The organism is Legionella sp. W10-070 (assembly GCF_900640175.1).
GTDB lineage: Bacteria > Pseudomonadota > Gammaproteobacteria > Legionellales > Legionellaceae > Tatlockia.
This window is the reverse complement of sequence record NZ_CAAAJC010000015.1, coordinates 1-57671: the sequence shown is the minus strand read 5'-3', so window position 1 is coordinate 57671 and position 57671 is coordinate 1. Positions and strand designations below refer to the sequence as shown.

The window sequence follows — 57671 nt, the reverse complement described above, 5'->3', positions numbered from 1 at the left end:
TATAATCGCTTTAATTCAAAAACGAAAAATTATGCCATTACCTTCAATTTTTATGACGATGATCTGCGAAACCGATCCACCATTCCATTCGATCGAATCACTCTTTTAAAAGATATATTGACTCAAGAAAACCGATTATTGCTTAAGGATGAAAAAGGATTCACCTTATTGCACATTGCTGTATACCATGGTTATACAGACATTATCGATTTTATTATACATCATCAGGATTTCGACGAATTAATCGATCAGATATCTGCGGAAGACATATTGAAAATTGCCGCTATGAAAGGTCGCGACGATATTATCAAAACGTTGATGGCAAATGAAAAGTTTTCAGCTAAATTTTCATCCCCCGAAGCAGCATACTCCATTATTCATCATATGGCTGCCTGGTATGGCCATCTCCCCTTATTGCAACATTGTGAAGCCGAAGCCAATTTATCAGCAGAAGCGATCAACAACAGTTTTGGTATTGCACTCATAAAAAATCGTGAAAGCGTATTAAGTCATTTGAAGAATCACATACGACCCCATGGTCATTTTCCAACCTTTCTCAGTACCGCCATTGAGAAAGATAATACTAAATGGCTAGACATTCTTTTAAAAAATGAATCTATTAAAAAAGAGGACATCATTTTTGCATTCCAACATGCGCTGCGCAAAGGCAAAAATGAGAGTATAAAAATGATTATTCCTCATTTACCTCCTATGTACGACGAATTATTCACAGGCATTATCAATGGTAAGAAGCCAGGATTTTCAGAAATATTGACTGAAGATGATGTGAATATTTGTTTTACTCTGGCGCTTTTATTTGATAGTCCTGATATTGTTTTGGCTATCTTAAACTCAACGAAGGTTAATATTAAAGACACAGAGTTCAGGATAGTTATTCAACACTGCCAATTAACAACCCTTCAATCACTTCTTCCATACTGCCAACAGGCGCTCGGATCAGGGTTATTTTATGCGATGACAATAGGCAAAGTGGACGCTGCTTTGCAAATATTAAGCTGGGATAAAGATGTCCTTGACTTTGCAGATGACAAGCAAAATCTAGCCATTCATATGGCCAGTCAATACAGGGAACCGCTACTGCTTAAAACGATTTTAGAACAGACAAACCCTGAAGATTTACTTTGTCAAAATGCTGATGGCAATACACCACTTCACCTGGCGATTCAATATGGATTATTGGACCATTGTCAAAGCATCATGAGTTATTTGAGTTCTGAGCAAGTGACTCAGTTATTAAATTTACAAAATAATGAGGGCTTCACACCCCTTAACTTTGCAGCTTATCATGGTCAATCTGAGCTTGTGGATTTTATTTTCGGGTTAAGCCGGGATCAATTACTCATTCCTGATGACTTGGGTTATTTGCCTATTCATAATGCCTGCTTTTATGGCAATAAAGACCTTGTCGAAAAAATTCTTTCTTTTCATCGATTACCCGATTTTACGGATTGTCTTTCCCCTTTATATATTGCCATTTTAAATAACGACGAAAAATTAGTTCATTATCTTTTAGAAAACGGGTTTCACCCGATTAATGCTCAAGAAGATAATAATCCTTGTTTATTATTTACAGCGATTCGTAGCGGTAATTTTAACGTCGTTCAATTATTATTGGCCAATGGATGTGATCCAAATATAAAAGATAAAAACGGCAATACACCTCTGCATCTGGCTGTAAATTTTGGCTATGAAGACATCACACTGGAGTTGCTAAAACATCCTGACATACAAGCTAATGAAAGAAATAAATATGATCATACACCCAAGTATTACGCAGATAAACATGGCTTTAAAACTATTTCAGAGGCTTTGGATAAAGTGCCCTCTAGAAGGAAAGCACCGATTATTGAAGCATTAGTTACAACTAAACCTTTCTCGCATCCTACCGGGAAAAGAATTCAACAAGCTTCTGAAAAGATAAAAATGGCATCCAATAAGGAGTCTAATACCAGCAGGGCAAATCCATCCCCGAGTCCATTGATAGTGGCTTGTTTACAAGGAAATATCAAGCAGGTTCAATCATTATTGCAGCACGGTACTACACTGCAATCGGGCTACATTAGTAACGATACCCATATCTTGGATTTATTGATAAGGGAAAATGATCATGTCCTTGTCAATACACTGGTGGATCATTTTGGTATGGATATCATTAAAAAATTCGATGAAAAAATTTATAATCATTTTGTACTCTACAAAATCGAAGCGATTAAAAAAGAGTTGGACAAGTCTTTCGTTGAATTTAACGCTCCCTCCAAACAATCGAAAGGCATTGTATTCTCTGACTCTGGTAAATCCACTATTCCAACGACTATGAAAAAAGTCATCGCTCTTTACCGTGACGCAGAAAAAGCAGTAGAAAACCAAACACCCGAGGAGCAACTGGATCTTTGGAGAAAAACTCGCTTACAAATTAAAGCATATTATGCGAAGGAGAAGCGCTGGGTGAAAACATTAGAAAGCTATAGAATTACCCGCTTCCTTGCCTCTTGTTTTTTTACTTCTACAGAACGATTTTTTTATAAAAAACATGGAAAGATCAAAGAGTATAAAGAACCCTTGGTTTACCTTGAAAAATATTTACTTGAGAAAAGTTATCCTGCTCATTATAAGCGTGTGACCATCAACATATTAAATCAGCCATCACAACGAAATCAGGGTTTTCCAGATGAAGTTCACGTCCCTGTTTTTGTTGCGGATATTTTAAACCTGCTCTCAAAAGCAACTAAAAAATCGATGTCATGGGCAGAAGCGTGTGAGCAAATACAAGCACGACTTGAAAAAGAATCATATAAAAAAGATTTGCCTGATGATTTAAAAGAGACGATATCAAATGCACAAAATATATTAACTGCACAAATGCCTCATTGTCCGGCAATCAAGTCCTTTGGATGACATGACCTGTCAGGTCTGATGCACTTAATAAGTTCAGAAAGAGTTGAGTTATTAATTACCAAAGAGCCTGAAGCAATTTCAAGTAAAGGGATTAACACAAAATCCCTTAAATGAAGAGCAGGGTGGGGTAGCGTTAGTTTCGGGCTGCGGACTTTTAAATTCCCAAATAGCAATATGTCAATATCAAGTGTTCTACTTCCCCATCGAACCTTACGTACACGGCCATGCGCTCTCTCGATTCGTTGACAAATTGATAGCAGATATTGGGGTTTCAGGGTGGTTTGCAGGAGGATTACAGTATTACAAAAGTCGGGCAGGTTTCTCCTTCCCCATGCTTTATTATGATAAAAAGTAGCTACCTTAATTATATGAGTTGAGGGAAGCTTACGCAGAGAAGCTATTGCCTGCCTTAGTTGACGCTCCGGTGATTTTAAATTACTTCCCAGACTCAGGTAGCAACGATTCATGAAGATGTTATTGTCTTGGGTTTACGACGCTTTCTGGTCTTTGGTTTTGTCGGGCTAAGTGATTTGACCATCTCCATTTGTTCTGTTTCGCTAACATCCTGAAATGCGGTCCACCATTGCGCGAGTTCGATAGACTCATCCCCAGCCAATGCACGAAGGGCCATAAAGTCATAGGCGGCACGAAATCGTGGATGTTGCAGCAAATTAAATGCTCTGCCTCCATGACGTTTGGGAAAACGAAACTGCAGCAGCCATATTTCCCGCATAATTTGGCTGAATCGTTTTGGAATGGAAATAGCTCGGCATTGTTCCAGAATAACCTGGGACATAGCTTTTTCCAGGGCGGGTAAAGGACTCATGTCTTCCTGTTGCTGCAGTACTAAGGCGCGGGCTTTTAATGGAAACCAAAGGAAAACGGCAAGTAAAAAAGCAGGGGTTATAGGCTTGTTCTCCCGAACACGAGTATCAGTATTTTCAAGTGCTATTCCCAATAGGGCGTTCACAGGGTAGTCACTACTATGTAGCAAGCTGGCTGTTTGCTCGAATAAATAAGGAAATAATCCATACTCCATTAGCAAACGGTGAACTGTTTCTGCTTCGCCACATTGATAAAGCTTGGTTATCTCATCAAATAAACGAGAGCCAGATACATGACTTATTAAATGACTTAATTGAGACATTGGGGCTGCCGTTTCTGCTGCAAGATTAAAATGTAATTTTGCGCTGAATCGGATTGCACGCAGCATGCGAACAGGGTCTTCCTGGTAACGGGTTGCAGGATCACCAATCATTCTCAAAACTTGTTGTCTTACATCAGGAAAACCACCAGTAAAGTCAATAATTGTTGAATCATCGATATTGTAATAAAGTGAATTCACAGTGAAGTCACGGCGCCAGGCGTCTTCGTCAAGCGTGCCATAGATATTATCACGAACAAGCATGCCTTTTTCATTGGTTTGCTGATTTGTTTCAATCGTTGCATCTTCCTCGACGCTGCTTCCCCTGAAGGTGGCAACCTCAATAATATCTCGATGAAAAATAATATGAACCAGTTTAAAGCGTCGGCCGATGATGCGCGCATTACGAAAGAGCTTTTTTACTTGATTGGGCGTTGCATTCGTTGCGACATCAAAATCTTTGGGTGCTTTTCCTAATAAAAGATCACGAACGCTGCCACCAACAAGATAAGCCTGAAAGCCTGCGCTATTAAGACGGTTCAATACCTTAAGGGCATTGAGGCTAATGTCTGCTTTGGAAATATTATGCTGGGTACGCGGAATAATGTAACTTACGTCGACAGGTGGCTGACGAGTTCTTGATTTACGTAGCAGCTTTTTGATTAACTTGATTATTGTGTCACCTGTAATGCTTAATTTAACCCCCTTATTATAGCTGAGATAAGATGAAAAGTGAACCATTTACCTTTAGATGATTAAGTTGGAAAATAGGAGATATTTAATTACTTAAAAATACTGATAATGGAGTTTCTGGATATTGTTTTAAGCCTTCTGGCTCTGACTATTCTTGAGGTGGTACTTGGAATAGATAACCTGGTTTTTTTATCTATTTTAAGTGAGAAACTGCCTAAAGAGCAGCGAAAAAAAGCCAGGCGATGGGGGTTGACTTTTGCCTGGATGACACGTCTGATGCTATTGGCTTCAGCGATCTGGCTGGTAAAGCTAACCCATCCGTTATTTACGCTGGGTGATATTTCTGTATCAGTACGTGATTTGTTCTTATTTGCAGGTGGTGCTTTTTTAATCGCTAAGGCAACACAGGAAATTCACTATGAGGTTGGTGAGGGAGATATTGAAGAAATCACATATAGCAAAAAAACGGCTACATTTAAGGGTGTGGTTTCACAGATTGCCCTAATGGATATTATTTTTTCACTAGACAGCGTATTAACTGCGATAGGGTTAACCAGACGATTCTGGGTTATGGCTGTGGCGATTACTTTTGCAATACTGGTCATGATTTACGCTAGTGAGGGGGTTAGCCGGTTTATCGATAAACATCCAACAATCAAAATGCTCGCATTAAGTTTTTTAATTTTAATCGGTATGGTGTTAGTCGCTGACAGTTTTTCTTTCCATGTGCCTCGTGGCTACGTATACTTCGCCATGGGCTTTTCTTTAAGTGTAGAAGCACTTAATCTGCTTAAGCACTCCCGTAAGCAAAAGAGAAAATAGCAGGTACTCAATGTTAATTATCAAAGCGTTTCACATTATTGCAATGGTTGCCTGGTTTGCAGGGCTTTTTTATTTACCTCGGCTTTTTGTTTATCATGCTGATACGATAGACGGCATTAGTAAAAAGCGCTTCAGAATAATGGAACGACGTCTCTATTACGGGATTACCTGGCCTGCCGCTATAATTACAACTATTTTGGGATTAATGCTCATTTTCTATAATCCTGCGTATTATTTAAAGGCGGGGTGGATGCATCTGAAATTGAGTCTGGTTGTTCTGTTGTGGGTTTACCACTTGTTTTGTGGCCATTTTTTAAAGCAGTTTGCTCAGGAAAAAAATTCAAAAAATTCAAGATATTACCGATTCTTCAATGAATTGCCCACTTTGTTATTAATTACTATCGTTTTACTTGTGGTGGTCAAGCCGTTTTAGTTGCCTCCTTCAAAGAGCACTTAATTTAGATTAATTTCTCTGAAGGAGGGGATATACTTTGTTATGATTCTAATTCAACCATTTCAAAATCTTCTTTGCCTGCACCACAATCGGGACAAAACCAGTTTTCAGGAACATCTTCCCAGCGGGTTCCAGGCTCTATACCGTCTTCAGGCCATCCTTCAGCCTCATCATAAATAAAACCACAAATGACACAAATATATCGTTTATATTCTTGCATACTCTGATTGCTCTACGTTTAAAATGGCCTAATGTAGCTATTGATTCACGTAATGTAAAGTCGAAAGCTGTTATAAATTTTGTCAATCTTATAAAAAAAAGATAAAATACAAGCCAATTAAAGGCGATGGAGTAGTCATGACCAATTCACAACAATTATTTGCCCAGGCGCAAGCGATAATCCCGGGTGGCGTTAATTCTCCTGTACGGGCGTTTAAAGGGGTTGGAGGCGAGCCGATTTTTTTCAAACAAGGAAAGGGGGCTTATTTAGTTGATGTCGATAATAAACATTATATTGATTATGTTGGCTCCTGGGGCCCGCTAATTCTTGGTCATTGTGATCGAAATGTTATCCATGCAGTCAGTGATGTGTTACACAATGGTATGAGTTTCGGGGCACCAACCGAACTTGAATTAAAGTTGGCACAAAAAATTACCTCTCTGATGCCAGCCATAGAAAAAATCCGCATGGTCAATTCAGGTACAGAAGCGACTATGACTGCAATACGATTAGCGCGTGGTTTTACTGGTAAAAATAAGGTGATTAAATTTAATGGCTGTTACCATGGTCATAATGACAGCCTGTTGGTCAAAGCAGGTTCTGGATTGTTAACATTAGGCATCCCCTCTACCCCTGGTATTCCAGCAAGTATCACAGAGCATACATTAACGGCCGATTTTAATAATCTTGAGCAAACAGCAACTTTGTTTGAGCAATATCATGGTGATATAGCAGCCATTATTGTCGAGCCTGTTGCAGGAAATATGGGATTTGTACTTCCCAGGCCAGAGTTTCTCCAGGGATTACGTAATTTATGTGATCAATATAATGCGGTTTTGATTTTTGATGAAGTAATGACAGGTTTCAGGGTTGCTTTAGGAGGGGCTCAGGCTTTGTTTGATATCAGCCCTGATCTCACCACACTTGGCAAAGTAATAGGAGGAGGCATGCCTGTAGGTGCTGTGGGAGGAAAAGCAGCTATCATGAGTCATTTAGCACCTGAGGGGCCCGTTTATCAGGCGGGAACTTTATCTGGCAATCCCTTGGCAATGGCAGCCGGTTTGGCTACCTTGTCAGAAATAGAGAAACCTGGTTTTTTTGAAGCACTTTCTGCTAATACCTCGGCGATGATTGGTGGTTTAGCGGAGGTTGCTCAATCATATGAAATACCATTTTGTTATGCTTCATTAGGTGGAATGTTTGGTTTTTGTTTCAGCAACAAGGATCAAGTATTTGATTACAATGACGTTGCTTCATCGAACGAGTTGTTATTTAAACAATTTTTCCATGGAATGCTGGAGAACGGGGTTTATCTTGCACCTTCAATGTATGAAGCTGGTTTTGTATCCAGTGCTCATCAACATGAGGAAATCCGGCTGACAATCACAGCAGCAGAAGCAGTATTGGCAAGCCTTACAACGATAAAGGCCTAAAGAAGACAGTCAGGTGGAAAAAAATTCTTTTGAGAAATACAAGATGAATTATTAACGTGTAAGTTGGACCAAGGTCCGACCTACATGGAGGGAAAAATTATACAGGATTAGGAGCAGCAGTAGGAGTAGGCGTAGCTTTTTCTTCAGGGTTACTTGTACTTATGCTGGAGAAAAATGAAGAACAATTTTGACCTAATTTTACAGCTCCAAAACCTAAACCCACGACCGCAACTGTTCCGACGGCAGCAGAAATAAGTGTTGCACGACCAATCAAGTCATCTACAACCACTTCAGCCCACTCAGTCCCGTAATGCAAAACTGCCTCGCCCATGAGAGGTGCTGTTAGAGACGCAGCTAAAGCAAGACTACTTTGTAAAATACCCACAGAAAATTTTAAAGCAGAGCTAGAGTTTTTTTTGACTTCTGGAAGACAACAAGCAAATAACCCCGCAATTGCACCAGTAATTACCCCGCCAGTAAGAGTTGTAACTGTTTCGTCATGTACATTGTTATCGCGAATGGAAGCCCCTATGGAGGTACTAATAGCATTTCCAATTCCAATGGTAATTGCTCCGCTAACTGGATTAGTAAATTTTGACATAAGCTACACATCCTTTAGTTTATTAAGAATAATATTATGAAAAATAGTTTGCCGGGCGAGTATAAGCATAAATTACATCAGGTCAAGAATAGTTTTCAAAGATGATGCCTTTGATAGCTACCATAGTGTTCTCGGGTATTTTCCTGATTACGCTAATACAACGTTTCACTGAATCTGTCCAGTTTGTCATGCCCGCACAGGCGGGAATCTATCTCTCAGAAGTGAGGAGCTAAATTGGTCTATGGATTCCCGCCTGCGCGGGCATGACAGTGTAAGACAGATTCAGTGAAACGTTGTACTAGGTTGGCTTACCAGAACCAACAAGTTTTGGATCCCATTTTGCAAGTGTTGTTCCGGCTTTATAAGCAGATTCAAAAAACATCAATAAGTCTTCTTCCGGTTTTTTAGATTTTCGTACATCTTCATAATTGAGAACAAATAAACCCATTTTATTATCCCAACGTGCTGTATCAGGTTTTATTTGACTCTGTTCAATTTTTTCCGGTTGCGGATAAGTAAATGAATAATAGGCGGCATGAGGATAATCTGCATTGCCACTCCACCATCCTGCTTCAACTTGGGCTTCATTCATTGCGTTGCGGCGAATATACCCGGCATTGGGACCTGTAGTAGGAACTGCAACACGTTGATAACGTGCGTCTCGCAAGTCAAAAGTTCCCCACATTAAACCGATAGGCGGTGTTTTACCAGTAAATTGTGCATGATATTGCTGCATTACTCGATAGGAGCTCACTAGAATTTGCCACCATGAATTGGCAAGTTCCTGGTTGTAAAAGCGCTGTTTTGTGTCCTCATCGAAAGAAATAGGGTTGGCTACTTCTTGTGGTCTGAGATTTATTTTTACATTAATACCAACATCAAATAATAATTTGAATAATAACTGAGTAAATTTTGCAACGGACATCGAACGTAATTTGAACTCACCCACATTTTGCCAGCTGGTTGTGCAGATAACTTTATGGTCGGTAAAGTCAAGATCTATTGAAAAAATTCCTGACTCGTAGGGAATAGGGCCTGTTGTAAGGCCACGACTGGTTATCCAAAGAGGTACATTCGCCCATTGTGGTTCAAAAGGCGTCATTAACTTTAGCTTGCCAAGAACCTGTGTACCCATATGCAACAGGTGACTTGTTGAGGAAAAATCCTCATAAGGTAGCTTAGGCCATGGTTGATAATTAAATTTTTGTAATACGTCCATGTTTATTTCCTCATTATTTTATTTATAGACAATTTTACCGGGATTGTCATTTTGCAATCACTTGTCTGTTCGAGCATCAAATTTTTCAGGAAGGCATGTTAAAAAATTTTATATAGTGTAAAGAAATTGAAACTTTTTGTAAGAAGTTTATATATCATGACTTTTTCATTCGCAATGAGCATAGACAGTTAAAAAATTGCATGTCATAGTCAAGGTACTTTAGCTAACAAAGGAAGGCATTTGATGTCTAGAATTGATAGCAATAAAGCAGCCTGGAGTGATTTTCCGCAAGGAATTATAGCACTTTTCTTTATTCAAATTTTCTCCACCTTAAGTTTTAGCGTGTTGTATTCGACCCTGGTTTTGTATATGACTGGAAAGCTGGGACTCTCGTCTTCTCTTGCGAACAGTATTACAGGAATTTTCGTCGCGATTAATTTTGCACTTCACTTGCTGGGAGGCTACTGTGGCGGCCGTTTCTTATCGAATCGAAGTCTCTTTTGTTTCGGCATGCTTGCTCAGATAATTGGTTGTATTTTATTGGCAACAGAAACAAGCAATACGCTTTATTATGGATTAGCTTTCTTCCTGACAGGTTGTGGACTTAATGTAACCTGCGTCAACTGTATGCTGACAGAACGGTTTAAACCTAAAGATACTCGCCGTGAAACCGCTTTCTTATGGAATTATGCGGGAATGAATATCGGTTTCTTTACCGGTTTTAGCTTAAGTGGTTATTTTCAATTATTACATAATTATCAAAGATTATTTATATTAAGCAGTTTAGGTAATCTGATTGCTATTTTTATTTGTTTATATTTCTGGAATTCGTTAGCGGACAAGCATACTTCTTATTCGCAATTGTCCCACGATCGTAAGAAGCGTATGTTGTCAGTGGGGATTACCATAGTGCTTTGTTTGCCAATACTATTAAGTCAATTGCTGCATTTTGCGGATTTGGCAAATAAAATAGTGTTGGCTACAGGAGCTGTTATGTTAGTTGTGGCCTGTAGACTTGCCTTTCAACAAGGGGGGCAGGACAGACGTGAAAAGATGTTTGCTTTCATTGTATTAATGGTTATAAGTGCTGTTTTCTGGATGCTCTATCAGATTGGCCCTATGGGATTAACTCATTTTATTGAAAATAATGTGCAACGCCAATTGTTTGTATTTACTATCGCCCCCCAATGGTTTCAAACTATTAATACATTATGCATCGTTTTAGGGGGGCCTTTACTAAGTTTTTTACTCAATTACATGCGTTTGCAGGGAGTAAAGGTTAATATACCTGCACAATTTGCATTTTCCTTGTTATTGATAGGAATGGCATTTGCCTTACTGCCATTAGGAATTGCCAGCGCTGATTCAGCAGGTATGGTAGCTCCCGGATGGGTGGTCTTTTGCTTTATATTGCAAAGTGCGGGTGAGTTACTTATTTCACCGATTGGTTATGCTATGGTAGGCGCTTTGGTTCCTGGTTCATTGCAGGGAATCATGATGGGCATGTGGATGCTGGCCAACGGGGTGGGGGCCACCTTATCAAGCTATAGTTCCAATTTAATGATTGCAGGACAGGAAACAATCAATCCATTGGTGACTAATAGTGGTTACAGTCGTGTCTTTTTAAATCTGGGGTTGTTTGCGATTGCTACTGCGTTGCTGCTATTTTTATTGACTCCCAGATTGCGTTCATGGATAGACGATGAGAAGACTTCTTTGAGTAATGAAGAAGAGCCTGCAATGGCTTAATGGGTTGTAGAGTGAGTGATCCTTTTATTCCGATTGAAACGGCAGATTTGGCATGGCGTGATGGCCTCCCATTTTCCCGGCTATTTGATGATATTTATTTTTCAACTGAAAATGGCTTGCAGGAAGCCGATCACGTTTTTATTCAGGGAAATAACCTCCTTGAGCGCTGGCGAAACTTAACAGAAGACACCTTTGTTATTGCCGAAACAGGTTTTGGCAGCGGATTAAATTTTTTATTAACCTGGTCTTTGTGGTTAAAATATGCGCCAAAGCATACGCGATTGCATTTTATCAGTTGTGAAAAATATCCTTTAACAGCAAAAGATCTCGCTCAATGTTTAATGTTATGGCCGGATTTAGAGGAGCAAGCCCAAAAACTGCTTGCTGATTATCCTGTTCTAACCCCTGGATTTCATTATTTATCTTTTGATGATGGGCGCATTAACCTGCATTTAATGCTAGGTGATGTGGAGTATTGCTTTAATCAGTTATTAAGCTGTGGTGAACCAATATTGGAAAGACAGCTAAGAACTAATCCTGTCGATGCCTGGTTCCTTGATGGCTTCGCACCTGTTAAAAATAAAGCTATGTGGTCTGAAAGTTTATTTTATATGATCGGCTTGCTGTCAAAAAAAGAAACCACACTGGCCACCTTTTCTTCTGCGGGCATTGTTAAGAAAAATTTACAAGCCATTGGTTTCGACGTTAACAAGATCAAAGGATTTGCAAAAAAAAGGGAAATGATAACCGCTCGATTCAAGGGAGTTACTGAAGTTGTGAAGCCAAACTTAAGAACCACTCCCTGGCATGTTGATGTAAACAGGAAAGTTAGGGATAAGCGAGCCATTGTCCTTGGTGCTGGCCTTGCTGGTTGTTACACAGCTTATGCACTGGCCAAACGCGGCTGGAATGTAAGTTTGATTGATGCTGCCAATGAAGTAGGTACGGGAGCCTCAGGAAATACTCAGGCGGTTTTTTATCCTAAGCTCTCTGGTTATCAGTCCCCGTTAACCTTGTTTATGCTAAGTGCTTTTTTATTTGCCCACCGCAGTTATAAAAAATTACTTTTCGACCATCCTGTTGGTAATCTGTCCGGGATATTGCAGCTTGCTTTTAATGACAAAGAACGCACAACGCAAGTTAGCCTTGAACGATGGCTAAGCCACTACCCGGAATTAGGAATGCTTGTTAATGAACAACAAGCATCAGAGTTAGCCGGTATTAATCTGTCAACAGGAGGGCTTTTTATTCCTTTTTCAGGTTGGTTGGATTCTAAAAGTCTATGCCAGTTACTTTCTCAAACTCCAGGAATTAATTGGGTACCTGATACCACGATAAAGGAATTGAAATACATTAATGGACAATGGCATGCTGCAGATTTTTTCGCTGAAGTTTTGGTTATAGCCAATGGTTATCAGGCAGCAAAATTCATGCAGACAGATTATATACCGCTGAAACCAATACAGGGACAAATGACTTCTATTGCTGTTAGCCAAGAGAGCAGTCGGTTAAAAATCCCCTTGTGTGGTGATGGCCATATCTTGCCTGAATATCATGATCTACATGCCCTGGGGGCTACTTATCATCTGGGATCCTCAGAGTCTACATGTTGTCTGGCGGATGATAGAACCAACCTGAGTCGGTTAAAAAAAATTTCAGCAGGATTGGCCTGGTCTGAGGAAGTTAAAAGCCACTGGTCTGCTGTACGGGGGGCTACAACCGATTATTTGCCTATTGTAGGCCCCGTACCGGAGAAGGAGGTATTCATGGAACGATTTGCAACATTAAAAACCAATGCAAAGCGTTGGATTCCACTTTCAGGAGCCTACTATCCAGGGTTATATATTTGTGCAGGTTTTGGTTCAAGAGGTTTAACAACTGTCCCATTAAGTTCCGAGTGGCTGGCTTCTTTAATCAACAATGAACCATCTTTTATCCCGCGGATTCTCGTTCAAGCGCTGTCACCTGCCCGTTTTTTGCGTAAAAATATAATAAAAAAATGATAACTTGTCGATTTATCTATTCTCTGATCTATACTGGTAATCTGGAGTCATTAATCAGGGAGAGGACATATGAACCCAATGGGAAAAAATCAAGGGTATGAGCAGTTGCATTATTGGCCAGGGGCCACAGAAATAACGCCGGTTTTTTGTAATTCCATGTTGGATGGCACCAGGTTTAAATCTAAAACAACTAATTATTTCGATGTGCAATTCCCTCATTTTTTTATGATTATGAGGCAAATTGACAATTTAAATGCCGGATTACTGACAAAAGAGATCTTGCCCTTATTAAATGAGTTTCGTTTCCTTCAGGATCAGGATTATTCTGACAATTCTCATGAGGCTTTTAAAGAGCTTGATTTGCTGGCAGGAAAATTAGCTACGCAGGTTTACGTCCATTAAACTGTTCTCAGACGTTATTGGAATATTTTAACAAATTCTATCAGGATGCAAAATTAATCAGGAAAGTCTTGCTTATCATGATGGAGACAGTTAATCTTCTGCAACATTTGAACAGGAACCCATAGAAGTGGAAAAGTGTTCATTTAGTATCTAATATCGTTTTCAGATTACTTGATGAGGTATGCTGTGCAGAGCATTGAAATTTTTCAGATCGATGCCTTTACTGATAAAATTTTCCATGGCAATCCTGCCGCAGTTTGTTTATTAAGCGAGTGGCTTAATGATGAACTAATGCAGGCTATTGCTGTAGAAAATAATCTCTCAGAAACTGCATTTGTAATTAAGGATGAACAAGGTTTCCATATTCGTTGGTTTACCCCGCGAGGTGAAATCAGCTTATGCGGGCATGCCACGTTGGCAGCTGGCTTTGCCTTACATGAATTAGGCCAGGGGCATATTGAGAGCATTCAGTTCTCAAGTATGAGTGGCCCTTTGGCTGTACGTAAAAAGAAGAATCGCTATACATTGGATTTTCCGCGGTTAAATTTTCAATCAAGTAAAACTTCTGAATTAATTGCATCTCTAATTGATAAGAGTGCTCTTCGTTGTTATGAAAGTGAACTTGATTATATGATTCTGCTTGCTGATGAAAGTCAGGTAATGCAAGTACAGGTTGATTTGAGAACACTGGAAAAATTGCCTAAACGTGGATTAATTGTAACCGCTAGAGGAAACGATGCGGATTTTTATTCTCGCTGCTTTTATCCTAAACATAATATTTTTGAAGATCCTGTGACTGGCTCAGCCCACTGTGTTCTTGCTCCATTTTGGGCGGAGCAACTTAATAAAGCCACACTTCGGGCAATTCAAGGCTCTTTCAGGAAAGGAGAAGTTTATTGTGAGGTAACGGATGAGCGAGTCTATCTGTCAGGCAATTGTAAATGGTATCTAAAAGGCCATTTAGTTATCTAACAATATGATACCAATGGATTTTTTGAGAGATTCCACGTTAGTCATTAAGAAGCATTCGGCACAATAAGCAATAAAAGCCCCTTGAGCGATCTGTCTCCTCATAAGCTAAGACATTTTAAAGATTGAAATAAGACATTGCAGATGTTTTCGTTTCCGCTCGAGAAAAAAGTTGCCTTTTTTCGATATAAAATTATCAGAGAAACCCGATAAAATGATTGCTCGAAGTACTAACTATCACCCAATGTGACTTGAGCAAATAAAGAGATGACATGGCCTACTCTGCGAGGAGTACTGAAAATATATTGGTATAAATAGCCAGCACCTAAAGTCAGCTTTTGGGAGACCTGCTGGTTTAAACTGATGAGGAAGCGGTTTTGATCAAGTGTATTGGTTGGAACCCACTCAGGTTGATTCAGGTTTATCAATAACTCGTTAAAGCTGAGGATAGTCAGGTTATCGGTAATCTTTTTCTTTACGATAATTCGTTCTCTCAGACGATAACCCCATTGGGATGAGCCCTGGAATTTTCGTTGTTCGAAGCGCGAGCGAATACTCAGGTTTGCGTTTGCTGTATAGATAACCTGTTGCCATATCCTGAATTCATGCATATTGGAGCTAAAATTTTGTCTGGTAGTGACTGACGTAGTGCCTAACCATACGGCCCAGTCAGGTGAAAGTTGGTAGCCACCCCCCGCATCAGTCAGGAACTGCTCAAATAATGTTGGCCTATCCATAAGACGCAACTGAGGTTCTATCCTATAAGAGTATTTTCCAAACTTGGCATTCAAACTCAGAGTAGACCATACTTTTTCCGCAACCTGAGCAGCCAATAAAAAAGAAGGAGATAAAGAGATAGAAAAGCAAATAATAAGGCGTATTAATCGCATAAATTTCCAATATGATTGGGAACATAAAAGGCAGATGGTAAAAATTTTGGCTTATCCTTAATTAGGGTCTGTTAACATTTCAACTTAAGTTATCTACTTCCCACACTTTAAGCGCGGGCATCATACTAATCACCACATTCTGCAGATAAAGTCTCTGGTTCCAACGCCTTGGTTTTTAAGAAAAAATGAATAATTGAGTGTAATTTTGTTCTTGAATAAGGAGAATGGCAAGCCCCATAGGACACGAGTTTTAGATTTTTTTCTATCGGATTATTTCATTATATTTAATCAAATTGATTAAATATAATGTTTTTCATATAATTTTTATTATTGCGAGTGCCATCTGTCTCGCAGTAGTTGTTAGTGCTGCCATAGCTGTTAATAGTGAACTATATTTTTACAATTGGCGATGCTGAAATTGAGAAAACGCAATTTGGCATCGAACTTAGGAAAGGTAGTGCATTAATAGTGGGGCTGCCATGAAAAAAGAACTCATCGACAAATTAAAGCAAATTAATCCTCTAACAGAGGAGGGTATTCCTCAAAATAAAGGCAATTGCCAGTGGTGCGCAATAGAAGGTGCCCGTGTGTTACTGGAAGACGTCGAACCCCGAGAAATTCCAAATTTTGAAGGAGGAAATGATCCTATAGAAGAACAAATTCATCCTAAACATGGCAGTGATGATTTTGATGAATCGTCGGCGTTTTTTGAGGAAATAAAAAAATTAAAGGCAGGTGAATTAATGTTAGTTAACCTGGAAAGTGGTGATTTGGATCATGCTTATCTTATCTATAAAGATGAAGATGGTGTTTATCTTGTTGATCCGGACAGACAAATTTTTGTTGAGTTAAATGAGAGGGAAGATTTTCTTCAACCTGTGAGTGGTTGGGATAATGTAGAGCAAGTCAACTACTTAAACGGTGATATTAACTCGGATTTTCAAGATAATGTTAACGTCAGTATCTGTGTATTAAACAAAAATTCTGTTGAACTCAATCCTCTGCCTGAATATGGCAGTGAACCCTCAGATGCCTATGGTTATCATTAAACTTTGCAATTGGTGGAAGGGTGGATGCTCCACCCTTAAATCTCAATTTCAATAGAATCCAACACTTTAATCCAGTGTGTTCAGTGTATTTACAACTGGATCCTGTGAGGAAGGAATAGGGGCAGGTGAGAATAGGGTGTTACTCGTTCCCTTTTGTGCTGGCTCTACCAGAATAGAATCTCTGCTGCTTACTTTGGTAGTGCCTCCCATTAACCGCCGCATGGTTGTTGGAGAATGATTACCAATATCAACCGGCTCTTGTTGCTTATTGAACTCAGGCTCTTGCTTACTGCTGCAGAAATTAGCAATACCATTAGCGATGAAACGTGTCAGGTCAAGTAGATATAACGGGGCATTTACTATAGCGAGTGTAGCAAGCTTAATTCCGGCAAGTACACCTATGGTAGCAAGAATAAAGATGCCATTAAGTTTTTTTGCTGCTTCAATGGCTGATGTTGCAAGCAAAAATACGGGGGATAATAAAAGAGTCAGCGGGCGCGCTATTAACAAAGAGAAGGCTGCACTGAAGAACCCCTCGGGCAATGGATCAAAAATACTACGGAAAAGAACCGTAGCAACCATTTTTAATTTATTAATCTGGATTTGTTTTAAGATAGCGGCTTTATGCTCTTCTTCAAATGACTCGAAAGAACATGTCCCTCCTTCCAGGAGAACTTGCTGTGCAATAAAAAAATTACGAAATTGATCCAGACTCATATCATTTAATTGATTAATTTTCTGTTCTAATTGCTCTTTTTCTAAGTCTTCCTCATTCATCAGTTCTATTTGAAGAATCATTGTCTGTCTTATACCTTCAAAGTATTGATCATGAGCTTTCTCATACTGTTCAGGATGACTATTACGTTCATCAGCAATTGTTTGCTTTAGCTTCCCGCCAGTCAGTAGATTAAGTGAAAAATCGTGGATCATATTTATAAAAGTAATAACGCCATGAGTTACGCTAGCTCCAATAAGAATAACAACACCAGTCAGAATCAGAGGGATATTAATTATCCAGGATGTTATATTAGCCAGCGCCCTAAAAGGTTGATAATACCTCTTATAGTAAGTTAAATGTACATAAGACATATCATAAAGCTTTTTCACAAGGGCTGTTGTCCCCCTAATTGGATCAGAGGCTATCTCATTAAGAGCATTCGCTTTTTCATTGTGTGCAGAAATTATTCTAAATGGTTCATTTACCATGTCATGTTTTTTTAAAATTTCATATAAACCTTTAGGGTCATTTTGGAGTTTATCGGGATGAAAGAGAATAGATAGCTTTTTATATAATGTTTTCTTATCTTTTTCTTCGACGGTTTCAAATGCGGCATCAATGTGTTTTTTTATAATAGCTTGAACGTCGTCTTTCTGATGAGTATCCCTTCCTGATAAAAGTTCTTCTCGCATGTTCTTATCAGTATTTTTTACTATTTCCTCGATTTCACTCATGCTAATCTCTGAATATAAAAAGTGCGTATTGTATTAAAAATTATGCTTCGTGGGAAGAGCAAGGCAAGTTGCATTTGGGCTGCATTTTTACACCTTCCTACACACCCACTAAGTCTGATTATCAAAATAATCAGACTTAGTGGGTGTGTAGGTACTGCTTTTCCTGGTTACTTAGATATAACTTCCAAAATTGATGTAAAAAGTGCATTATTCACCACATGTATAATTAATTATTGTGGTTTAAATGAGAAGTAATCTTATTCTCCCTACTTTAAAATCCAATAATCTTCATAGAGAAGCTGTTCGTGTATTTGAATATGCATTTATTGATGTGTCTAAAAAAGCAATAAATAAATTAATTGAAGGATTGAAATCCCTATCTGTTGAGAGTAATGACACCTCTGCTGCATCATATATCGAAAACTGGTATAGTCGTTTGCCAAAAGAGGATCTTATTGGCTTCCCCATGACTGATGAAGAATATCAGGCTATGAAAGCCAGCAAGATTGTTACTATGATCACTCATGGTTTACCTAATCAGGAAAAAAAGAAATTACAAGGAAAAGCGCTTCTTGATATTGGAGCTGGTGATTGCGCCATGACCCATTTAGTTAGTGAGCAATTGCATATGGAAAGTTGGGCGATTGATGTCCAAACCAGCATTGACTGGGGTGGCCAGAATAGTAGCGATAAGCTTGCTAAAAATGAATACATGGCAAAAATCCATAAGCACTGTATTTATGATGGTCATAATTTGTTAGCTGCCTTAGGGAATAAAAAATTTAAAGTGATCATGCTAAACCATTCTTTGCATCACTTCCCCTCGTTCGATGCTCAGCAGAATTGCTTTAAACAGATAGCCAGCTTATTAGAGCCAAATGGAATTTTATTTTTATCGGAGCATGCAAATTGTCATAATGACATTGTTCTTGAATTATCGCATCTTTTATTGAACTTAAGATATAGTATGGACAAAATTAAAGCAAATTCAAATGATAGTTGCCAGTCCTTCAACATGGAAAAATTTAAAGAGGAATATGGCATAGCAAATTACTTATCAAAAAATATGGTTGATCTCCTCGCAAAAAAATTTGGATTTCAAGCGGTTATAGAAGAAATACGTATAGAAGATGACATTGTAAAAACAGTATATTACTGTTTGAGAAAAGAAAATCCAAAAATGATATATAGTTTTTTTGATGACTCAACACAGTTTACAAGCAGGTTGAAGGATAACACCAGTAAAGCTAAGAATTTAGACCTTAGAGCAACTTTAGGCAGTTATTAACCTTTACAAATGATGGCGGCATCCTCTGGGATTCCCAAACCAGTTAAAGGAACGAATTATGCGAACTATCTCCCAGGTTCATGATGCAACTCCATTTGGTACAGATAAAAAAAATTTGCGGTTATTTCGTGTGATTGGTTCAACCGATATTGATGGTCGTGGTACCCAACACACCCTTAGCGAGGTAGACCCTTTCATTTTTCTTGATGACGCCCTGATTGAAGGCGAGTTACCGACGAGTTTCAATAAGCACCCTCACACAGGATTAACTGCTGTCAGTTATCTATTAGAAGGGACAGCGAATGCATGGGATAATATTCATGGCGTGGCACCGAACCTAAATCATGCAGGAGGTGTTTATTGTATCAATGCCGGGAAAGGAATAGTCCATGGTGAAGCACCTACCGAAGGAACTAGGAGGCTAAGGTTGTTACAATTGTGGTTCAATCCAGGAATTTATACTCTTCCCCTACCAAAAGCCAGCTATCAACTTTTTCAACCTAATGAAATCCCTTGTTATGAAAATGAACGGCTGTGGGTAAAAATAATTATTGGCACCAGCTTCAAAGAGACTTCACCCGTTGATAGCCCTTGGCCAATACAATACCTTCATATTAAATTGGCAGCTCGTCAATCTCACTTATTTACAATTCCAGATATGAGTTGGCAAGGATTTATTTATATTATTCGCGGAGAAGGTATATTTGGTAAAAATGACATCAAAGGTTTAGCTCAACAATGTCTCATTATCGGCAAAGAACAAACGGATGTTATTCAAATTAACAACCCAAATGATACTCCGCTTGAGTTCATATTAGCCACTGGCCAACTACATAATAAACCATTTGTAAAATTACTAGGACATCAGGGGGCCATTGTTGCTGCCACAGAAAAACAGGCTCGTAATTTTATGCATGAATATGAGATAGACCCAGAAAATTTTGGCCAATCATAACAAATTAAAACAGGATTAGTTTTTAACAATTTTGTATTCACTGATGGAACATATGAGGAGGACAGCAGTTATGACTACCCTATCTAAAGAGAAACAAGCACTTCTTGATGCTTTTCAAGCACACGTAGATGCCGAGCTTCGCAAAGACCTGGAGACCACTTTGGCGACAATGACAAGCGACCCGCATATAAACAATATCCCTACTGTCATTGGCGGAGCAGGTATCGAAGGCGTTCAACATTTTTATCGCTCACTGATACTTACAGGAAAATTTTTTCCGCCTGATACAGAAATGGTTCCTGTTTCCAGAACAATTGATAAACATCAATTAGTGGATGAAATTATTTTTAAATTCACTCATACCACAGAAATCGGCTGGATGTTACCCAATATAGCACCAACAGGGAAACGAGTTGAAATTCCTTTAGTTGTTATCGTAGGGTTTTCAAATGGGAAAGTTACTCACGAACACATCTATTGGGATCAAGCGAGCGTTCTCGTGCAGATAGGCTTATTGAGTTCTGAAGGGCTACCAATCAAAGGTGTTGAAACAGCTGAAAAAATGGCTGAGTTACGCAACCGTTTACAAAGCTAGAGTGTCTTATTTTTATGCAGATTATGTGTAGTAGTTCAAACTTGGACACCCTTCAAACGCTTCATAAAATCCCCTTCTAAATCGCTAATCTTTTTTATAAAATTGAAACAACTTAATCATTGCTTCATTAAATTGAGGAATATCATCAGGTTTTCTACTTGTTAGTAGCTGATTATCACAAACTACCGGCTTATCTATCCATTCTGCTCCTGCATTGATGAGATCAATTTTAATCGATGCCCATGAGGTAACTTTATGTCCTTTAACTACCCCAGCATTAATTAGCAACCATGGACCGTGGCAGATAGCAGCGATCGGTTTATTTTGCGCTTTAAATTCTTTTACAAAATCAGCAGCCTTAGGGATTGTACGTAACCGATCTGGATTAATAACGCCACCAGGCAGGAGCAAGGCATCATAGTCCTGTGCTTTGGCACTATCCAGAGGAATGTCTACTGAAAAATTATCACCTTTTTCCAGATGGTGCCAACCTTGTACATAGTCTTTTTCAGGTGAAATTATAAAGATTTCCGCGCCCTCTTCTTGCAGAGCTTGGCGTGGTTTTTCCATTTCAACTTGCTCAAAACCATTAGCAACAAGAATTGCTACTTTAATTCCCTTTAAGTTGTCCATAACAAAACTCCTTTCTTACTTAAATTATAGTGGACTAAATAAGAAATAATTATTTTTTTGCTTCTAATCGATTCAACATTGGATGTATTATCGCAAATCATTTGAATTTAATAATAATCATGCATTTTCAATTTAAAAACCGAAATCAACTCTTAAATTTTATTACTAACAAATCCCAAAATGGTGTTTTCGTAGCCAATATTCCAAACTATGTTGTTCCCCAAAGAGGACAAACGTGTAAACTATACGCATTGCGTCATGCTATGAGTGTTTATGAGAAATTTATTCCTAATCTTCCAAAAGCCCGTAAAGGAGATAAGGAAAGGGGTCTTTTCCACGAGAGATCCTTAAGAAAACAAGCCAAGGAGCTTAACTCCAAAGTAGGAGAAGTTTACAACCCAGATCAGCTAGAACAGCTTGCAGGGAATAATCAAATGCAAGGAACAAAGATTCATAAGCCAACCACCCAACAAGAATATATAGAAACTGTTAAAAAATTGATCGAATCCAACCATTCGGCATTAGTTTTTTATGATATAAGCATACAAGGGAATGATATAGGAAAGCCCATTAAAAAAAAGGGGCAGTATGAGCATGCGGCTGCTGTTTTGGGGTATTGCAATTATGATAATGAACTTTATTTTATAGTCTGTCAGTGGGGTAAATTTTATTTACATAAAGCAGTTGATATTGCTGACTCTGCATTACAAATTCAAGCAAGAGACCCAGAGACCTTTTATAAATTAAAGCAATTGCCTTTTATGAAACCTATCTGGGTAGAAGAAATGGCTTTACGTGAGACTTTAGCAAGTCATTGGCTATATAAGTATGCTGTGGATCAAACGATGCTAAGTATTGGTATGAGTGCACTTGATATGCGATGTGCCTTGGAACCCAATCGTGAACAAGGTCTTTTAGGAAGATGTATCTTTGATATTCACCCCGATCCTGAGAAATTAACTAAACGTTTAATTTGCGATTTCACTACCTCATTAAATGAATTTGAAACATATATAGAATCCAATAAAAAGAACAGTAAGACATACTCAAGTCTTATCAACTTATTAAAAACTTTTAAAGAAGAAAGCATTAACTTCAACGATATCAAAAAAAGGGAGCAGTCGATATTAAACTGTTTAACAGCAATAGATCTTGCCGAAAAAAACCATGCTTTTGAGCACGAATCAAAGCCTGTTTTTAGAGTACTAAGAAAGATAGGATTAGCATTCACGATTCTTCTTACACTAGGATTAGCAGCTTATCTGAAAAGTGAATACTCCTACAAAACCACAGGAGCACATACTGTGTTTGCAGACATTACAAAAACTCATGGTAAAGTAAATCTTATAAAGGAAGTCCTCCAGGAACATAAAGCCTATGGTTTTTCTAACCCTGATCTGCTAGAAACTAGCCCTAAAATTCGCGTTAAATGAAATGGTTTCGACTTAATCTGACAATCACCAAGATGATTTGCTGGCACCATACTTTGATGAAGAATAGTTGTGGCCTGGATGGAGTATAAAGCGAAGTTTATCCAGGATAAAGTTCCCCATCTGATACTTTAAGTCTACAATTAAATCATATACCGACTTAAGGAATATGAATGACAATAGGATTTATCTCGCATCCAGATTGTTTACTACACAAGATGGGAGATTATCATCCTGAACAACCTGCCAGATTGCAAGTAATTGAACAGGAAGTCTTTAACTCAGATTTAAAGCAATTTTTACAATATTACCAAGCCCCTTTGGCTACACGTGAGCAATTGCTTCGAGTACATGAGGAATCCTATGTGGAGTTTATTTATCAAGCTTCTCCTAAAGAAGGATTCGTTCCCCTGGATCCAGATGTCTTGATGAACCCCTATTCCTTGACTGCTGCTTTGCGCGCGGCTGGATCTGTAATTAAAGGTGTTGATTTGGTCATGAACAACGAAGTAGATACAGTATTTTGTAATGTACGTCCGCCCGGGCATCACGCTGAGCGAGACAAAGCGATGGGGTTTTGTTTATTTAACAATGTTGCGGTGGGTGTTGCTTATGCCATGGAACATTTTAACCTTAAACAAATTGCAATCATTGATTTCGATGTGCATCATGGCAATGGTACAGAAAATATTTTCCTGCAAGAGAATCGAGTATTATATTGCTCAACATTCGAGCACCCATTTTATCCCTTTAGTGGAGCTTATACTAAAAGCAGACATATTATTAATATCCCCCTACCAGCGGGTACAATGGGTGAGCAATTTCGAGAGCAAGTTGAAGAACACTGGTTAAACCAAATTGCAGAATTCGCTCCCGAAATGATATTTTTTTCTGCTGGATTCGATGCTTATTATCAGGATGAACTGGCCGACCTGATGCTTACTGCAGATGATTATTTATGGATCACACAAAAAATAAAAAAAATTGCTATTCAATTTAGCGAAGGACGTATGGTATCCGTCTTGGAAGGTGGATATAACCTAAACGGATTGGGACAGTGTGTTTTAGCTCATCTTCGCGGATTAATTGAAGATTAGGTCACGTTAGCGGTAGGCAAAGATAGAGGCAAGAGTTATATTCTCTTACCTCTTTTGATGGTACCAGTCTAAATCAAATCCTACATTGCCTCAAAAATAGCAGCAGCCCCCATTCCAGTCCCTATACACATGGTCACCATTCCATACTTGCCTTTTGTACGGCGCAAGCCATGCAATAAAGTGGCTGTACGGATAGTTCCTGTTGCACCAAGAGGATGGCCCAAGGCAATAGCTCCCCCTAAGGGATTGACCTTATCACGGGGTAAATCTAAAGTCTTAATGACAGCCAAGGCTTGAGCCGCAAAAGCTTCATTTAACTCGATCCAATCCATTTGATCCAGGGTAAGCCCCGCTCTCTTTAAAGCGAGAGGTACTGCATTAATAGGCCCTATCCCCATTATTTCTGGCGCAACTCCGGCTACCGCATAACCTCGTAATCGTCCCATTGGTTGCAGATCATATTGCTTTAAAGCCTCTTCACTGGCCAGTAAGGCAATTCCTGCACCATCACTGGTTTGAGAGCTATTACCTGCCGTTACCGTTCCCTTCACTGCAAATACAGGCTTCAGGCGCGAAATGACGTCATAAGAAGTATCTGCACGTGGTCCTTCATCATCACTGATCATTCGTTTTTTATTGGTCACTTCCGATGCGGCCAAATCTGCATGCCGAATAGTTACCTCAATAGGGCTTATCTCGTCCCGAAAATCGCCTCGCTTCTGAGCAGCGACAGCTCTTCGATGACTTTCTGCCGCAAACTCATCTTGCTCTTCTCGCGTCACATTCCACTGCCTGGCCACATTTTCAGCAGTAATACCCATACCATAAGCAATAGCGATATGCTCATTATTAAATATTGCTGGATTGGCAGTGTATTTGTTACCGCCTAACGGGACCATAGACATGCTTTCCGCACCACCAGCCAAAGCAAGCGACATATCACCATGAGCGATAGAATTAGCCGCAGTAGATATACTTTGAACCCCAGAGGAACAGAAGCGATTAATTGTCATTGCAGGCACCGCCTGTGGAAGGTCAGCAAGCAAAGAAGCAATGCGTGCCACATTCATTCCCTGTTCAGCTTCAGGCATGGCGCAACCAATTACTACATCGCCAATCGCTTGCCAATCGACTGTTTGATGACGTTTTTTTAAGCTCTTTATGGTATGAGCCAACAAATCATCTGGCAAGGTATGCTTAAATACGCCCCTTGGTGCTTTACCCACAGGGGTACGCAACACATCAACTACATATACATTCGTCATGATTAAAGTCTCCTGTTAATTGCGCAGCGGCTTGCCAGTTTCTAATAAGTGAGTAATACGAGCCTGAGTTAATTGACTTGAAGCCAGTGTCAGAAAGGCTTGTTTTTCTAAATGCAACATCCAGTTTTCGTCAACCAGTTCACCCTGATTAACATCGCCGCCACACATAATTTTAGCTAATTGATTAGCAAGGAAGTAATCATGTTGAGAAATAAATCCACCTTCAAGCCAATTCACCAATCCGGCTTGTAAGCGTGCATGTCCCTCACGTCCTGCCACTTTAAAGCGAGTTTTTAGAGGTGCCTGGTAATTCATGGCCTGCATTGCTTTAATTTTGGATAAAGCAGCAAATAACACTTCATTTGCATGCATCACCCACTGATCCCCTGCCTGTAGATAACCCTTTTGTTTGGCTTCAGGGGCACTACCTGCAACAAACGCAGTGGCAATCTGTTGGAAGTAAGGTTGTAAGAAAACCATTAAATCAGCATCTTGTGCTTTATTTGCAGCACGCATTGCCATTTCCTTGCAGCCACCTCCTGCAGGGATAAGTCCGACACCAACTTCTACTAAACCGGGATAAGATTCAAAAGCTGAAACCACTGCATCGCAATGCATCATCAGCTCACAACCTCCTCCTAAAGCACGGCCGCGTAACGCAGCAACAGTAGGAATTGCACAATATTTTAGACGCATCGCTATCTGTTGAAAATGATTAATCATCGTCTCCAGAGCATCCATTCTATTCGCCTGAATCAGCGACGCCACACCTCTTAAATCAGCTCCTGAACTAAAATTAGTTGCATCCTGCTGATAAATGATTAATCCCTGACATTCTTTTTCTGCTTTATCAATAGATTGCTGTAAACCATCCAGCACTGCCTGTCCAATAGTATTGGCTTTACTCTTAAAATTAACAACTGCAATATCATCCTTAAGCAACCATAAATGAACACCCTCGTTTTCAAATAGTGTTGGAGTGTAGTGACGCTTTTCCTTTAAAACCCTGTCAGGGAAGAACTGCCGTTGGTAAACAGGTAGTTGACTGCGTGGAATATACTCATTTTTTTGAGGTGAATAAGCCCCCTTCTCCTCATAAAAATCTGTAATTCTGCTTAACCAATCAGGTAATTTCGCCTGACTTAAGGTTTCATGGGATGATCTCCCCTGTTCAATAACCGCCCCCATGGCTGACATGCCTGCTAATTGCCAGGTTTCAAAAGGTCCTTGTTGCCAGCCAAATCCCCAACGGATTGCCAAATCAACATCACGCGCATTATCCGCAATCTCTTCTAAATGATAAGCACAATAATGGAACAAGTCTCGATAACAAGCAGTCAGAAATCTTGCCTGCTTATCGTTTGAAGAAACCAAAAGCTGCATACGCTGGACAGGATCAGGCGTTTTCATGATTGCCTTTAACGAATCACTCACTTGTCCTTTCGCTGCGCGATAAGAGGCGGAATCAAAGTCAAAAACCTCAATCAGCTTGTCGTTTTTACGATAAATTCCCTGACCTGATTTTTGACCTAAGTGCCCTTTTTCGATAAGTCCCATCAGCCATTGAGGCAGTTTAAAGACAGAATGCCAGGGATCGTCTGCCAATTCCTTCTGCATTGTATTAACTACATGCTGCATTGTATCCAGACCAACAACGTCCATCGTTCTAAAGGTAGCAGACTTGGGGCGTCCTAAAAGGGTACCAGTTAATGCATCGACCTCATCCAGTCCCAAACTCATTTCTTGAGCATGATGCAACGTAGCCAATAGAGAAAAAACGCCAATACGATTGGCAATAAAATTAGGTGTGTCTTTAGCACGAACAACACCTTTACCAAGTCGGCTGGTCAGCCAAGTCTCAAGGTTATCTAACAGTTGGGTGGATGTGGTGTTGGCAGGAATCAATTCAGCCAGGTGCATATAGCGTGGTGGATTAAAAAAATGAACGCCACAAAACCGTTCGCGATGAGCAGCCGGCAACACATTACAAAGCGTATTAATGCTTAATCCAGAGGTATTGCTTACCAGAATTGCATCTTTACCCAAATGAGGAGATATCTTCTGATATAATTCTTCTTTCCAATCCAGACGCTCAGCGATTGCTTCAATAATTAAATCACAGTTTGCTAAATCTGCCAGATTCTCATCATAATTTTTTGCTAGTAATAAAGCAGCCGTTTGTGTTGTTGCTAAAGGGGCTGGTTTTAATTTGCCAAGATTAGCAATCGCTTTATTAATTAACGTATCGGCATGACCTTCCTTCGCTGCCAAATCAAAAAGCAACGTTTCAATTCCTGCATTCACACAGTGCGCTGCAATTTGTGCCCCCATAACTCCGGCACCGAGAACTGCCACTTTCTTAATGAAAAATGGTTCCTGCATGATTCCTTCCTTAGTTGTATTGCATCGGCCCTGGCCGATGCGCTGAGGTTTAAGATAGATTAAATCGGATACCTTGTGCCAATGGCAATGCATCACCCCAATTAATCGTATTGGTTTGACGACGCATATAGGCTTTCCAGGAGTCAGATCCTGACTCACGGCCGCCACCTGTTTCCTTTTCTCCACCGAAAGCACCACCAATCTCGGCACCTGAGGTGCCAATATTGATGTTAGCGATACCGCAATCACTTCCTGCAGCACTTAAATATAGCTCTGCATTTTTAAGATTCTGGGTGAACAAAGCAGAAGATAATCCTTGCGGCACACCATTTTGTAACGCGATGGCCTCTTTCATTGTGCTATAGGGCATTACATAGAGGATGGGCGCAAATGTTTCTTCCTGCACGATATCCCAATGATTTTCAACCTCGGTAACCAGAGTAGGCTGGACGAAATAACCTGCTTTATTAAGCGCCTCGCCACCAAATACAAGTTGTCCTCCTGCAGCGCTAATACGGGAAATGGCATTCTTGAATTGTTTGACCGCTTGCTCATCAATTAATGGCCCCATCAGATTTTTACTATCGAGAGGATCGCCTATGGTGACTTGCTCATAAGCATGTTGCAAACGCTTGACAACATCTTTAAGCATCGATTGATGAACGAATAAACGTCGAGTAGACGTGCATCGCTGACCAGCAGTCCCCACAGCACCAAAAACAATGGCTGGAATAGCAAGGTTCAAATCTGCTGCCTCATCAAGAATAATGGCATTATTTCCGCCCAGTTCCAATATTGTCTTACCAAGGCGTGAAGCCACTTTTGCCGCTACTTGTCGTCCTACCGCTGTGGAGCCAGTAAACGAGATCAAGGGGATACGTGAATCATTAACCATCGCTTCAGCAATCTCGTGTGATTCGGGGATGATTAAACCAAAAATTTCCGGGCAATTATTTTTTCTTAATACCTGATTACAAATATGATGAACTGCTATCGCACACAGAGGTGTTTTAGCGGAAGGCTTCCATAATGTAATGTTGCCACAGATAGCAGCAATAAAGGCGTTCCATGACCAAACGGCAACAGGAAAGTTAAAGGCAGATATCACGCCAACAATACCGTAAGGGTGCCATTGTTCATACATGCGATGCTGCGGACGTTCAGAATGCATTGTTTTACCATACAGCATCCTCGATTGGCCTACTGCAAAATCAGCAATATCAATCATCTCCTGCACTTCGCCATCACCTTCCTGCTTGGATTTTCCCATTTCAAGAGAAACCAGACTACCCAATAAATCCTTATGCTCACGTAATGCTTGCCCTATCTGGCGAATAATTTCTCCTCGTTGAGGAGCAGGAACTTCACGCCACGTCAAGGCGGCCTTCTGAGCCCTTTCCATGACGTGCTCGTAATCCTTAAGGGAGCAAGTAGCCACCTCGGCCAGTTTTTCACTATTGGCAGGATTAAAGGAAGCAAGGCGGCTTGCGCCAATTTCACTGTGCCAACCCTGACCGCTGAAAGCACCAGGGTTTACTTCTTGAATATCAAGACGTTTTAAAAAATCCATTGACTTCTCCTAAGCATAATAACAACCAAAACGATTGGCAAGAACATCACTCAAACGGAAATTCTCCTGAAGTATAAGACCATGGTATTCATTGGCCTGCCCCAACACCAAATCAACGACAGCACAAATCCCGGAAGCAGTGCTCACTTGAATAGCTGACCATTCCAAACCACGGATTTCCTGAGGATATACTTTGTTAACATAACTTTTTTCAGTCAACTCACCCTGTTTAATTCCTTCTACAGTCACATACACTATCACGATGTCCTGATAAGTTTTTGGGATGGCTTTTTCCAGAATGGACTTTAATGTATCTCGGTCGTCATTTAATTTTAGGTCGTTCATCAAGAAACGCATTTTTTCACAATGTCCTGGATAACGCATGGTTTTATAATTAAGGCTTTGAATTTCTCCTTTATAAAGCTCAGCCAACGATCCTAATCCACCAGAAGTATTGAATGCTTCATATTCGCAACCATCAATCTGAATGGACTCCAGACCTTCCAGTGGTTTAAAAACCGCAGGCTCCCCTGCTTCAATGCCAAAACAAAGATTACCATATTCATTTATGACCCCATCGGTAGACCAGGTCAATGAGTAATGCAATGCATTACTGGCTCGTTGTGGCAGCGCACCCACCCGAAGTTTCGCATGATGACATTGTTCAAATTCTTTCATCAAACTGTTAGCCGCAATGCTAATAAAACCAGGTGCCAATCCACACTGAGGTACAAAAGCTGTTTGCGCATCTTTGGCTATAACCTTTACAGCATCTGTTACTGAGGTATCTTCGGTCAAATCAAAATAATGTGCTTTTGCAGCCTTTGCAGCCTCAGCCACATAGGTATTAAGAAAATAAGGAAGGCTTGAAATGACAGCAATAATGTTATTTTTTACTAAATAATCTTCTGTTGCGCTTTTATCTTTAACATCCAATGCCACTGTTTTAATTTCAGGCATGGCTTCCAACAAGCGGGTAACATCAGTTCCTGAGAATTCCAAATCTGCTAGATGAACTTGATAATCACCACTATCTGCTAATAGACAGGCAATTAAGCTTCCAATTTTTCCAGCTCCTGTAATCATAACGTTATACATTCTTCCTCTCCTTTGTAAAACGAGCCGTCATCGTACACTAAAAAATTGGTATTTGAACATAGCTAATGTCAGATGATCTTGACCTTTAATGATTAGTATTTTATCGTCACATTCATTTAGAGCCCGTTAAATGGTATGAATAGAACGAATTTCGTTCAAAAACTGACGCTTACTACGGTAAAATCCATAAAATATAGCCATTTTCTACGTGCTTTTTTATTTGGTCTGTTATTGCCGCTTGGCTTTGCTCCTTTTCACTTGCCAGGAGCAGCTATTTTAGGTATCGCCCTCTTCTATGCCCAACTTTGTCACAAACGTAACAATAGTCCCTTCCTGACTGGCCTATTTTTTGGCTTAGGCTATTTTGGCTTGGGAATTTCATGGGTGTATGTCAGCATTCATGAATATGGCCACCTTAACAGCATTTTATCGGCCCTAATCACATTGCTTTTCTTGCTTTACCTTTCCCTGTTTATCGCATCAATGGCCTTTGTATTCAAAAAATTAACCATTCCCCAGCTTCCTTTTTATTCCTGTCTGTTGTTTAGTGCGCTTTGGGTATTGAGTGAATATTGCCGTTCAACATTCTTTAGTGGTTTTCCCTGGCTATTACTTGCATTTGGCCAATTTGATGCTCCCGGCAAATATCTGCTCCCGGTAGTTGGTGTATTTGGTACCGGGTTTTTAACCTGTATTGCTGCCACCTTACTTGCAACCAGTACCCAGCTCAATGGTGCTAAACGGTACTGGGCCTTATCTGGTTTCGTTATTCTCTTGCTCTTCCCTTTGCTGCTGAAGTCTAAGGATTGGTCTGCACTAAAAAAAGAACCCGTTACTATAGGCATAATCCAGGCCAATTTATCAATGCGGGATAAGTGGGATGAGGCTCTCTTCTGGCAATTGCTACAACGCTATCAACATAACATAGAAAATTTATTAGGCACGCAACTTATTGTTATGCCAGAGTCAGCTATTCCCTTACCACCCAGTTATATTGAAGAATTCCTTACCCAAACTCATGAGAAAGCCAAACAGGCTGGAAGCGCTATTTTATTAGGGATACCCAAGCCAACCACAGTTGATGAAAACTATTACTTTAATGCCCTGATAAGTTTGGGAAAAGCAAGCGGCTTTTATTTAAAGCAGCACCTGGTACCTTTCGGAGAATATATTCCTAAGCCCATGCAGCGCATCAGCGAATGGTTAGCAATACCTAATGCCAATTTAGTGCCAGGCAAAAGCAGTCAACCTCCGATAAAAATTCATCGTCACCCAATCGCTGCATTAATTTGCTATGAATTGGCCTATGGCGACTTATTACGTCGTCAATTACCTCAAGCTGAATGGATTGTCTCAATCAGTGATGATGGCTGGTTCGGGCATTCACTGGCGATGTATCAACAACAACAAATAGCCCAGGTTCGCTCGCTGCAAACTGCACGGTATCAAGTGGTTGCTAACAATGATGGCTTATCTTCCGTAATTAATCCTAAAGGTGAAATTCTTGCTTCATTACCTGCATTCACTGAGGGTGTCGTTAATACAACTTTATTCCCAGCAACAGGAATAACACCATGGGTTTACTTCGGAGATACGCCACTGCTGATTTTTTGTATTATCATTGTCCTTATTTATGGCAGTTATTGTGTTATTGTTCATAAAGAAGACCATTAACTATTGCTGCAGAGCACAAGAGGCGCTATCCTTACCAGCCTACTGAAATATAACTTATTAATTATGGATAACAGCTATAAACCACGTGAAATTGAAGAACAAGCACAACAATATTGGCTTAAAAAGCAATCTTTTAATGTTTCTGAAGACTTGAATAAAGAAAAATTTTACTGCTTATCCATGTTTCCTTATCCCAGTGGCACCCTGCACATGGGGCATGTACGTAATTATACCTTGGGTGATGTAATTGCCCGCTACCAACGCGCCCTGGGAAAAAACGTCTTGCAACCTATCGGCTGGGATGCATTTGGTTTGCCGGCGGAAAATGCGGCAATTAAACATGGAATCCATCCTGCTGAGTGGACAAAAAAAAATATCGCCTCAATGAAGGAGCAATTTCTAAGACTGGGAAATGCTTACGATTGGAAACGAGAAATTGCCACCTGCGATCCGGATTATTATCGTTGGGAGCAATGGTTTTTTATCCGCCTTTATGAGAAAGGTTTGGTTTATAAGAAAAATGCGGTTGTAAACTGGGATCCTGTTGACCAGACTGTCCTTGCTAATGAACAGGTTGTTGACGGTCGTGGCTGGCGCTCAGGAGCACTGGTTGAACGCCGGGAAATTTCTCAGTGGTTTATTAAAATTACTGCTTATGCCGAGCAATTATTAAATGATTTGGATACCCTTGATGAGTGGCCTGCTCAAGTTAAACAAATGCAGCGGAACTGGATTGGTCGCTCTGAGGGTTGCGAAATCAGTTTCAAGGTAGCGGGTTTTCCAAAACGTTTGAAAATCTATACAACGCGCCCTGACACATTAATGGGAGCGACCTACCTTGCCATTGCTCCCGATCACCCGCTTGCTAAAGAGGTAGCCAGCCAAAAACCTGAAGTACAGGCTTTTATTGAAAGCTGTCAGGGAATACGAATGGCCGAAGCAGATATTGCCACCATGGAGAAACGTGGTATTGATACGGGTATGACCGCTACTCATCCAATAACGGGTGAGGAAATTCCTGTCTGGATAGCCAATTTTGTGCTAATGCAATATGGATCTGGTGCAGTAATGGCAGTGCCTGCCCACGATCAACGAGACTGGGAGTTCGCCAAGAAATATCAGCTGGCTATCAAAGACGTGATAATGCCCACCGACAACAGCCCGCATGACTATAGTAAATCGGCCTATACTTTTGAGGGTAAGCTGATTAACTCAGACCAGTTTGATGGTTTGCCGTCTGCTGAAGCAATTAAGGAAATTGCCAACTATCTTGAACACCATGATGTCGGTAAAATGACTGTAAATTATCGCCTGCGTGATTGGGGTGTTTCTCGTCAACGTTATTGGGGAACCCCTATTCCGATAATTTTCTGTGAAGAGTGCGGCATTGTCCCTGTACCAGAAGAGGACTTACCCGTTACCCTTCCTGATAATGTACAGCTAACCGGCAGTGGTTCACCCTTGGCTCAATGCAGTGAGTTCATTCAGACTCAATGCCCTAAATGTGGACAGGATGCCACAAGAGAAACCGATACCTTTGATACATTTATAGAGTCTTCCTGGTATTATGCACGCTTTGCCTGTAAAGGCCAGGATAATGCAATGCTTGATGACCGTGCCAAATACTGGACACCAGTTGACCAGTATATCGGCGGCATTGAGCATGCCGTAATGCATTTACTTTACGCGCGTTTTTTCCATAAACTGATGCGTGATGAAGGCTTGGTTAATTCAGATGAACCCTTTAAAGCTTTATTGACTCAAGGCATGGTACTCAAAGATGGTCACAAAATGTCCAAATCCTTGGGTAATGTAGTTGATCCCAACCATTTGATCGATACTTACGGTGCAGATACAGCAAGATTATTTGTGATGTTTGCAGCGCCACCGGAGCAATCATTAGAATGGTCTGATACTGCAGTCGAAGGTGCCCACCGTTTTCTTAAACGCATATGGGCTCTTGCCAGCCAACACCAGCAGCTGTTTATTGATGTTAATGATGCAATTCTATGCGGCAATGGTCATATTGATTGGGAGCAGACAGGTGGCCGACTAAAAAAATCGCGCATGATTGTTCACCAGATTCTGGCACAAGCAGCTAATGATTATGAGCGCCATCAGTTTAATACCGTAGTTTCTGGTTGTATGAAGCTTTTTAATGAGCTGTCTTCTTACAAAATCGAATCTGAGGAAGATAAATTTTTCCTACACTCTGGAATGAGCATTCTTCTTCGTCTCTTAGCTCCCATAACCCCTCATATTTGTCATTATTTATGGCAGCAATTAGGTTTTGAAAAAGCAATTATTGACGCATCTTGGCCAAAAATAGACAAAAGCGCACTCAAAGCAGATGAACTTAACTATGTTGTACAGATTAATGGTAAATTAAGAGCACACTTTGTTGCCAATAGCGATGCCAGTGAAGAAAAACTGATTGAACTTGCCAAACAGCAAAGCAACAGTTTCCTTGAAGGTAAATCAATTAAGAAAGCGGTAGTTGTAGCACATCGCCAGTTAATTAATTTGGTAGTCGATAATGGTTAAGCGACTTTTAATCTGGGTCACCGTGGTTTTATTAGCCAGCTGTGGTTTTCACCTGAGAGGTATGGGGGACTTGCCTCCCTGGCTTAATAACATTGCAATAATCATTCAGAACGCACATCGCGATTTGGATCCCCTGTTAAAAGATCGACTACACGCTTATAATATTTCGACAACTGACAATCCCTCCCAGGCAAGTTACTTACTAATCATTGAAAGAGATGGTTACCAGCAACACATTACCAATGTCAGTGCCAGTACTGCCCCTCGGCAATACCAGCTTATTTATGAGGTTCAATTTTCTTTGCATGAGAGGAAAGGCAGGGTCATTCTTCCATCAAGCCATGTTTTTGTAACACGCCAATTAACAATCAATAATGACCGAATTCTTGGTTCCGACTCCGAAGAAATTTTGTTAAAAAATGAAATGCGGCGAGATGCTGTGATGCAAATTATTAACCGACTAGGTCAAAGCAAAGTAGCCATGACCAATAGTAATACATAACGTATTTTATGCTTATTAAACAACAGGCATTAGCATCCTACCTCGCTCATAAGCCTTTGCCAAATCTTTATATTCTAATCGGCCAAGAGCCGTATTTTCTTGCAGAGTCAGCTGACAATATCAGACAAGCCTGGCAACGACAAGAAGGTGAAACGGAAGAAACAACGATTAATATCAATAATGCCACCGATTGGAACTTGGTTGCTGAGAAAGCAAACAGCTATTCGTTGTTTGCCAATAGATGCTTGGTTGATATTCGTTATGATAAAAAAACAATAGATGCAACGGCTAAAGCGTTCCTGAACCAGTACTTAAAAAATATTAACCCTTCCTGTTTGCTCCTTATTAGAGCACCTAATTTGCCCTTGAAACAACTCCAAGGACTAACGAATAATAACTCTATCCATGTTGTTCAAATTTTCAACTTGAATGCACTTGCAATACAAAGCTGGATTAAAGAGAAACTTCTGGCAAAAGGCATAGCATTTGAACCCGAGATTCCAACCCTCATTCATCTATATACCCAGGGAAATATGCTTGCTTGTGCACAAGCGATAGAAAAAATTGAACTTATCAATGAAGACACTCTGCTGACAGCAGCAATTGTCAAAGAACAGCTTGTTGATCAATGTCATTATCAACTGTTTGAACTAAGTGATGCCTGCCTCTCTCAAAATGCAAATAAAGCCATACATTATTTACGGCATGCCCGCACTGAAGATACTGAACCTACACTTATTTTATGGCTACTGGCACAAGACATCCGTCTATTAATTCAACTGATAGAATTAACCAGTCAATCAATACCATTATCGACTGCCTGCAGCCAATTAAAAATCTGGTCACAACGCAGTAAGCTTTATCAGTCTTCCCTGAAGCATTTACACAAAGAATTATTATTACAACTATTGCAATTTTGTAAAAAGACGGATGAATATATCAAATCAAATCAAAGCAATCGAGTCTGGTATGCGTTAGAGCAAATTGCATTGTCACTTTGTTTAGGCAAAAAGGTAGGTGTTCTTGCGTAATCTACTCATTTATGGCGGCACCTTTGATCCCATCCATAATGGTCACATTAATGCTGCTATTAATATTCAGAATTATTTTAATTTTCAACAGTTTATTTTTTTACCCTGTAAAATTCCACTATTAAAAAATAAAGCGATCGCTACCGCAACCCAACGAGTTGAAATGTTGCAGCTCGCCCTTAAAGATTTAAATAAAAACTTTATCATCGATCTGTCAGAAATTAACAGAGCGACCCCATCCTATATGGTAGATACTTTAGGGAATTTCCGGCAAAAGGCGGGTGAAAACACAGCAATAACCCTATTGATGGGGGAAGATACATTCAGAAAAATTCCTCAATGGCATGAATGGAAACGATTGTTAACACTTGCCAATTTTCTTGTCATCAATCGAGCAGGGAGCGACAACTCCCAGCCTCCTGATTTCTTAAATAAATTTTTTAATGCTCATAAGACAAACGATAATAAAGCAATACTTAATAATGCCCATGGCTTTATTTATCGCTATGATGCTGGAAACTTTGATATTTCTTCTACATTGATTCGTAATCAATTAACTGAAAAAGAGTATTTAAAAGATATTGTCCCGTCTTCCGTTTTAAGCTATATCAAGCAAAACCACTTGTATACCCAAGATACATCAAAATACTAAGTTAGGATATGAAAAAATGAATATTGTCCATAATTTGCAGGGTACAGCTGTAAAACCTGCGCAAGCATATCTCGTTGACCCGTAGGCAAGTGCTTAGTAGAGCCGTGAAAACACTATATCTGACACGCTGTGCCATGTAAAAATAAAAAGTCCAGCGGTACGGAATGTCAGTAATCATCTGATTTTTTCTGAATCCAGTAATCAACAAACCCCATTAAGCATCTGATAGCTCAAAATCATCTGTTCCTCCGAAAAGAGGATCCTTTTTCGGGAAAGGAAATTGCTTTACCGGGTTGACCAGTTTTGTCTTTCCCCGAACGCCATCAGAATCAAATACTTTAACCTGCTTTATAAATTCTGGAGTCATGTTGTAAAGCCAATCAACTATTGGATCAAACCGGGCATATAATTTTGAATTATTTGCATAGTCTTGATAAGGTATGGAAGTCATTTTGACAACCACCATCACTAACGCTATGATAAAAACCCCGCGGATGAACCCAAACCCCATCCCCAAAATCCGATCAGTGCCACTTAATCCGGAACGTTTTAATATAAAACCAAGCACTGCATTTATAATACCTCCGGAAATCAATGTGCCGACCAGGATTGCAATGAAAGCGGTTACAGTTCTTGCAGTTTTATCCTGGATATATTTTTGCAGAAAAGGATCGAGCTCCTGTGAGTAACTGTACGCCAACCAGATTGCTAAAACCCATATAGCAAGCGCAATAAGTTCTTTTACAAAACCTCGAATCAGGCCTGTTATTATCGACAAAGCAACAACAGCAATTATAAGTAAATCTACCCAGTGCAGTTGCATGGCTAACTAACCCCTGTTGTAACTACAAAACCTTGAATCTGCATAGCACTTGCTAACTGCTTTTGTAGTACCTTGGCTTGCTCTCTTTGAGTTGCCTGACCAACTATCACTTTATAAACGACGCCCTCTTTGGTAGCTACCTTGTTATAGGTTGCTTTATAGCCTTTGGCATGTAATTTAGCCAATAGGGAATCAGCATTTTGCTTATTCGCAAAGGTAGCCAATTGAACAGCGTAGCGGCCTTCTGCTGGTTTTGAAGGCAGCGGTTTCTTTGCTACTGTCGATGTACTTTTAGCATTTATTTTAGGATCAGGATGGGGTAGAGCAACACTCTTATTAATAACTGTCTTTTTGGCAGCGACTACCAGAGCTGGTTTTGGACTCACAATTTTTTCAGACTCGAGTTTTGCCTTGAGCGCCATTGGTTCTGCAATCTGCTTTATTTCGCTTAACCCACTAAGCGGCTGAGCTTTAGTAAGGGCAGGTATTGTAGACCCGGTAACCATCGTCGGCTCAGGCATTTCTACATGCGCGACTCTAACTGTCTCAAATAGCTTATTCTTCTCAGGTACAACCACTTTAGGAGGTACAGGTTTCGGTGGCAATTTCACAGAAAAACTGACATTGCCGTCGGGTCGTTGATTGGATTTTTTAATAACTGCAGGGGCAAAAATAGCGGCTATAGATAAAATAACAGCAAGTCCTATAAGCCGGTGCTTTACCCGCTCATCCATCACTAGTTTCATTATGTCTCCTTAAGTCTGGCAGGCTTTTGTATAGCGGACATCACATGACCTACCGTAATAAATGAACCGTAAACTATGATTAAATCACCTGCATTGGCCCTATTGCAAGCAGCCTGATATGCTAATACAGGATCACTGTAATAAACAGGAACTATACCATAATTACTGAAAACCATACTAAATTGTTCGGCTGAGGGTGCACGCTTTCCTGTTAGAAGCGCTGGATACCAGTAACCCACTTCCTCTATCAAAGGAGCAACAAGTCCTGAAATATCCTTATCCCTTAAGGCTGAAAATACGGCATGAACTGTACCTTCGCATTGAAGTTTTCTTATATAATCCGCCATGTAATTTACAGCCTGCGGATTATGCGACACATCAAACAAGACCTTAATTTGTTCTTTATGTTGTAACTCCAATCGCCCGGGCAAAAAAAGACTTTTTAAACCATTCGCTATTTGAGCATTACTCAAAGGCAATTTTTCCCTCATACATAAGCATGCCATAATTGCCGCTGCAATACTGTTAGGGTGCAATACAGGTTCAGGTATGGTTATTACCTGGTTTTTAGAGGAAAATTTAAATATTTTATTGTTAATCTGCCAATCGTAGTCTTGGCTATACAAGTACATGGAGCATCCCAAAAGATGACTATGCGCCAAGATACTCTCAGGAATATTTTTATCTGCAAAAATAAAAGGCCTGTCTTGTCTTAAGATACCCGCTTTTTCAAACCCGATAGCTTCTTTATTGTCTCCCAGGAATTCCTGATGGTCGAAATCAACGGTGGTGATAATCGCCAGATCGGCGTCAATAATGTTGGTGGCATCCAATCGACCGCCAAGGCCGACTTCAAGAATAATTAAATCCAGTGGATAATTTTTAAAATGCCATAAAGCAGCCAGGGTAGCCATTTCAAAATAAGTCAGCGGAGTAGACGCCCTTGCCTCTTCAACAACACAAAATGCGTTAACCATCTCCTCATCAGTAATTGGCCTCTGGTTAATTTTAATACGCTCATTAAAAGAAAATAAATGAGGCGAAGTATAGCTGGCTACCTGATAGCCTGCGGCTAAATAAATGGCCTCCAAAGAGGCCACAGCCGATCCTTTTCCATTGGTGCCGGCAACAGATATAACTCTGGCATTCGGGTGCAAGAGCCCTAAGGATGCAGCAACCTGTTTGACACGTGCCAGACCCAGCTGAATCTCTTGCTGATGACGGTTTTCCAGCTCATACAACCACTCAGCAACCGTATAATTTTTATATGGCTTCATTAAATCTATCAGTTATGTCCCGATGCGAAAGCTTGGCTATAAGCTCAGCAATCGTAGGGCGCAGATCTTTACGTTGTACAATCATATCAATATGGCCATGCTCAAGCAGGAATTCACTCCGCTGAAATCCTTCAGGCAAGGTTTGTCGGACTGTTTGTTCAATTACTCTTGGTCCTGCAAAACCAATTAGCGCATTCGGTTCGGCTATAATAACATCACCTAAACTTGCAAAACTGGCAGAAACCCCACCCATGGTAGGGTCTGTCAATACCACGACGAACGGTAGACCAGTATCTGTGAATCTGGCAAGCGCTGCAGATGTTTTAGCCATTTGCATCAAAGAAAAAAGACCTTCCTGCATTCTCGCCCCGCCGCTGGCAGTAAAGCAAATATAGGCTCTTTTTTCCGCTGTTGCGGCATTCACCGCCCGGACAAATTTTTCACCTACTGTAGCTCCCATTGAGCCACCCATGAAATTAAACTCAAACGCACTAACTACTACAGGTTGTCGCTTTAACGTTCCCTTCAATACTACTAAAGCCTCCTTTTCTCCGGTGGCTTTTTGTGCCTGACTTATCCGGTCTTTATATTTTTTTGAATCCTTAAATTTCAGGCGATCTAGTGGTTCAAGGTTATCAGCAATCTCTTCTTGCGCACCCTCATCTAGAAATTGTGCCAACCGTTCTCGTGCAGACAATCGGTGGTGATAGTTACAATTAGGACAAACAGAAAAGTTTTTAGTAAGTTCACTGCGATAAAGCACTGAGCCGCAGCCTGAGCATTTGACCCACAAGCCTTCAGGCACCCCTTTTTTTTGAGAAGTTTCTGTTCTAACTTTGGAAGGTAATAGTTTTTTTAGCCAACTCATACAAGAATTCCACCAATCTTTAGGGTTAATAGTATATCCTGAATTTCAATCAGGAGCTTGTCTAATTATTCATTAGACAATAATTATCAGGGAATAGTCTATAATATATGACCCCTGCTATTAAATCTTCATTTGTCACTAAAGTTTTTTCCTATTTTTCCGATAACTGACGTGGGTTCGATAAATTTATGAAAATAGATTTATCGATTGTAGGTAAAATCCCACATCCAGGGATTCAGGTCGAGGAGATTTTAGTATGGCTCAAGTCATAAATACCAATGTGATGTCGCTTAATGCTCAGCGCAATTTAAATGGCTCACAGAAAACAATGCAATTAGCAATTCAGCGCCTTTCGTCAGGTCTGCGCATTAACAGTGCAAAAGATGACGCGGCAGGTCTTTCAATTTCAGAACGGATGACAGCACAGATTCGCGGTATGAATCAGGCTGCCCGAAATGCAAACGACGGTATCTCTCTATCGCAAGTAGCTGAAGGTGCAATGCAGGAAACAACCAACATTCTGCAGCGTATGCGCGAATTGTCTTTACAAGCAGCCAACTCAACTAATAATGCAGGCGATCGCCAGGCAGTTCAGGAAGAAATTGAACAGTTAAAAAGCGAGCTTGACCGAATTGCTACGAATACCGAGTTTAACGGTCAGCGTATTCTGGACGGTTCTTTTTCCAGCGCCAGTTTCCAGGTTGGTGCGAATGCAAACCAAACCATTAACTTTGCTATCGGCAGTATCAGATCCTCTTCTATAGGAGGAATAGCTCGAGAAGACGGTGCTGCGGTATCTGGAAACGCGGCTGCTGACATTACAATTTCAATTGGTGGAGGTCCCGTAACAACTATTAACTCCAGTGCTGGATTTACCGGAAATGCCCAGCAGGATGCTACTTCTGCCTATGCCAAAGCAGCTGCAATTAATGATGCAGGGATAGCAGGACTCACTGTATTGGCTTCCACAAGCGGCACTCAAACAATCGGTCCTATTGGTGGTACGGCGGCTGATACTTACAACCTGACAATCAATGGCGTGGCAATTTTCACTAACGAAGATGTCGCTACCGCTCTGACAAATACCCAGCTTCGTGATGCTATCAATTCCGCCAGTAGCCAGACAGGTGTCGTTGCCAGTTTAAATGGTGGTGACATGACCCTTTCTGCCAGTGATGGCCGTAACATTGTCGTAGTCGAAAGTGGTACAGGCTTTACAGCAGGTACTGACGGTTTGACTGTGACTGGTGGTGCTTTTGATGGTACATTGCGTGGTTCTCTATCCATTAGTGCTCCTGAATCTATCACTATTGGCGGTACAGTAGCTGATATAGGTTTGTCAGCCTCAATTGCAAGAGACTCAAACGGCATTAACACTCTTGACGTTAGCACTGCCGAAGGTGCTCAGCTGGCAATCTTACGTCTTGACTCGGCACTTAGCTCGGTGAGTTCGAATCGGGCGGCAATGGGTGCTTTGCAAAACCGCTTTGAATCTACTATTTCAAACTTGCAGAACGTGTCAGAAAACCTTTCTGCTGCACGAAGCCGGATTCAAGATGCTGATTTTGCTGCAGAAACAGCAAACCTGACTAAAGGACAAATTTTGCAACAAGCAGGAACAGCTATGCTTGCTCAAGCAAATAGTTTGCCTCAGTCAGTGCTGTCATTACTTAGATAATAATGTATTTACCATGCAGGTAAAGCCTGCATGGTGCATTATTTTATGTCTCTCTGATTAGAGAGACATAATGGAGGTTGCTTTATGAATATTGAATCGTTAAGTCAGTTTGGCTCTATTAATAGTGAGCAAAACAATAATCAGTCTATTGCTGGAAAAATTAATTCCTCACAAGAAATTAAATCTGCACCTCTTACGCTCTCAGATATCAAATATACTATTGATGAAGCTACGGGAATATTGCAAGCTATCGTAGTGGAAAAACTCTCAGATGAAGTTATTCGCAAATTACCACCCGATGAGTATTTGCAGTTATTGTCGTTACTGAACGAAATGGTTAGTGGTTTTATTGATGAGAAGGTTTAGTATATGCAGGAACGAGCAGCTTTAATGGATTGTACAAAATATATTAAAGCAGCGAACGACTTACCTGCGACTTACCTGCCATAAGGCAAGATGGTTAAAAGCGTCAAAAGCGTCAAAAGCGTTAAAAGCCATCCGTGTTAAACAACAAGATAAGGATATTATCGTGGCGTTAACATCAGTTGGATCAGGGTTGGATATCAAAGCTATCGTTGAATCGCTAGTGCAAGCCGATTTATCGCCTGCGCAAAGAAGGCTGGATAAACAGGAAGCGAGCTTTATTACTCAGCTCTCAGCTCTGGGGCAAATCAAAAGCTCTTTGGCTAAATTGCAGACTTCCTTAACAAAGCTTTCAGATCTTGCCCAGTTTTATACCCTTAAAAGCTCAATAAGTGATGACAGCGTTTTTTCAACCACTATCAATGAAAATAATGCTGCGGCAGGCAACTATCAAATAGAAGTACAACAACTTGCAACAAGACAAAACCTGGCGTCTATCGCCTTCTCCAACAGCAGTGATACTATAGGAAGTGGCAGCATTACGATTGATTTTGGAGCCTATAGTGCAGATAACAGCACCTTTACTTTAAATCCCGATAAAGAATCTGTAACTATCAATATTGTATCAGGTTCAGACAACTTGTTAGCAATTAAGGATGCTATTAACCGCAGTGGTGCTGGTATTCAAGCAAATATCGTCCAGGACAGCCAGGGGGCAAGACTCACTTTAACCAGCCCGGAAACAGGTGAAGATCTGGCAATGAGAATTTCTGTTGTAGACGATGACGGTATCAATAATGATGCCTCAGGTTTATCAGTACTTGCTTATGATCCAACCGTCGGCACTATGTCGTTAACCCAGACAGTCGCTGCCCAAAACAGTGAAGTGAAGATCAATGGCCTGTTATTAACACAAAACAGTAATCAACTGAAGGATGCTATTGCCGGAGTTACGATTAATCTTAAAAAGGCACAGCCAGGCAGCCTTGTTGATCTAAAAATAGAAAATGATAAAACCAAGTTGACGGGGTTGGTCAATGACTTTATCAAACAGTATAACGACACAATGGCAACGATTAACGCGTTGTCGGGCTACGATCCAGTAGCCAAAAAAGGCGGTCTTCTACAGTCTGATGCAGGCGTACGGGCTTTAAAATTAAATTTAAGCAAACTGATTGGAGAGCCACTGACAGGCACCAATAACCCATTTCGCACTCTCACTGACATTGGCATCAAAACCAATGAAAATGGCCAATTGGTCATGGATGAAAAGAAATTTAACACAGCACTTGAAAGTAATTACGATGCCATCGGGGTTCTCTTTGCCAAAACAGCAACCACTACCGACAGTAACGTACATATCAAAACAGTTGGCAGTCAGGTAAAAGCTGGCAGTTATGATTTAATACTGGATTCATTCACACCAGGAAGTATACTCTCAGGTACTATCGGTGGAGTACATGCCACCTCAACTGATGGTATTACTTTATCGGGGACAGGAACCTTTCGAGGACTTTCTGTAGAGATATTGGCCGGAAGCACAGGCAACAGAGGTCAGATTCAGGTATCAGATGGACTCGCCACAAAATTTAATAATTTACTTACTAATTATCTTGATGAAAAAAGTGGTGATTTTGCCACTCGAGCCAATCAGTTGAATAAACGATTGGAAACGATTGGTGACGCACGTGAACAATTAACATTCAGAGCCAGCATGCTTGCAAAGCGCTACACAAGGCAATTTGTAGGACTTGATGCTCTCCTGGTTCAGATGCAAAGTGCCAGTGATTTTTTAAGCCAGCAATTAGCTAATTTGCCGAAATTAAATAATAGAGGATAATCATGAAAAATCCCTACCAACAAGCACTGGAACAATATAAAACTGTGGAATTACAAACACGTGTCGAAGCAGCTACCCCTCATGAGTTAATTCATTTGCTACTGCAAGGCGCACGCTCTCAAATTGCTACAGCGCAGGGTAATATACAGCGTAATCAGACTAGAGAGAAAGGCGAACATATTGGGAAGGCCATCAGCATTATCGATGGCCTTAGAAGTAGTCTGGATCATGAAAATGGAGGGGAAATCGCTGAAAATTTAGATAAACTTTATGATTATATTCAACGAATTTTGTTAAAAGCTAATTTAAGTAACGATATCGAGTTATTAACTCAAGCTAATCAGCTTCTTTCCGAAGTTCACCAAGCCTGGCAAAGTATTAAGGAAAATAGCCAGGATGTGCAGTAATGAACTATCAACAAGCCTGAAAAATTTGTAGATAGACGTATTCACATAAGATATACGTTTATTTATGGCGTGCCGTTAAAGCAAGTCTTTTGGAAAAACACCTTCTTTTTGTCTAAAATATAATCAATAGCTTTGGTTTTGTCACTTTTGCGAACAATCTGGTATTTATGGTTCAAATCTCAAGGAGGAAATTAAATAACAAACCAAATTATCTTTATACTTTCTATTCCAAGGAGGAAGCCATGTTAAGATGGGCGCTCATTTTTTTAATCATCGCAATCATTGCCGCTGCTTTTGGTTTTGGTGGAATTGCCTCAACCGCTGCAAGTATTGCACAAATATTATTTTTCATTTTCTTGCTGGTATTTATAGTACTGCTAATTATGGGGTTAATTGGTCGAAGAGGCCCTCCACCTCCAATATAATATTGGATAATGCTCTGTTCCAGCTAAGGAAATTGACTCCCTGCGGCATCACCGCAGGGTTTATAGCCAATATAATTCATAATTAAAATCATCTAAAATCAGCGACTTGTTCCATTTTTGTCCCATGCAAGAATTTTAATTTTTATTTAATATTATCTTAAGCAAAAATGAAATTACTGCTCTTTTGTCGAATCATGATAAACTTCAAGACAATGATTTTTTAAGTCACTAAAATAGAATGCCTTAAAAAAGCTTATGAGGCCAATAAGGAAGAAATTGCCAGTCTTATTACAAAATCCTAGTGAAATATCTCGCTTAAGCAAACTTCAACAGCGAGCCACAGAGCGCCACAAAAAGCTTCTGGGAAACCCCAATAAAGAAAAATTAATTTTTCATCGATTGAATATTGTTATTCAGACAAAACAATACTTATTAGAGCAAAATGAAAATAAAGCCTCTCAAATCCTAAAGAATAACGAAACATTATTTGTTGATAATCAAAACAGCAGCAGCTTCTTAACAAAGATACTTTTAATTTTAGGAATTACAACTCAGCCTCATAAGTTTTTTGCTAGCGTTTCTACAAACAAACCTAATACTGTTAAGGTAGATGAAAGATTAACAAATAGTTGTCTTTAGAATAAACAGGAGACGGCTTGCTATATTTGATTCTGTTAAACAACAATCAAATATAGAAGCATTACAAGTTGCGGAGGAAAAGACCAGGTAAGGGCCTACCGTTATGGAAAACCTATTTCTCTAAGGATGAAGTTCGACAATCCCTTGAAAATTAACCCAACGGTATTTCTCTATTGTGATAGAGTCGAGCATTTTTCTTCAATGAAAGCATAGATATCTCCACAATCGCTGGGTAACAGGGTATCAAAGCCGGAGGGTTGGATAATGGCAATCCAAATTGACATTAGACGCGCAAATTACCATTAAATCACTCATTGTGTTTATAAAGTTTTTTCTCTGTATGCCGCTAAATCAATTACCAGTCATAAAATTAGACTTATTTTATGAAAAAGCTGATAGCAATTATAATAATAATCGCAGTTATGCTGCCAACAGCTTGGGGTTATACTCGATATGGCGAAAGCCTTTGCAGGCTTCCTGATTTCTATTGTATTAAAATCAAATCTGGACAAACCTGGAGCAATTTATTTCCTAATAGCGAAGAAAGAGATATTGTCAGACGTGTTAACCGAATGAATATCCGCCTTCGCACCGGAATGATCATTGCTGTTCCTAAAAATCTGGACCGGATAAGCATCTATGATGTAGCCCCTTTCCCTCGTTATATTGAATCGGATGGAGAAAAGACGATTTATGTCAGCCAGGAGAAGTTGGCTTGGGCTGCTTATGATGAGGATGGTGAATTGCTCTGGTGGGGACCCATCTCATCGGGAACTGATCATTGCACTGGGGTACCAGGGGGTTGTACTACACCTTCAGGATCATACCGAATCATTCGCAAACAAGATATCGATTGCGTCTCTACTGCATTCCCAAGAAGAGCTGATGGTAATCATGGTGGTGCCGAAATGCCCTTTTGTATGCATTTCTTTCGTGGTTATGCCTTGCATGGCAGCACAGAGGTTCCCGGTTATCGTGCAAGCCATGGTTGCATAAGAATGTTTACTGAAGATGCTCGTTGGTTGAATCAAGAGTTTATCGATATACCAGGTGGCGGCATAAGAGGCACAAGAGTTATAATAGGTTCCGCGCAGGAAAGAGCAGATTAGGCAAAGTTTCTTCTACAGGATTTACGAAGCACAGCATAGACCTCGCGGCTCAGGCGAGGTCTATATAGAAGAACAGGAGATAATGACCTCTATTTTTCCAGCGAAGAAAGAAAGGAATCAGTTTCCTTAGGCAATAACTCTATAAAATTGCCTCTTGCAAGTCCTCGAGGCATAGTAATACTGCCATAACGGATACGGATAAGCCTGCTTACTTCTACTCCTTGAGATTGCCATAACCGTCTTACCTCCCGATTACGTCCCTCTGTCAAGATCACATGATACCAGGCATTGCTGCCCTCTCCACCTCTAAATTCAATACGTTTAAATTGCGCTATACCATCTTCGAGTTCGACACCCTTCAACATAGTGCTTATCGCCTCATCGCTGACCTGGCCATGCACTCGAACCGCATATTCTCTTTCCAAACCAAACTTCGGATGCATTAAACGATTGGCAAGTTCACCATTATTAGTAAAAATTAATAATCCTGAGGTATTGATATCCAATCGCCCTACCTGAACCCATCGTCCTTGTTTTAAATAAGGCAGGTTATCAAACACCGTTTTTCCGTGTTTGGGATCATAACGACTTGAGATTTCACCAACAGGTTTATGATATAGCAAAATTCTTGTTTTTATATGAGATTTTAATGGGTTGGTTATCAGGCGCCCTTTTACACTAATTTTGTCTTCAGGTCCTGCAGTATCTCCCAGTTTGGCTACAGTGTTATTTAGATGGATTAAACCTTGTTCTATCCATCTCTCCATCTCTCTTCTGGAACCAAACCCAGCCTGACTCAATATTTTTTGTAATCGTTCTTTCATTCAACACACTCTTTTAAAGGTTGCCTGGCAGTGATTACTACCGAATCACTGATTTCATGCAATGTGGGTAGTTCATCAAGATTTTTTAAATTAAAATAATCCAGAAAATGCTTGGTCGTTATATAAACGGCAGGCTTTCCGGGCACATCCCGATGTCCAGCGATCTTTATCCAATCACGTTCCAGCAAAGTCTTCAACATGGAACTACTAACAGCCACACCACGAATATCTTCAATATCTGCTCGTGTAACTGGTTGTCTATAGGCAATAATCGCTAAAGTTTCTAATAAAGCCCGGGAATATTTAGATGGCTTTTCTGTGTATAAACGACTAATCCACGGGCTATATTTAGATTTTGTCTGTATGCAATAACCACTCGCCAACAATTTTAATTCTATTGCCCTGTCTTCATAATCTTTAGCCAATGCTTGCAACACCGTTTCGAGCTGCACGCGCCCTGGTCTTTCCCATTCTTGAAATACTGACTGAAGTTGCTCGACAGTCAGAGGTTCAGTTGAATGCATTAATAATGCTTCTACTACTCTTTTAATTTCAGTCTCATCCATCACACACAGCCTGTAAATGAATTGATGAAAATGCTTTTGTTTGGGTAATCGTCAATAATGATTGCCTGGCTAATTCCAGGATGGCTAATAAGGTGACAGCCAATCCCATTCTTCCTTCCTCATCTTTAAGCAGGCTGGCAAAAGCGATTGTTTTTTCTTCTTGTAACCGTTTAAGTACAATTGCCATCCGCTCTCTTATAGACAAGGGTTCTCGTGCAATTTGGTGATGAACCAAGTGACTTTGGCGGGTAAGTAAATCTTCCATTACTTCAGTTAGTAACGATAACTCAACATCAGGGAACAATTTTATGCGTTCAAGGTTTTCCGAGGCGATTGAAAACCAGAAAACATCTCGTTCACAACGAGGCAAGTTATCAAGCGATACTGCTGCATTTTTGAATTGTTCATACGCTTGTAGTTTCCTTACCAGTACCAATCGAGGATCTTCTTCAGTTTCTTCTTGTTCCTGATTGACTACCGGTAACAACAAGCGTGATTTAATTTCAGCAAGCATTGCTGCCATTACCAGGTATTCGGCAGCCAATTCCAGGCGGTGCGCTTCCATTAACTGAATATAATTCATATATTGCTGAGTAATAAGTGCAATGGGGATATCCAAAATGTCAATATTTTGTCGGCGAATAAGATAAAGCAGCAAATCCAGAGGACCAGAAAAGGAATCCAGTAAAACCTCCAAAGCATCCGGAGGAATGAACAGATCGGCTGGCGCTTCTGTGAGCGGTTTGCCCGCAACGATCGCCAGTACAGGCAACTCTGGAGGGTTTGTATCCATTAATAATCCAGACCCATTGTCTCCCTCACATCATTTAATGTTTTATTGGCTTCCTCTCTGGCAGCCTCGCTTCCTTCAGCAACAATCCGCTTGACTGAGCCCAAATCTGCTTCATATTCTTTAATCGCAGTCTGGATAGGTTTTAATTCCTGATTAATGGCATCAATGACCGGACGTTTACAATCAATACAGCCTATACCTGCTGTACGACAGCCAGTTTGAACCCATTCCTTTACCGTTTCTGACGAGTACACTTTATGTAATTGCCAGACAGGACATTTCTCCGGTTCTCCCGGGTCGGTGCGCTTAACCCGCGCAGGATCAGTTGGCATAGTCAGAATTTTCTTCTCAACCTGCTCAGGCTCTTCGCGCAAGCCAATTGTGTTACCATAAGACTTTGACATTTTCTGCCCATCAATTCCTGGCATCTTTGATGTCTCAGTAAGCATAGGCTGAGGTTCAGGAAGTATAATTTTCCCTGAACCATCCAGGTAGCCAAGTAACCGCTCCTTATCACCGATAGATAAGTTATGCTGATTAGCTAATAATGCCCTGGCTGTATTCAATGATTCGTGGCAGCCATCCTGTTGAAACTCTCTACGTAACTGGCTATATAACTTGCTATTTTTTTTACCCATTTTTTTGATAGCCTCAAGCACCAATGCTTCAAAGTTGGGTTCACGGCCATAAATATGATTAAAGCGTCTGGCAATTTCTCGTGTTAATTCGATATGAGAAACCTGATCTTCACCAACAGGCACATAATCAGCTTTATAAAGCAGAACATCAGCACTTTGAAGAACAGGATACCCCAAAAAACCATAAGTGGATAAATCCTTATCATGCAGTTTATCTTGCTGATCCTTATAAGTAGGTACACGTTCAAGCCAACCTAAAGGCGTAATCATTGACAACAGGAGATGTAATTCGGCATGTTCTGGAACCCAGGATTGAATAAAAATCTTTGACAGGCTGGGATTGATTCCGCAGGCAAGCCAATCAACAACCATATCCCATAAAATCTTTTCGATAAAACCTGGCTCATCATAACGGGTAGTAAGCCCATGCCAGTCAGCCACAAAGAAAAAGCAATCATATTGGTGCTGTAGTTTAAGCCAATTTTTAAGCACACCATGATAATGCCCCAAATGCAGACGACCACTGGCCCGCATTCCTGATACTACGCGTTTACTTGCACTGAATATAGCTGACATCGAAACTCTTCACCCTTTCTATTATCTGAACGGTTCCGGATCTCCCCTGCCTTCACGAAGAACGACAGGGTAATCCCCAGTTAAATCGACGATAGTAGTTGGCTCATGGCCACAGTTACCCCCATCGATAATTAAATCAATTTGATTGCCCAGTAAATCCTTGATTGCTTCAGTTCCACCTAAAGGTGCCGTTGCTCCAGGCAAGATCAGTGTGGTGCTCATCAGAGGAGCTTCCAGACAATCGAGTAAGGCTAAAGTAATATTATTGTCCGGTACCCTTAAACCCAAGGTTTTACGTTGTGGATGAAGCATTAATCGGGGGACTTCATGGGTGGCATTTAAAATAAAGGTATAAGAGCCAGGAGTAAACGCCTTAAGCAAACGAAAAATTGGATTTGAAACTTTTGCATAAGTGCCCAACTGCGACAAATCTCGACAAACTAATGTCATATTATGATTCTTATCCAATTGACGCAATGAACGAATTCTCTCAAGGGCAGCCTTATTCCCCAACTTACAACCTAATGCATAACCTGAATCGGTGGGATAAACTATTAATCCACCCTCCTGAATTATTGTTACCGCCTGCCTCAAAAGACGCGCCTGTGGATTATCGGGATGAATTGCAAAAAACTGACTCATAAAGACCTCATTAAATGTCCCATTGTTGCCATATTGGTTTACAGTTTATCGGGAATTGTTGCTGTCCTCCAAGAGACAAGCGCGACAAACCATCCCCATGGTAATCTGAACCAGTTGAACCTAACAATTGAAAACGTTGGCAAAGCCCTGCCATCGCCTGAATCTGCAGCTGAGTCATTTCACCAGAAACAACCTCAAGGCCGGTACCACCAACCTCTTTAAACTCTTCAAGTAAAGTATGCAACTTCGTACGTGTTAATCCGTATTTCAAAGGATGTGCCAGCACAGGCTCCCCACTTGCCTTTTTTATCCCCCCAACTGCATCAGCAAGACTAAGCCAGGGTGTTTGCACATACGCAGCCTTGCCTCTACCTAAAAACCGCTTAAATGCTGTTTGTATATCACAAACCAAGCCTTCACTGACTAAAACCTGTGCAAAATGGGGACGACCAACCCGTTCATGCCCTGCAATCTTACAGGCTTTACTATAAGCTTCATCAATCCCACAATATTTCATTTGCTCGGCAATCTGCAGGGCACGCGTAATTCTACTCTCATTTTGACGGCTAATCAGTGCCTGAATGCCGGGATCTTGCGGATTAATATTTAAGCCAACAATATGGATTTCATGCTTTTTCCATAGGACGCTAAACTCAATTCCATTAATAATTCTAATCAATGAATTATCAGCTGCGTCATGGAGTGATTTCAACCCGGCTGTAGTGTCATGATCAGTCAAGGCTAATATTTTAATTTTTGATTCAACAGCCTTATTCAATAAAGCAGCAGGGCTCAGTCTTCCATCCGAAAAATTACTATGGCAGTGTAAATCTATCATGAAAAAAATAATCGAGAATAGTAAAAATAATAAAACATCAAGTGCTCTTTAAGGGTAGTATACTGACTAATAGTCCTAATTGCATGGATTTTGTCAGTTATTTGCACCAGAAATAATTGCAATTATCTTGTTGCTGTGTTTTCCAAGAAGTGCGGTTTTTCCTTGAAAGTGATAGCCTAGATAGAGCGCTAGCGAAATAACACTAACCGTAGTTTTTATCGCACTCTCTAAGAGGAAATCTTGCACCCCGGCTCACTTATGCACTATTCTTAGCATATAACAAATAAGATTTTTTATATAGACATTGAGCAGTAAGTTAAGAAATGAAAGATTACAATACCCTTCCTTAAGTTCGCAGCAACTTGCCAATTTATGCGGTGTTCTGCATGAAAACATTAAACTCCTGGAAGTATTTTTCAATATTACCATTAAAATAGGCCATGATGAGGTACTCCTGTTGGGTTATTCGCCTGCAAATTTGTTGAAGGCAAAACAAATTATCAGGCAACTTCACCAACTTGCAAGTGAACCTGTTCATAGTGAAACTGTTAACTCTTTTTTGAAAAACAAGGAATCTCAAACAATCATGTCGCAATCTATTCGCTTAAGCCGTAAAACAATACTTCCTCGCAACAACAAGCAAGCTGATTATTTAGATGGCATCAACAAGCATGATATAACTTTTGCCGTAGGTCCTGCAGGAACTGGTAAAACTTATCTGGCAGTCTCCAAAGCGATTGAAGCTTTCGAGAAAGGAGAGGTTCAACGTCTTATTTTTGTTAGACCCGCAGTAGAGGCAGGGGAAAAATTAGGATTCCTTCCTGGTGATTTGGTCGAAAAGGTTCTCCCTTACCTTCGCCCCATTTATGATGCCTTATATGAAATGATAGGTTTCAAGGAGACACAAAAACTTATTCAGACTGATGTGATTGAAGTATTGCCATTAGCCTTTATGCGGGGCAGAACATTAAACGAAGCATTTATTATTCTGGATGAAGCCCAAAACACCACTGTCTCTCAAATGAAGATGTTTTTAACCCGTATGGGATTTGGTTCCAAAGCGGTAATTACAGGAGATATTACACAGATTGATTTACCCAAGGGGGTCGAGTCCGGTTTATCCCATGCAGTGAAATTACTTACCGATATTCCTGCGATCAGTATCCATACTTTTTCCAGCCGGGAAGTAGTCAGACACCCTCTGGTTTCGCAAATTATTGATTCATATGAACATGTTCAACAGGATAAAGAATAATGAACTACCATATTGATGTGCAACTGGCATGCAAAGAGCCTCCTCCTGTCAACGAAGATTTATTAACAACCTGGGCTAAACTACCACTTGTTGAGCAGATAAACTCAGCCGAACTCACCTTAAGGCTGGTTGAGAAAGAAGAAATAACGCAATTAAATCATCTCTACAGGAAGAAAAACAAGGCAACGAATGTACTCGCATTTCCGAGCAACCTTCCTGATAATATCGAACTTGAATACCCCTTGCTTGGCGATGTAATCATTTGCCCGGCTGTTTTACAAGCCGAAAGCATTGAACTGGGTAAACCGCTGTTGGAACACTGGGCACTTATTGTCATTCACGGCGTCTTGCATTTATTAGGCTATGATCATATTAGGGAGGAGGATGCAGAAATCATGCAGGCTTTAGAGATTAAACTGCTGGCTGAACTAGGCTTTTCAAATCCATACCACACAGAGGATAGTAATGTTGAGTAAAGAGGATGAGCATAGCTCCTTGTTAATGCGTATCAAACAATTTTTACAGGTAGAACCTCAGAATAAGGAAGAATTGGTTAATTTATTACGTGACGCTCACATTCGCTCGCTTATCGATTCAGAAACGCTAACCATGATGGAAGGCGTTATTCAGTTTTCTCAAATGCGTGTTCGTGACATTATGCTCCCTAAAAAGCAAATGACATCCATCTCACAGGATCTGCAGCTTAAAGACATCATTGACATAGTCACCAGTTCTGGCCATTCCCGTTTTCCTGTAACAGGCGATCATAAAGATGAAGTAATCGGCATTCTACACGCCAAGGATCTGTTACGTTTTCAGACAGAGAAAAATACAGAGTTTGACTTGCATGATATTATCCGGCAGGCGACTTTTGTTCCGGAAAGCAAGCGTCTTGATTTGTTGCTCGGTGAGTTTAGAAGTAATCGAAACCACATGGCAATTGTGGTTGATGAGTACGGAACTGTTAGCGGGTTTGTGACTATTGAAGATATCATTGAGCAAATTATTGGTGATATTGAGGACGAATTTGATATTGACGAGGAAGCCTATATCAAAGCCCACGGCGACGCCTATTATATTGTTAAAGCTCACACCCCTATTGAAGAATTTAATGAACAGCTAAATGCCAGTTTTAGCGATGAGGCTTATGATACAATAGGTGGTATCGTGATGACAAATTTTGGATATTTACCCAAGCGCGGGGAAGTAATTACAATTAATCAGTTTGAATTTAAAGTGCTGAATGCAGATGCAAGACGCATTAAATTGCTGTCATGCTTTGATAAGCGGGTAATAAAAGACAAGTAAATTTGAGGACAATTGAGTCAATGAACAATAATATCTTGATTGTAGATGATGATACCGAACTTACAGAGCTTTTAGTACAGTATCTGGAACCTGAAGGCTTCAATGTGGTATGTGTGCATGATGGTGAAAATGGCGTAAAAAAAGCGCTGAATCAACCCTTTGATGCAATCATTCTGGATGTCATGCTGCCCAAATTGAATGGGTTTGAAGTGCTGAAAGCCATCCGCGAGCATTTGGAAACACCCGTTTTGATGCTGACTGCTCGTGGTGACGACATTGACCGGATCGTCGGGCTTGAAATCGGAGCTGACGACTACCTGCCAAAACCATGCAACCCCCGAGAATTAGTAGCCCGGTTGCGCGCCATTCTCAGAAGAACCCAAAAAATTCCCACCCAACGTCCCATTATAGAACATCATGATATTTTAGTTGACTGTTCCAAGCGAATAGCTACACATCATGGCGAACCGATGGAGCTAACCAATGCAGAATTTAATATCCTTGAGATGCTGATTAAGTCCCCAGGTCAAGCCTTTTCCAAAGAAGAACTAACTGAATATGCGTTAGGCAGGAAATACACAGCCTATGATCGCAGCATTGACGTTCATATTAGTAATCTGCGAAATAAACTTGGGGATAATCAGGAAGGAGAACCTCTGGTAAAAACAGTTCGCGGCTTTGGATACATGTTTAATGCGTAGCCTGTACTGGAAAATCTTTCTGTCTTTCTGGTTAGCAACCATCCTGATTATTATTACAACCGCCTGGGTAACCAGTGAAATTGCTCAAAAATCCTCTATTCCAGCCCGTGAACGAGTTTTTATGGATAGTTATGCCAATGCAGCAGTGGTTACCTTTGAATCAGGCCAACATGCTGCATTGGTCAAATGGCTTAATCAAATAGGCATGTCAAGGAAGATGACCCTGTACTTGCTAAGCAGTACCGGAGAAATTATAGGCAATCAAACATCCCCTGAAATCGTCAGACAAATTTCTGAGAACCTGATTAAAGGGGAGCTTGATGATGGATTGCTTAAATTTGGCGATATTATTGTCAGTCATGAAATCCTGTCAACGTCAGGAAAGGCTTACAGGCTTGTAGCTGTCAGTGAAAAGCCTTTAGCCCATTTTGTAGAAATTCCCTGGGCAGGACTTACCATACGCTTGACTATCGCTATTTTTATCAGTGGCCTTATCTGTTATCTACTATCTGTTTATCTGACCCAACCATTACGTTCTTTAAGAATGGCAGCAAAATCCATTGCCAAAGGAAAGCTAAGTACTCGTGTAGGGCATTTCAAAGGTCATCATCGCGATGAAATAGCAGAGTTAAGCGGGGAGTTTGATCGTATGGCTGAACAGTTAGAAACGATTATTAATTCCAAGGAGCGTCTTTTACAGGACATTTCTCATGAGTTACGTTCTCCCCTTGCCCGTTTACAGATAGCTGTCGAATTAGGAAGGAAAAAAGCCGGTCATCTGGCAGAAGCAGAATTTTCTCGGATCGAGGTAGAAAGTTTACGTTTAAATACCTTAATAGGGGAAATTCTGGAATTCGCAAGACTTGAAAAATCAACTATACAACTCAACAAAACACTTATAGATTTACCTGCTCTACTTAAGCAAATCATCGATGATGCAAATTTTGAATTAAAATCAAATACTCCAGGGATATTTTTACGGGAAGTACAACCATGCCAATTATTCCTTGACGAACGCCTAATCTATCGAGCTATTGAGAATATTATACGCAATGCTGTACGCTACTCTGCACCCAACCCCAAGGTAAATGTCTATTTGCACTTTAATGATAATCATTCGCAAGTCTGGATTGATATTGAAGATAATGGACCAGGCGTTCCTGAGGAGCAACTGCAAAAAATCTTTAACCCGTTTTATCGGGTAGATACTTCAAGAGAGAAAAGAACAGGAGGCTACGGCCTTGGTTTGTCCATCGCTCAGCAAGCTATAAAATTGCATCATGGTGATATCCTGGCCCGAAATCGTGAAGAAGGTGGTTTATTGGTTAGGATCAGCCTCCCTCTTTTATTAAATACTGCGACAAATACTTAAACAATGTTCAAAGCCAGACTAATTTGATCGATTTTCAAGCATTAGGCTAATACAGCGTTTCACTGAATCTGTCCAGTTTGTCATTCCCGCGCAGGCGGGAATCTATCTCTCAGGTGAAGTGAGGAGCTAAATTGGGCTATGGATTCCCGCCTGCGCGGGAATGACAATGTAAGACAGAATCAGCAGACTTAATTTATTCTTGTTTTCCTCTTATTAATTTCATTAAGATAATCAGGAATAACAAGCTGGGAAACTTTGTTTTGAAAAATACCCGCAAAATAGACAAGGCAAGTAGTGTTTTTTTCTTTCTGGGCTTTGTCACATCACAGCTTAGGCATTCATCATTTCTGTTATTGGCAGTCTCAGCGAATATAGCCTCTCTGCTCTTTTATTCTATTGGCTATGTACTTTGGTTGATCGCCTGTCAACTATATCCGGAACACCCGCCCCATAGAGATTATTGGTATGGTTTTGCCCAATTGAAAAATCAACACAGGACAGCAGCTGCTCTTGGTGGAGCTGCACTGGTTTGCTGCCTGCTAGGTTTTGCTTTCCCAATCGCACTGCTCTTTGCGAGCTGGTTATTTTTGCTTAGTAATATTATCTGGTGTATTGGTGAATACCATAAAAAACAAAATCCACCGACTTATGACCATAACTATTCAAGTACGCAACAGGAGGCGTATTTGCGCTATGCCGTCATTAGTACACTGATGAGCTTGGTGCCTGCAATCACCGCATCAATATGCTTATTTTTTCCTCCCGCCACCCTGTTTGCATTATTAATATCAGTTAGCTTGGGATTTTTACTGGGCACCTCAGCCTTATGTTCCTGGATTGACTGCAATCTTAATGAACATAAGCCCGACATGCTGCAGAAACATCCCGAGTTAATAGAAAGTTACGATATCTTATCTCAAACATTAGGTGCAGGACAAAAGCCAGCCTCAGAAGAAAACAACCCATCCTTCCAGCAATCCACCTCTTCATTATGGTCGAATCCTGATAAATGTCCTAATCATGAGCAGTCAGAGAATATTTTGCCCCCTTATATACCCAAGATAAATCAAAATACTAGGGTTTGTTGACAATTGGAGCCAGAGCCTACGTTCCGCGCTTTATGCTTCCAATTGGCCCTAAGTTTTTATTGACAAAGCTCTTATAATGCTGTTTAAGAGCTTTTTTATTTTAATGGAGTAAGAAGTGCTTGGTACAGGAACAACAGAAACGTTTTTTCGGGATGAGTTTTCT

Annotated in this window: 54 protein-coding genes (1 of these 54 running past the window's edge); 32 read left to right on the top strand and 22 right to left on the bottom strand. The window is 40.3% G+C overall.

Annotated features, from left to right (window positions below; translation table 11 throughout):
* Positions 1 to 2916: the 3' portion of an ankyrin repeat domain-containing protein gene (locus E1O65_RS08050; protein ID WP_133133090.1), read on the top strand. 540 nt of this gene lie to the left of the window's left edge; 2916 of the gene's 3456 nt are visible here — the last part of the coding sequence; its start codon lies beyond the left edge, outside the window; it ends in the stop codon at positions 2914 to 2916.
* On the opposite strand, the gene folK is transcribed toward E1O65_RS08050, so the two are convergent.
* Together folK and pcnB are read right to left on the bottom strand one after the other, a co-directional pair.
* A complete protein-coding gene (folK, locus tag E1O65_RS08045) occupies positions 2886 to 3383 on the bottom strand; it encodes a 2-amino-4-hydroxy-6-hydroxymethyldihydropteridine diphosphokinase (RefSeq protein WP_133133089.1) in 498 nt (165 codons plus the stop codon). The two genes, E1O65_RS08050 and folK, sit on opposite strands and share 31 nt — an antisense overlap.
* Positions 3380 to 4714 (bottom strand): polynucleotide adenylyltransferase PcnB, encoded by a 1335-nt coding sequence (gene pcnB / locus E1O65_RS08040; RefSeq protein ID WP_242601565.1) that lies wholly within the window; start codon positions 4712 to 4714, stop codon positions 3380 to 3382. The genes folK and pcnB overlap by 4 nt, the downstream gene beginning before the upstream one ends.
* Before the next feature lie 147 nt (positions 4715 to 4861).
* On the opposite strand from pcnB, the gene E1O65_RS08035 reads away from it, so the two are divergent.
* Both E1O65_RS08035 and hemJ read left to right on the top strand, forming a co-directional pair.
* Positions 4862 to 5575: a TerC family protein gene (locus E1O65_RS08035; protein ID WP_133133087.1), complete on the top strand. Its 714-nt coding sequence runs from the start codon at positions 4862 to 4864 to the stop codon at positions 5573 to 5575.
* Between the two features lie 10 nt (positions 5576 to 5585).
* The gene (gene hemJ, locus E1O65_RS08030; RefSeq protein WP_133133086.1) at positions 5586 to 6008 is read left to right on the top strand and encodes a protoporphyrinogen oxidase HemJ; all 423 of its coding nucleotides are present in this window, start codon (positions 5586 to 5588) and stop codon (positions 6006 to 6008) included.
* Between the two features lie 61 nt (positions 6009 to 6069).
* Here the strand turns inward: hemJ and E1O65_RS08025 are convergent, their stop codons facing one another.
* Positions 6070 to 6249 carry a rubredoxin gene (locus E1O65_RS08025; RefSeq protein WP_133133085.1) on the bottom strand — a complete coding sequence of 60 codons (180 nt, stop codon included), beginning with the start codon at positions 6247 to 6249 and terminating at the stop codon, positions 6070 to 6072.
* Between the two features lie 137 nt (positions 6250 to 6386).
* On the opposite strand from E1O65_RS08025, the gene hemL reads away from it, so the two are divergent.
* Entirely contained in the window at positions 6387 to 7682 is a 1296-nt protein-coding gene (hemL, locus tag E1O65_RS08020) for a glutamate-1-semialdehyde 2,1-aminomutase (protein ID WP_133133084.1), read from the top strand.
* A gap of 97 nt (positions 7683 to 7779) precedes the next feature.
* Here hemL and E1O65_RS08015 read toward each other — a convergent pair whose 3' ends face one another.
* Both E1O65_RS08015 and E1O65_RS08010 read right to left on the bottom strand, forming a co-directional pair.
* The gene (locus E1O65_RS08015; protein WP_133133083.1) at positions 7780 to 8283 is read right to left on the bottom strand and encodes a hypothetical protein; all 504 of its coding nucleotides are present in this window, start codon (positions 8281 to 8283) and stop codon (positions 7780 to 7782) included.
* Positions 8284 to 8581: 298 nt separating this feature from the next.
* Entirely contained in the window at positions 8582 to 9502 is a 921-nt protein-coding gene (locus E1O65_RS08010) for a DUF5996 family protein (protein ID WP_133133082.1), read from the bottom strand.
* Positions 9503 to 9745: 243 nt separating this feature from the next.
* On the opposite strand from E1O65_RS08010, the gene E1O65_RS08005 reads away from it, so the two are divergent.
* From E1O65_RS08005 to E1O65_RS07990, 4 genes are all read left to right on the top strand, one after another.
* Positions 9746 to 11251 carry an oligopeptide:H+ symporter gene (locus E1O65_RS08005; RefSeq protein ID WP_133133081.1) on the top strand — a complete coding sequence of 502 codons (1506 nt, stop codon included), beginning with the start codon at positions 9746 to 9748 and terminating at the stop codon, positions 11249 to 11251.
* A gap of 11 nt (positions 11252 to 11262) precedes the next feature.
* Entirely contained in the window at positions 11263 to 13254 is a 1992-nt protein-coding gene (mnmC, locus tag E1O65_RS08000) for a bifunctional tRNA (5-methylaminomethyl-2-thiouridine)(34)-methyltransferase MnmD/FAD-dependent 5-carboxymethylaminomethyl-2-thiouridine(34) oxidoreductase MnmC (RefSeq protein ID WP_133133080.1), read from the top strand.
* 69 nt (positions 13255 to 13323) lie between these two features.
* Entirely contained in the window at positions 13324 to 13656 is a 333-nt protein-coding gene (locus E1O65_RS07995) for a hypothetical protein (protein ID WP_133133079.1), read from the top strand.
* A gap of 186 nt (positions 13657 to 13842) precedes the next feature.
* Entirely contained in the window at positions 13843 to 14628 is a 786-nt protein-coding gene (locus tag E1O65_RS07990; protein WP_133133078.1) for a PhzF family phenazine biosynthesis protein, read from the top strand.
* Positions 14629 to 14855: 227 nt separating this feature from the next.
* On the opposite strand, the gene E1O65_RS07985 is transcribed toward E1O65_RS07990, so the two are convergent.
* Positions 14856 to 15515: a DUF2490 domain-containing protein gene (locus E1O65_RS07985; RefSeq protein WP_133133077.1), complete on the bottom strand. Its 660-nt coding sequence runs from the start codon at positions 15513 to 15515 to the stop codon at positions 14856 to 14858.
* A 479-nt stretch (positions 15516 to 15994) separates the two neighbouring features.
* Here E1O65_RS07985 and E1O65_RS07980 point away from each other — a divergent pair, with 479 nt between their 5' ends.
* A complete protein-coding gene (locus E1O65_RS07980) occupies positions 15995 to 16564 on the top strand; it encodes a hypothetical protein (RefSeq protein WP_133133076.1) in 570 nt (189 codons plus the stop codon).
* A gap of 66 nt (positions 16565 to 16630) precedes the next feature.
* Here the strand turns inward: E1O65_RS07980 and E1O65_RS07975 are convergent, their stop codons facing one another.
* Positions 16631 to 18016, bottom strand: coding sequence for a hypothetical protein (locus E1O65_RS07975; RefSeq protein ID WP_133133075.1), 1386 nt, complete (start codon positions 18014 to 18016; stop codon positions 16631 to 16633).
* Positions 18017 to 18260: 244 nt separating this feature from the next.
* Here E1O65_RS07975 and E1O65_RS07970 point away from each other — a divergent pair, with 244 nt between their 5' ends.
* The 3 genes from E1O65_RS07970 (at position 18261) to E1O65_RS07960 (ending at position 20854) form a co-directional block, all read left to right on the top strand.
* Positions 18261 to 19304: a methyltransferase domain-containing protein gene (locus E1O65_RS07970; RefSeq protein WP_133133074.1), complete on the top strand. Its 1044-nt coding sequence runs from the start codon at positions 18261 to 18263 to the stop codon at positions 19302 to 19304.
* Between the two features lie 58 nt (positions 19305 to 19362).
* The gene (locus E1O65_RS07965; protein ID WP_133133073.1) at positions 19363 to 20259 is read left to right on the top strand and encodes a pirin family protein; all 897 of its coding nucleotides are present in this window, start codon (positions 19363 to 19365) and stop codon (positions 20257 to 20259) included.
* Between the two features lie 70 nt (positions 20260 to 20329).
* A complete protein-coding gene (locus tag E1O65_RS07960; RefSeq protein ID WP_133133072.1) occupies positions 20330 to 20854 on the top strand; it encodes a carboxymethylenebutenolidase in 525 nt (174 codons plus the stop codon).
* Between the two features lie 84 nt (positions 20855 to 20938).
* Here the strand turns inward: E1O65_RS07960 and E1O65_RS07955 are convergent, their stop codons facing one another.
* Positions 20939 to 21487 (bottom strand): type 1 glutamine amidotransferase domain-containing protein, encoded by a 549-nt coding sequence (locus tag E1O65_RS07955; RefSeq protein ID WP_133133071.1) that lies wholly within the window; start codon positions 21485 to 21487, stop codon positions 20939 to 20941.
* 263 nt (positions 21488 to 21750) lie between these two features.
* Here E1O65_RS07955 and E1O65_RS07950 point away from each other — a divergent pair, with 263 nt between their 5' ends.
* Together E1O65_RS07950 and E1O65_RS07945 are read left to right on the top strand one after the other, a co-directional pair.
* On the top strand, positions 21751 to 22920 hold the full coding sequence (locus tag E1O65_RS07950; protein WP_133133070.1) for a hypothetical protein: 1170 nt from the start codon (positions 21751 to 21753) through the stop codon (positions 22918 to 22920).
* Between the two features lie 170 nt (positions 22921 to 23090).
* Positions 23091 to 24014 (top strand): histone deacetylase family protein, encoded by a 924-nt coding sequence (locus tag E1O65_RS07945; RefSeq protein WP_133133069.1) that lies wholly within the window; start codon positions 23091 to 23093, stop codon positions 24012 to 24014.
* 80 nt (positions 24015 to 24094) lie between these two features.
* Here E1O65_RS07945 and E1O65_RS07940 read toward each other — a convergent pair whose 3' ends face one another.
* The 4 genes from E1O65_RS07940 to E1O65_RS07925 are packed head-to-tail and all read right to left on the bottom strand — an operon-like array spanning position 24095 to position 30329.
* A complete protein-coding gene (locus E1O65_RS07940; protein WP_133133068.1) occupies positions 24095 to 25279 on the bottom strand; it encodes an acetyl-CoA C-acyltransferase in 1185 nt (394 codons plus the stop codon).
* 15 nt (positions 25280 to 25294) lie between these two features.
* Positions 25295 to 27661, bottom strand: coding sequence for a 3-hydroxyacyl-CoA dehydrogenase/enoyl-CoA hydratase family protein (locus tag E1O65_RS07935; protein WP_133133111.1), 2367 nt, complete (start codon positions 27659 to 27661; stop codon positions 25295 to 25297).
* A 49-nt stretch (positions 27662 to 27710) separates the two neighbouring features.
* Complete coding sequence (locus E1O65_RS07930; RefSeq protein WP_133133067.1) at positions 27711 to 29231, bottom strand: aldehyde dehydrogenase family protein; 1521 nt, start codon at positions 29229 to 29231, stop codon at positions 27711 to 27713.
* A gap of 9 nt (positions 29232 to 29240) precedes the next feature.
* Positions 29241 to 30329 carry a saccharopine dehydrogenase C-terminal domain-containing protein gene (locus tag E1O65_RS07925; protein WP_133133066.1) on the bottom strand — a complete coding sequence of 363 codons (1089 nt, stop codon included), beginning with the start codon at positions 30327 to 30329 and terminating at the stop codon, positions 29241 to 29243.
* Positions 30330 to 30464: 135 nt separating this feature from the next.
* Here E1O65_RS07925 and lnt point away from each other — a divergent pair, with 135 nt between their 5' ends.
* From lnt to nadD, 5 genes are all read left to right on the top strand, one after another.
* Positions 30465 to 32003 (top strand): apolipoprotein N-acyltransferase, encoded by a 1539-nt coding sequence (gene lnt / locus E1O65_RS07920; RefSeq protein WP_133133065.1) that lies wholly within the window; start codon positions 30465 to 30467, stop codon positions 32001 to 32003.
* A 63-nt stretch (positions 32004 to 32066) separates the two neighbouring features.
* Complete coding sequence (gene leuS, locus E1O65_RS07915) at positions 32067 to 34547, top strand: leucine--tRNA ligase (protein ID WP_133133064.1); 2481 nt, start codon at positions 32067 to 32069, stop codon at positions 34545 to 34547.
* The gene (gene lptE, locus E1O65_RS07910; protein ID WP_133133063.1) at positions 34540 to 35049 is read left to right on the top strand and encodes an LPS assembly lipoprotein LptE; all 510 of its coding nucleotides are present in this window, start codon (positions 34540 to 34542) and stop codon (positions 35047 to 35049) included. The genes leuS and lptE overlap by 8 nt, the downstream gene beginning before the upstream one ends.
* 8 nt (positions 35050 to 35057) lie before the next feature.
* Positions 35058 to 36080 (top strand): DNA polymerase III subunit delta, encoded by a 1023-nt coding sequence (holA, locus tag E1O65_RS07905; RefSeq protein ID WP_133133062.1) that lies wholly within the window; start codon positions 35058 to 35060, stop codon positions 36078 to 36080.
* Entirely contained in the window at positions 36073 to 36732 is a 660-nt protein-coding gene (nadD, locus tag E1O65_RS07900; RefSeq protein ID WP_165474934.1) for a nicotinate-nucleotide adenylyltransferase, read from the top strand. The genes holA and nadD overlap by 8 nt, the downstream gene beginning before the upstream one ends.
* Positions 36733 to 36946: 214 nt before the next feature.
* Here the strand turns inward: nadD and E1O65_RS07895 are convergent, their stop codons facing one another.
* Genes E1O65_RS07895 through accD form a run of 4 tightly spaced genes read right to left on the bottom strand, consistent with a single transcriptional unit; the run spans position 36947 to position 40446 of the window.
* Complete coding sequence (locus E1O65_RS07895) at positions 36947 to 37555, bottom strand: CvpA family protein (protein ID WP_133133060.1); 609 nt, start codon at positions 37553 to 37555, stop codon at positions 36947 to 36949.
* Positions 37556 to 37557: 2 nt separating this feature from the next.
* Complete coding sequence (locus tag E1O65_RS07890) at positions 37558 to 38301, bottom strand: SPOR domain-containing protein (protein WP_133133059.1); 744 nt, start codon at positions 38299 to 38301, stop codon at positions 37558 to 37560.
* Complete coding sequence (gene folC, locus E1O65_RS07885; RefSeq protein ID WP_133133058.1) at positions 38301 to 39578, bottom strand: bifunctional tetrahydrofolate synthase/dihydrofolate synthase; 1278 nt, start codon at positions 39576 to 39578, stop codon at positions 38301 to 38303. The genes E1O65_RS07890 and folC overlap by 1 nt, the downstream gene beginning before the upstream one ends.
* On the bottom strand, positions 39565 to 40446 hold the full coding sequence (gene accD, locus E1O65_RS07880; RefSeq protein WP_133133057.1) for an acetyl-CoA carboxylase, carboxyltransferase subunit beta: 882 nt from the start codon (positions 40444 to 40446) through the stop codon (positions 39565 to 39567). Before accD ends, folC begins: the two co-directional genes overlap by 14 nt.
* 256 nt (positions 40447 to 40702) lie before the next feature.
* On the opposite strand from accD, the gene E1O65_RS07875 reads away from it, so the two are divergent.
* The 7 genes from E1O65_RS07875 to E1O65_RS07845 all read left to right on the top strand — a co-directional run bounded on the left by E1O65_RS07875 (position 40703) and on the right by E1O65_RS07845 (position 46907).
* Positions 40703 to 42124: a flagellin gene (locus tag E1O65_RS07875; RefSeq protein WP_133133056.1), complete on the top strand. Its 1422-nt coding sequence runs from the start codon at positions 40703 to 40705 to the stop codon at positions 42122 to 42124.
* Positions 42125 to 42208: 84 nt separating this feature from the next.
* Complete coding sequence (locus tag E1O65_RS07870; protein WP_133133055.1) at positions 42209 to 42490, top strand: flagellar protein FlaG; 282 nt, start codon at positions 42209 to 42211, stop codon at positions 42488 to 42490.
* A 163-nt stretch (positions 42491 to 42653) separates the two neighbouring features.
* The gene (gene fliD, locus E1O65_RS07865; protein ID WP_242601563.1) at positions 42654 to 44327 is read left to right on the top strand and encodes a flagellar filament capping protein FliD; all 1674 of its coding nucleotides are present in this window, start codon (positions 42654 to 42656) and stop codon (positions 44325 to 44327) included.
* 2 nt (positions 44328 to 44329) lie between these two features.
* Positions 44330 to 44734: a flagellar export chaperone FliS gene (gene fliS / locus E1O65_RS07860; protein ID WP_133133053.1), complete on the top strand. Its 405-nt coding sequence runs from the start codon at positions 44330 to 44332 to the stop codon at positions 44732 to 44734.
* A 242-nt stretch (positions 44735 to 44976) separates the two neighbouring features.
* Positions 44977 to 45159 (top strand): DUF1328 family protein, encoded by a 183-nt coding sequence (locus tag E1O65_RS07855; protein WP_133133052.1) that lies wholly within the window; start codon positions 44977 to 44979, stop codon positions 45157 to 45159.
* Positions 45160 to 45435: 276 nt separating this feature from the next.
* Positions 45436 to 45798, top strand: a complete 363-nt coding sequence (locus tag E1O65_RS07850) for a hypothetical protein (protein WP_133133051.1) — start codon at positions 45436 to 45438, stop codon at positions 45796 to 45798.
* A gap of 383 nt (positions 45799 to 46181) precedes the next feature.
* Positions 46182 to 46907 carry a L,D-transpeptidase gene (locus tag E1O65_RS07845; RefSeq protein WP_133133050.1) on the top strand — a complete coding sequence of 242 codons (726 nt, stop codon included), beginning with the start codon at positions 46182 to 46184 and terminating at the stop codon, positions 46905 to 46907.
* 89 nt (positions 46908 to 46996) lie between these two features.
* Here the strand turns inward: E1O65_RS07845 and rluB are convergent, their stop codons facing one another.
* The 6 genes from rluB to E1O65_RS07815 are packed head-to-tail and all read right to left on the bottom strand — an operon-like array spanning position 46997 to position 51784.
* Entirely contained in the window at positions 46997 to 47731 is a 735-nt protein-coding gene (gene rluB / locus E1O65_RS07840) for a 23S rRNA pseudouridine(2605) synthase RluB (RefSeq protein ID WP_133133049.1), read from the bottom strand.
* Positions 47728 to 48297 (bottom strand): SMC-Scp complex subunit ScpB, encoded by a 570-nt coding sequence (gene scpB / locus E1O65_RS07835; RefSeq protein ID WP_133133048.1) that lies wholly within the window; start codon positions 48295 to 48297, stop codon positions 47728 to 47730. The genes rluB and scpB overlap by 4 nt, the downstream gene beginning before the upstream one ends.
* Positions 48290 to 49090, bottom strand: a complete 801-nt coding sequence (locus tag E1O65_RS07830) for a segregation/condensation protein A (RefSeq protein ID WP_133133047.1) — start codon at positions 49088 to 49090, stop codon at positions 48290 to 48292. Before E1O65_RS07830 ends, scpB begins: the two co-directional genes overlap by 8 nt.
* Positions 49090 to 50304 (bottom strand): tryptophan--tRNA ligase, encoded by a 1215-nt coding sequence (locus E1O65_RS07825; protein WP_133133046.1) that lies wholly within the window; start codon positions 50302 to 50304, stop codon positions 49090 to 49092. The genes E1O65_RS07830 and E1O65_RS07825 overlap by 1 nt, the downstream gene beginning before the upstream one ends.
* Positions 50305 to 50325: 21 nt before the next feature.
* Positions 50326 to 50946, bottom strand: a complete 621-nt coding sequence (locus E1O65_RS07820) for an L-threonylcarbamoyladenylate synthase (protein WP_133133045.1) — start codon at positions 50944 to 50946, stop codon at positions 50326 to 50328.
* A 10-nt stretch (positions 50947 to 50956) separates the two neighbouring features.
* Entirely contained in the window at positions 50957 to 51784 is an 828-nt protein-coding gene (locus E1O65_RS07815; RefSeq protein WP_133133044.1) for a PHP domain-containing protein, read from the bottom strand.
* A 304-nt stretch (positions 51785 to 52088) separates the two neighbouring features.
* On the opposite strand from E1O65_RS07815, the gene E1O65_RS07810 reads away from it, so the two are divergent.
* From E1O65_RS07810 to E1O65_RS07785, 6 genes are all read left to right on the top strand, one after another.
* The gene (locus E1O65_RS07810) at positions 52089 to 53039 is read left to right on the top strand and encodes a PhoH family protein (protein ID WP_165474933.1); all 951 of its coding nucleotides are present in this window, start codon (positions 52089 to 52091) and stop codon (positions 53037 to 53039) included.
* Positions 53039 to 53515 (top strand): rRNA maturation RNase YbeY, encoded by a 477-nt coding sequence (gene ybeY, locus E1O65_RS07805; RefSeq protein ID WP_133133043.1) that lies wholly within the window; start codon positions 53039 to 53041, stop codon positions 53513 to 53515. The genes E1O65_RS07810 and ybeY overlap by 1 nt, the downstream gene beginning before the upstream one ends.
* On the top strand, positions 53505 to 54347 hold the full coding sequence (locus E1O65_RS07800; protein WP_133133042.1) for a transporter associated domain-containing protein: 843 nt from the start codon (positions 53505 to 53507) through the stop codon (positions 54345 to 54347). Before ybeY ends, E1O65_RS07800 begins: the two co-directional genes overlap by 11 nt.
* A 20-nt stretch (positions 54348 to 54367) precedes the next feature.
* Complete coding sequence (gene cpxR, locus E1O65_RS07795) at positions 54368 to 55048, top strand: two-component system response regulator CpxR (RefSeq protein WP_133133041.1); 681 nt, start codon at positions 54368 to 54370, stop codon at positions 55046 to 55048.
* Positions 55041 to 56420, top strand: coding sequence for a two-component system sensor histidine kinase CpxA (gene cpxA / locus E1O65_RS07790; RefSeq protein WP_133133040.1), 1380 nt, complete (start codon positions 55041 to 55043; stop codon positions 56418 to 56420). The genes cpxR and cpxA overlap by 8 nt, the downstream gene beginning before the upstream one ends.
* Before the next feature lie 260 nt (positions 56421 to 56680).
* Positions 56681 to 57508, top strand: coding sequence for a hypothetical protein (locus tag E1O65_RS07785; protein ID WP_133133039.1), 828 nt, complete (start codon positions 56681 to 56683; stop codon positions 57506 to 57508).
* Positions 57509 to 57671 lie beyond the last annotated feature (163 nt).

Coding starts and splice junctions, on each gene's coding strand:
- folK (WP_133133089.1), bottom strand. CDS start 3,383: ATGAATCGTTGCTACCTGAGTCTGGGAAGTAATTTAAAATCACCGGAG.
- E1O65_RS08035 (WP_133133087.1), top strand. CDS start 4,862: ATGGAGTTTCTGGATATTGTTTTAAGCCTTCTGGCTCTGACTATTCTT.
- hemJ (WP_133133086.1), top strand. CDS start 5,586: ATGTTAATTATCAAAGCGTTTCACATTATTGCAATGGTTGCCTGGTTT.
- E1O65_RS08025 (WP_133133085.1), bottom strand. CDS start 6,249: ATGCAAGAATATAAACGATATATTTGTGTCATTTGTGGTTTTATTTAT.
- hemL (WP_133133084.1), top strand. CDS start 6,387: ATGACCAATTCACAACAATTATTTGCCCAGGCGCAAGCGATAATCCCG.
- E1O65_RS08015 (WP_133133083.1), bottom strand. CDS start 8,283: ATGTCAAAATTTACTAATCCAGTTAGCGGAGCAATTACCATTGGAATT.
- E1O65_RS08010 (WP_133133082.1), bottom strand. CDS start 9,502: ATGGACGTATTACAAAAATTTAATTATCAACCATGGCCTAAGCTACCT.
- E1O65_RS08005 (WP_133133081.1), top strand. CDS start 9,746: ATGTCTAGAATTGATAGCAATAAAGCAGCCTGGAGTGATTTTCCGCAA.
- E1O65_RS07995 (WP_133133079.1), top strand. CDS start 13,324: ATGAACCCAATGGGAAAAAATCAAGGGTATGAGCAGTTGCATTATTGG.
- E1O65_RS07985 (WP_133133077.1), bottom strand. CDS start 15,515: ATGCGATTAATACGCCTTATTATTTGCTTTTCTATCTCTTTATCTCCT.
- E1O65_RS07980 (WP_133133076.1), top strand. CDS start 15,995: ATGAAAAAAGAACTCATCGACAAATTAAAGCAAATTAATCCTCTAACA.
- E1O65_RS07975 (WP_133133075.1), bottom strand. CDS start 18,016: ATGAGTGAAATCGAGGAAATAGTAAAAAATACTGATAAGAACATGCGA.
- E1O65_RS07970 (WP_133133074.1), top strand. CDS start 18,261: ATGAGAAGTAATCTTATTCTCCCTACTTTAAAATCCAATAATCTTCAT.
- E1O65_RS07965 (WP_133133073.1), top strand. CDS start 19,363: ATGCGAACTATCTCCCAGGTTCATGATGCAACTCCATTTGGTACAGAT.
- E1O65_RS07960 (WP_133133072.1), top strand. CDS start 20,330: ATGACTACCCTATCTAAAGAGAAACAAGCACTTCTTGATGCTTTTCAA.
- E1O65_RS07955 (WP_133133071.1), bottom strand. CDS start 21,487: ATGGACAACTTAAAGGGAATTAAAGTAGCAATTCTTGTTGCTAATGGT.
- E1O65_RS07950 (WP_133133070.1), top strand. CDS start 21,751: ATGAGTGTTTATGAGAAATTTATTCCTAATCTTCCAAAAGCCCGTAAA.
- E1O65_RS07945 (WP_133133069.1), top strand. CDS start 23,091: ATGACAATAGGATTTATCTCGCATCCAGATTGTTTACTACACAAGATG.
- E1O65_RS07940 (WP_133133068.1), bottom strand. CDS start 25,279: ATGACGAATGTATATGTAGTTGATGTGTTGCGTACCCCTGTGGGTAAA.
- E1O65_RS07935 (WP_133133111.1), bottom strand. CDS start 27,661: ATGCAGGAACCATTTTTCATTAAGAAAGTGGCAGTTCTCGGTGCCGGA.
- E1O65_RS07930 (WP_133133067.1), bottom strand. CDS start 29,231: ATGGATTTTTTAAAACGTCTTGATATTCAAGAAGTAAACCCTGGTGCT.
- E1O65_RS07925 (WP_133133066.1), bottom strand. CDS start 30,329: ATGTATAACGTTATGATTACAGGAGCTGGAAAAATTGGAAGCTTAATT.
- lnt (WP_133133065.1), top strand. CDS start 30,465: ATGAATAGAACGAATTTCGTTCAAAAACTGACGCTTACTACGGTAAAA.
- leuS (WP_133133064.1), top strand. CDS start 32,067: ATGGATAACAGCTATAAACCACGTGAAATTGAAGAACAAGCACAACAA.
- lptE (WP_133133063.1), top strand. CDS start 34,540: ATGGTTAAGCGACTTTTAATCTGGGTCACCGTGGTTTTATTAGCCAGC.
- holA (WP_133133062.1), top strand. CDS start 35,058: ATGCTTATTAAACAACAGGCATTAGCATCCTACCTCGCTCATAAGCCT.
- E1O65_RS07895 (WP_133133060.1), bottom strand. CDS start 37,555: ATGCAACTGCACTGGGTAGATTTACTTATAATTGCTGTTGTTGCTTTG.
- E1O65_RS07890 (WP_133133059.1), bottom strand. CDS start 38,301: ATGAAACTAGTGATGGATGAGCGGGTAAAGCACCGGCTTATAGGACTT.
- folC (WP_133133058.1), bottom strand. CDS start 39,578: ATGAAGCCATATAAAAATTATACGGTTGCTGAGTGGTTGTATGAGCTG.
- accD (WP_133133057.1), bottom strand. CDS start 40,446: ATGAGTTGGCTAAAAAAACTATTACCTTCCAAAGTTAGAACAGAAACT.
- E1O65_RS07875 (WP_133133056.1), top strand. CDS start 40,703: ATGGCTCAAGTCATAAATACCAATGTGATGTCGCTTAATGCTCAGCGC.
- E1O65_RS07870 (WP_133133055.1), top strand. CDS start 42,209: ATGAATATTGAATCGTTAAGTCAGTTTGGCTCTATTAATAGTGAGCAA.
- fliS (WP_133133053.1), top strand. CDS start 44,330: ATGAAAAATCCCTACCAACAAGCACTGGAACAATATAAAACTGTGGAA.
- E1O65_RS07855 (WP_133133052.1), top strand. CDS start 44,977: ATGTTAAGATGGGCGCTCATTTTTTTAATCATCGCAATCATTGCCGCT.
- E1O65_RS07845 (WP_133133050.1), top strand. CDS start 46,182: ATGAAAAAGCTGATAGCAATTATAATAATAATCGCAGTTATGCTGCCA.
- rluB (WP_133133049.1), bottom strand. CDS start 47,731: ATGAAAGAACGATTACAAAAAATATTGAGTCAGGCTGGGTTTGGTTCC.
- scpB (WP_133133048.1), bottom strand. CDS start 48,297: ATGGATGAGACTGAAATTAAAAGAGTAGTAGAAGCATTATTAATGCAT.
- E1O65_RS07830 (WP_133133047.1), bottom strand. CDS start 49,090: ATGGATACAAACCCTCCAGAGTTGCCTGTACTGGCGATCGTTGCGGGC.
- E1O65_RS07825 (WP_133133046.1), bottom strand. CDS start 50,304: ATGTCAGCTATATTCAGTGCAAGTAAACGCGTAGTATCAGGAATGCGG.
- E1O65_RS07820 (WP_133133045.1), bottom strand. CDS start 50,946: ATGAGTCAGTTTTTTGCAATTCATCCCGATAATCCACAGGCGCGTCTT.
- E1O65_RS07815 (WP_133133044.1), bottom strand. CDS start 51,784: ATGATAGATTTACACTGCCATAGTAATTTTTCGGATGGAAGACTGAGC.
- ybeY (WP_133133043.1), top strand. CDS start 53,039: ATGAACTACCATATTGATGTGCAACTGGCATGCAAAGAGCCTCCTCCT.
- E1O65_RS07800 (WP_133133042.1), top strand. CDS start 53,505: ATGTTGAGTAAAGAGGATGAGCATAGCTCCTTGTTAATGCGTATCAAA.
- cpxR (WP_133133041.1), top strand. CDS start 54,368: ATGAACAATAATATCTTGATTGTAGATGATGATACCGAACTTACAGAG.
- cpxA (WP_133133040.1), top strand. CDS start 55,041: ATGCGTAGCCTGTACTGGAAAATCTTTCTGTCTTTCTGGTTAGCAACC.